We start from the raw sequence: 57,671 nt of genomic DNA, 5'->3' as shown, positions 1-57,671 counted from the left end.
CGCAAGCACCTGCGCCACGGCAGCCTCCAGATCGGCATCGTCGAGGATGATCTGCGCGCCCTTGCCGCCAAGTTCGAGCGTGACGCGCTTCATCGTCTCGGCAGCGGACTGTAGGATGGCGCGGCCGGTGACGGTGGAGCCGGTGAAGCTGATCTTGGCGATGTCGGGATGGGCGGTCAGCGCGGCACCGGCAACCGCGCCGGAGCCATTGACGATGTTCAGCACGCCAGCGGGCAGTCCGGCCTTGTGCAGCGCTTCCGTCAGCACCTGCGTCTGCAGCGCGCTCATCTCGGACGGCTTGATGACAATCGACGTGCCGGCGGCGATGGCGGTGGCGAGCTTACCGCAGATGAAGCCGTAGTTGCTATTCCATGGCGTGATCGCGGCAGCGACTCCGATCGGCCGCATCTCGACCTCGGCGCTTCCGATGCGGCGCTGCCAGGCAAAGCTTTCCAGCGTCGCCGCCATGTCGAGGAACACCGATCCGGCGCGACGAGCACTAAAATCGACGAACGAGGACGGCGCACCATATTCCTCCCGCATCGTTTCCGCCATGCGGTCTCCGTTCACGCTGACGGCGACGGACAGGCGCCGCAGCATCTCGGCGCGCTCTGCAGGCGGTGTGCCCGATATACGTGTGAAGGCGCGCTTGGCCGCCGCGACCGCGGCGTTCACGTCATTGACGTTCGACAGACGGACGGTGCCGATCTGCTCCTCGGTTGCCGGGTTGAACAGAGGCGCTTCCTCGCCGTCTGAGACTGGCTGGAAGGCTCCGTCGACATAGTTTTGCGTGATCTGTCGCATGCGTAGTTCCTCGGGGGATGATGGCTTGCATCTGGGCCGATGATCCCGATCTGAGAAGATGGACAATTTGGAACAGACTGATGAGAAAGATCGCGCAATGAGGGCCAGCTTGGCCGAACTTGAGGCGGTCGCCGCCGTGGCTAGGCATGGCGGCTTCCGTGCGGCCGCGCGGGAGCTGGGCGCGTCGTCCTCTGCGCTGAGCCATGCCGTCGCGGCCCTCGAGGAACGGCTGGCGGCTCGGTTATTCAACCGGACGACGCGTAGCGTATCGCTCACCGCCGCCGGCGAACTGTTCGTGACGGAGATCGTACCGGCGCTCCGATCGATCGAGCGCGCGATGGACGAGGTCGGCGCCCACGCGAACGAGCCATCGGGCAGGTTGCTTATCAATACATCGCCGGGTGCCGCGCACATGATGCTGCATCCGATCATCCTCGAATATGCCCGGCGATATCCGAGGGTGACAGTCGAGGTGGTTACCGAGAGCGCGCTGGTGGACATCACGGGGGCGGGCTTCGATGCCGGCGCACGACTGGCCGATGCGATCCCACCGGACATGATCGCCGTGCCCATCTTCCCGCGGCTGCGGATGATCGTAGTCGGGGCGCCGTCCTACCTGACGGGCCGCCCGTTACCCTCCGTGCCCGCCGACCTGCTCGAACATATCTGCGTCGGCATGCGGCTCGCGAGCGGCCGGCTCTATCGCTGGGAATTCGAACGGCGCGGGGAGACGATGCGCATCGATGTGCGCAGCAACCTAATCCTCGATTCGACCGACCTCATCCTTTCGGCCGCACTCGAGGGCGCCGGCCTGGCCCATATCGAGGAGGGACGCGCGAGGCCGCACATCGCAGCGGGGCGGTTGGTTCAGCTGCTGGACGAGTGGACGCCGCCCTTTCCCGGCCTGTCGCTCTACTTCGCCGGGCGGCGGCATATTCCGCGGAAGCTGCAAGCGCTCGTCGATCTGATCCGGGAGCGTGCATCACCCGGCGGCCGTAGCTCGGGCGCCACGAATCACTTCCACGAAAGCCTGTAGCGCCTTCGCCGGATGTCGGCTGCGCGGATAATAGAGGCTCAGAGGAGCCGGCGATGCCTTCCAGTCCTCAAGCACGGGAATGAGATCGCCCGCCACAATGGCGTCCCGTGCGAACGCATTGGCGATGCAAGCGAGGCCGAGCCCGGCCCGTGCCGCCTTCAGTATCAGGGACTGGTCATCCAGAATGATGTTGCCGGGCACATCTAGGTCGAATTTCTCGGCTCCGCCGCCAATTTCCCAGCGATAGATGCCGCCTGAAACCCAGCGCGCGCGGATGCAGCAATGATTCATGAGTTCGGCCGGCGTGGTTGGGGCCGGATGCCGTGCTAGATAGTCGGGCGAGCCGACCACGGTGAAATCCAATGAATATCCCAAACGTATGGCAACCATGTCGGCTGGCACCGAGTCGTGAACACGGATCCCGGCATCGAAGCCCTTGAGAACGATATCGACGAGGCGTGTTTCCGTGACGAGATCGACGGTCATCGCCGGATATCGGCGAAGGAATTCGGCGATCAACGGAAGAAGGATCTCGTGGGCAGCACTGATGGAACTGTTGATGCGAAGCGTGCCGCTCGGCTCTTGGGCCTTGCCCTGCGCTTCCTCAATCGCCTGGCGGATCTCCGTCACCGAAGCCGAGACCCGGCTGATGAACGTTTCGCCCGTCGCCGTCAAAGCCACGCTTCTGGTCGTTCGGTTGAAAAGCTGCACGCCGATCCGGGCCTCGAGAGCGCGGATGGTGCTGCTCAGCGACGTGGGGGAAGTACCCAATTCGAGAGCCGCTGCGCGAAAGTTTCGGTGCTTTGCGACAGCGACCGCAGCCTCATACTCCGTCAGTCCGGTTCGGCTCATTATCCCGATTTCTCACATTACACATGCTATTTTGTGCGGCTTATTGAGTCAATCTACCGCTCCTATGTTTTCCGGGAAAGGGAGCAACTCAGATGGACCTGAATCTCGGAAGCAAGCGCGCACTCGTGACCGGTTCGTCGTCCGGGCTTGGGGAAGCGATCGTCAAGCTTCTTGCATCGCAAGGCGCGGCCGTGGTTGTGCACGGGCGCGACGAAGAGCGACGCGTCACGTCAATCTGTGAAACGATCCGCGCAGGTGGCGGCGAGGCCACCCCGGCGATCGGCGATTTGTCAAGCGATGCGGGGGCGGATGCCGTCTGCGAACAGGCGCTGGCATTGGGGCCGATCGATATCCTCGTCAACAATGCAGGCTACTACGGCAGCCGCTCATGGATGGAGACGCCGGAGAGTGAATGGCTCGCAGCCTACAACATCAATGTCGTTTCCGGCGTCCGCATGATCAAACGTCTCGTTCCGGCAATGCGGGAGCGCGGATGGGGGCGCGTGATCCAGATAGGCGGCGGTCTCGCGCAGCAACCCATGGCGCTTCAACCCGAATACAATGCCACGCTCGCCGCCCGCCACAACCTGGCCGTATCACTGGCGCGGGACCTCAAGAATAGCGGCGTCACCTCGAACATCGTTTCCCCGGGGTGCATCCGCGTCGAGTCCGTCGAGAAGGTGCTGATCGCTGCGTCGGAGCGTTATGGCTGGGGGACCAGTTGGGACGACATTGAGCGTGGCGCATGCCGCGACATGCTGCCAAACGACATAGGACGGCTCGGTCACCCGGAGGAAATCGCTGGCGCGGTTGCATATCTGGCGAGCCCGTTCGCCGACTATGTCAGCGGTGCGATGATCCGGGTCGATGGCGGCCTGAACCGCTCCATTCCCTGAAGATCGAACGAGGAAGCAGATATGGACATGCGGTTGCGAGGCAAGCGCGCCCTAATCACCGGGAGCACGTCGGGCATTGGTGCTGCATGTGCCGAGGTCCTGGCGTCGGAAGGCGTTGCCGTCGCCATTAACGGACGTAATCGCGATCGTGCGGAGAAGGTCCTCGACAATGTCCGCGACAACGGAGGGACAGCGTTAATCGCCCTGGGCGACGTGACCTCTGAGGACGAGGCACGCTCGGTCATCGAGACGGTCGCAGCGGCTTTCGGGGAGATCGACATTCTCGTCAACAACGTCGGCAATCCGACCGGAGAGTCGCACGATTCCTGGTTCGATGCCCCGGTCGACGAGTGGATGAAGGACTATCATCAGAACACAATAGCCGCCGTGCGCCTGATCCAGGCATTCGTTCCCGGGATGCGGAAGCAAGGGTGGGGGCGGGTCATTCAGATTTCGTCGCGCAACGCGATCTCGCCGCACACGCTCTTCCCGACCTATGGGGCCGCAAAAGCCGCATTGAACAACCTCACTTTAAGCCTCTCAAAGGAACTGGCGGGGTCGGGCGTCACCTCCAACGGCATCATGCCTGGCCTGATCTATACGCCGCAGCTCGATAGCTGGTTCCTTGAGACCGCGCGGCGGCATCTCGGATCAGACGATGTTGTGGCGGGCAAACATTACGTGCTCAAGAATATCATCAGGCAGACGGTGAACCGCCTCGGCCAACCGGCCGACATCGCGGCGGCCGTCTGCTTCCTGGCCAGCCCGCTCAGCGACTTCATGACGGGAACGACTTTTCGGATCGACGGCGGGTCGACGCAGACGGTATGACCGACGAACAACGTCCGATAGAACCGTTTTCCAGCCGCCTTTTCGAGTCGGCGATGCTGGGCGGCTTGGCGCTTCCGAACCGGATCATCATGGCGCCGATGTCGCGCCATCGGGCGAATCTCGATGGCACGCCGACCGGGAGAATGGCCGACTATTATCGGCAACGAGCGTCGGCAGGACTCATCGTTACGGAGGGAACATTCCCTTCGTGGATGGGACGCGGTTATCTCTTCACCCCGGGCTTGTGCGCTCAAGGCCATGTCGTGGGATGGCGACGCGTGACCGAGGCAGTCCACGATGCCGGAGGCCGAATCTTCTGCCAGCTCATGCATTGTGGACGCCTAAGCGATCCGCTCCTGCTGCCCGATAATGCGGATCCGGTGGCACCGTCCGCGGTGAAGCCGGACCCAAGCGGTATTTACGCCATCTGTCCCCGCGTCGCCCTTCCCTATCCGCGGCCGCGCGTGCTGTCCACGCAGGAGGTCTATGCGGTCATCGCGGAATATGCATCGTCCGCAGCGCTGGCACTCGAGGCGGAATTCGACGGAATCGAGATTCACGGCGGCAATGGATATCTTCCGATGCAGTTTTTCGCTACGAATGTGAACCAGCGGAACGATGCGTTCGGCGGAAGTGTCGCCAACCGCTGTCGCTTCATGCTGGAGCTTGTCGATGCTGTATCGGCAATCTGCGGTCCCGACCGGGTCGGTGTGCGCATCCATCCCGGCCAGTCCTTCGCGGACGTGTCTGACGATGACCCGCAGGCGACATATTCATATCTGACACCGCGTCTCTCAGAACGAGGGATTGCCTACCTCCATTTGTCGCAGCGAGATGTTGGGTGGGACGTGATCCGAACGTTGCGCGCCCAATTTGACGGGCCGATCATTGGTGGTGGGGCGCTTACTCGGCAAGCGGCGAGTCTTGCTATCGAAAGTGGGCGGTTCGATCTTGCCGCTTTCGGTCGAGCGTTCCTAGCAAATCCGGATCTCGTCGAGAGGTTTCGGAATGGCTGGTCGATCAATCGACCTGATCCGGGGACTTATTATTCGCAAGGATTGCAGGGGTATATTGATTATCCGCCATTTTTTCAGATCGGTATGGCGGATCAAGTCAATCCTGATGAAGCGCTAATATGAGCGTGGATTCACGACGTGAACGGCCAATCATGGAACTACGCCTTCGCTCGGCAAGGAGCTGCACGATCTGACTTGATGGCGAGCCAGAAGAAAAAGATTCTGACGGGCGAACGTTACCGCGCCCCGATGATTCTGAGTTGGTGGCCACATATGCGCGGTCGCAGTCGATATTGGCCAAGTTCAGCGCCGCGTGGACGATGTCTCCGACCTGACCTCCTATCTCTGGCGCGCCTTGGCGAGGGCGCGATCGTGAAACCCACGCGCCGCTGCGATTATGGCTTCAACCTTACGATCGGTGCGCGAACCTTCGCGAATTACGATTGCGTCATTCCGAAGCAGCGCAACTTCGTTAAGGTGACTGCGGACGACTATCTCTACGTCGATCCCCAAGAGTTCAGGCGGCCTTTGCAGCCGGCATCTCAGAGAGGCGGACTTTCTGGCTCTGTCCAGGTATTCGCGGCCAAGGCGGCGTTTGTGGCCGAGGAGCTGGCGCACATCGGAGAGCTCCTCGTCGGCATTCAGATCTCATTTTGCCCCCACTAAACTAGCCATTCCTTACGAACGTAACTTAGACGCTTAGACGTGCAATTCGATTGTAATACGGGTGAGCTACGCAAGTTGCGACGATCGATCCGCTGACCTGACGTGCACCAACATGAGAACCGAGAATGCCAATGACCCGTCGCGACTGTCTGTCCGCGAGCAGCCTCGCTCTTGGCGGTCTCATAATGTCCACAACGCGCGGCGGTGCTGTGGACGGTATAGACCACCCTCCCGTGAGATTATCGCTCAACGAGAATCCTTTTGGTCCTTCACAGTCCGCGCTCGTGGCAATTCGAAATCAGTTTGGAGAGTTCTGCCGCTATGTCGATGAAACCGCCGACATGCTCACTCCGGCGATCGTCACGCGCGAGAATATTTCGGCAGATCATATCGTGCTTGGTGAGATCCTTGAGTCTCTTGGAATTTACCTGGCGAAGAATGGTCCAAGCGGAGGAGAGTTCATCTATTCGGAACCCGGCTACACCGCACTGGTCGATGCCGTGGCCCGTTGCGGGGGTATAGTCACTGGCGTGCCCCTAAACCAAAATCTAGAGAATGATCTCAACGCCATTGCTAATAGAGTAGATCGTCGAACGCAAGCAGTTTACTTGATCAATCCGCACAGTCCGACCGGCACGGTAAGTGATACCGCAGCGTTCAGGAATTTTGTTCGGGAGATATCGAAGCGTACTACCGTCATCGTTGACGAAGCGTATTTGGAGTTTGAGCCGGACTTTGCCGAACGAACGGTGGTCGACCTGACGCGCGCTGGAGAGAATGTGGTGGTGTTCAGGACCTTTGGCAAAATCTACAGTTTAGCCGGTCTTTCCGTCGGCTATGCGGTAGCACCACGGGACCTCGCAGGCGCGTTGAAGCGTGCCAAGATTGGCACCCCGGACGTGCTTACTCGGCCCGCTCTGGCAGCTGCGGCCGCCAGTTTGGAGGATGAACACTACATCGAAGCGGTTCGTAAGCGCGTAGTCATCGAACGCGGCAAGTGGAACGAACTATTTCAATCGATGAATCTTCGGCATTCCGACTCGCGAGGAAATTTTGTCTTCTTCGAGAGCGGCAAGCCGCTCCAAGAGCTATCGGCAGCGCTTCGCGCAAGAGGCATCGATATCGGGCCAGCCTTTCCACCCTTGGATCGTTGGGCGCGCATTTCCATCGGCCTTCCCAATGAAAATGCGATGGCGAGACGCGCCATCGCAGAGTTGTTACAATAGATCACAACCACACGAACCGGCGTCGGCGCACCAGTTTCGTACCAGCCGCGTAAAGCTCCCTCTGACGATCTCTCATGCCGAACGTCGCTTGAGGCGACGTTTCACTCTACTACGAAGATCAAGGCAGCAGTGCGCCGCTCTCATGCTGTTTGTCCACGGCTGGTGCTATGATCATGCGAGTTTCGCGTTCCAACAGGCATATGTTTCCCGCATCAGACGGACAATCTCCGGGGGCCTGGCGGTGGCGACACGCCGATTGAAAAATTACGACATCGAAGAGTTCGTTGACGACTTGATCCACCTATGTCGAGAGTTGGCCCCAACTAAGCATCACAGCGTGGGCGCGACGATTGCCTTGGAGTTCGCGGCTCGATGTCCTGAATATGTGGCTGCTGCTGTATTGATAGACAGCGTTGTGTTTCCGACCGTCAACGATGCAGACTTTTCCGATTTCGGGCGTCAGAGTCAGCAAGAAGTGATCGGCGTGCATGGCCGGGCTAGGCGGCTATGACGATGTGGAGAACTGCGGCGGCATTCGCGCCACCTAGCGGCCACGAGCCGCGTTTAGGCCGGCATAGATACCACGCTCGAAGCTCGCGAAAGCTTTCAGGCAGCTCTCGTCCGCGAATGGTAGTACCTGCATCAGGATCACACCGCAGATGCGGCGTGACGGATCAATCCAATAGTAAGTGTTCGCCAGTCCCCCCCAGGCGAGACTTCCGGGGCTGCGGCCTTCGGGTGTTTTGGCAGTGTTAATGAGGAAGCCCAGGCCCCATTTCTTCACCATATCCGGATAGAGATCGACGTCGTTAGACAGGGTCGAGTCGGCCGAAACCATCTTGGTCACATTGAGCCCTCCAATGTGGTTCTGTTCCATCGTCGCGACCGTCTCCGGATACAACACCTCGTTGCCGTTGCCTTTTCCCTTGTTGAGAATCATTTGGCAGAATTTGATATAGTCGTTCACCGTACTGTACAGCCCACCGCCACCCATATGGAATTCCGGTTCCTGCTCCGTCTCGAACGGTATGACGGCCAGCGTTCCGTCCTCGCCGCGCGCATGCATACCGACAAGGCGTTTGCGTTGCGACTCGCTGATCTTAAAGCTAGTGTCGTTCATGCCGAGCGGGCTGAACAACTGATCGCGCAGGTAAGCGTCCAGCCGCCTGCCCGATGCTGCTTCGACGGCCTTGCCGACGAAGTCGATATTGGTGCCATATTCCCAACGGGTGCCCGGATCGGTCGCGATTGGCATCTTCAGTGCATCGTTCTTGCAAGTGGTAATGGCCGGCAGGCTGACTTTCTTGCGATATTGGCGCATGTCGTCGTTCCATATGTCGTAGCAGAAGCCGGCGGTATGGGTCATAAGCTGACGCAGCGTGATCGCGCGCCTGGCGCGGCGCAGCTTCGGCTCGCCATTCGCGTCGAAGCCTTCGAGCACCTGGGGCGCGACGAATTCAGGCAACACTTTTCCGATTGGCGTATCGAGTTCGAGCTTTCCTTGCTCGACCAACTGCATTGCCCCGGCGGTCGTGATCGCCTTGGTCATCGAAGCAATCCAAAACACGCTATCGATTGTCATCGCGTCGGATTTGGACAGGTCGCGTTTGCCGAACGCGCCCTGATAGATCACCTCGTGCTCATTCGCGGCCATCGCGACCAGGCCGGGAATCTTCTTGGCTTCGGTCTTGTGAAGCAAGTGCTGATCGATCAGAATGTTGGTCTGCATGGAGCGTCTTCGTTTCTTTAAGTTTTCGAATCAAATGCGACCAGCCCAGACTTCCGGAAAAATGTAATCGTCACTGGGCACGCACTAGCCCAAGCGCGAGCATCGTCTCAAAGGCTGCGGCAAAATCGGAGAAGCTGCACGTCGAGGCAAAAGCATCTTTGTGCATTCGCGGCTAAGTCGTGACCGACTAAGTGACGACGAGGGCTTCGACAAATGCGGTCATCCTCTAAAACGTGTGCCAGCACTCTCGGCGTCGTGCTCGGTTGGCGCGATCCCTGAGGATGCACCCAATCGCCGGATCGTGCTCGACGACTACGATGCTTGCAGTATACATGCGCGGCCTATTTCCTGGAGGGTTGATTGATTTCGATCTTTCTTTCGTTAGGCCAACGGACCATCTACAAGCGGCTTGCTTAGTTGCTACTTCCATAACATGCGAAAACGTCGCCAACGCGCAGGACGAAGGTACCCATCTTTATCGTGCTCAGCAGAACTTAGTCTTGAATAATATTGCGCTCGCGTTCAGCGCTTCTGTCAGCGAGCTGGCTCCGCATGAATGGAAATGTGAGTCGCAAAGCATCAAGCCTCAGTACAGTCTCACAGCACGAGCGAAGGATAGCCTCGATCGCGTCGCCCTTGTCGCTCTCCAGATGAAGAACAGAGTGGGCCTAGACCCCTCAGCCTCACGGCCAGCCAGCAATTAGTTGGAGTTACAATCGCGCAGAAAAATCTGCTTACGGCCCACTCTCTCCGCAGCATCAGCTTTCTTCTGAGAGCTAGGGATCTAGACAAAGTAACACGTGCAAGTGGGTAGACCTGGTGAGCGTCTTGCTAACCGTGCATGTTAGAGGTCTGCGGTCGGTTTCTGTCACATGTCAGTGATGTTCTGCACATATGATCGCCGTCGGCGTTAATCGCCCCAATGAAGCCAACGAACAAACGCATACGAGAAGTGGCGTGTCGAGCTTCTGGATCTGCTTGCATAAATAGGCAATGCGCTTACCTCTTTGGTCTCAAAGAGCAGACCTGCCTTTGCCTGTTCTGATCAACGTCAAAGCGCAAACTCGGTATCAGCTGCAAACAGACATATCTCCGCAAGATGGTTCTGCGCATGATGAACGAGATTGGTGAACTTAACCTGGCTCAAGACGATGGTCGGTCTCCAACCACGCTAACCGCGCGTCAGATCACAGGTGGGAACGGAGTCTCACTATTTGCTGCACGATTCGAGAAAGGAGTCCATTTTTCCGGTGCGATGCGGCAGAACTTGCTTCTGTTTCCAATGTCGCAGATCCATTTCGAATGTCGCCTAGCGGATCGCAGACTGACACATGAGCCAACGATAGGCACCCACGCTGTTTGTCCCGCCGGAATCGATTGCAAGGCCGATGGTGAGGGCGACATTGATATCGTACTCATAGCAGTCGATCAGGCGCAACTCACGCTTGCGAACACTGACGATTTCTTCTACGGAAAGCTCAGGGAGCGCTTCGCGCAAACGGACGTCGACCTCCTGAAGTTGGCGCGGAAATTTCAGCAGGAGAGTAGCGCGGGCTGCCCAAATGGACCACTTTGGTGGAGTGAACTGTCCATCAGCTTTGTAATGGGTCTGCTACAGCGGCATGCCTCGGATCCAGGGAACAGCCCTCCGGGTATGCTTGACAGAACGACCCTTCGGCGCATCAAAGAGTACATCGCTGACCACCTAGATGAACCGATGGACATTGTTACCCTTGCGAAGGTTGCGTGCCGTAGCCCGTTTCACTTTACACGCATGTTCGCCCGCTCAGTCGGCATGACCCCACACAAGTACGTCGTGCGGCTCCGTTTGCAGCGCGCACTGCAGCTTATACGCACGCGTCGCATGGGTTTGGCGCACGTTGCCGCGGCCACCGGATTTGCCGATCACGCGCACATGTCACGCTGGTTTAAGCACGTTTATGGCATTTCCCCATCCCAAGTGATCGCTGAAGACACATGATAGCCGATCGAGACGATCTCCTCTTATGCACCCTTTGCCACAGCATGAGCGTGCGCGTCTTGGGATGGCCCTTGGTGTGATGCACCTCATTGGCGTTTCACGCACCTGATGAGAACGTCATGGCGCCGGATTTTTTCAAGATTCGGCGCCAATCGCTTCTCGATAATCGACGAGCCCGCCGGACTATTCCTCCGCCCATGCCTCAATCATGTGTCGATATACAATTTCGTTCGGCGCGTGCGGTCATGTCACCTCAGCGCGAAGTTTCGTACCGCAACAGCCGCTTTGCCGTTTAATCTATCTCAGTTGTTCCCCCAAAGGGCTCTACCTGAGCCGGGTATAGATAGACAAGGACCAAGCTCCGATAGCGACACACAGCGAGACTAGGATATGCGTTTGTCACATTAATTTATACTGGCACGAGGTCCCAATCTGGCGCCGCCACAAAGCGCTCGAGCGCGCATTGACATTCAAAAGCAGCTGTTCAACGCATCAGCAAGAGCGAAACACGACGTATGCGGTTGCATTCACCGATAGGCCTTCTCCGGAAGAAATATTACGACTGAAACTGGCTAAACTTGTCAACAGTTCAACAGCAGGTGGCAGTGGTGTGAGTGAGGCGCCCAGTTTCAGTCTATCTCCACTTCTGTTTCGAAGACATACCCGACTCCTCTCGCAGTACGTATCAGCGTCTGCGGATTATCCCGAAGCTTACGGCGCAATCGGAAAACCTGCACATCAATGCTTCGATCGAAAACATCCTCGTGCCTTCGTGTAACACTTAGCAGGTGCGCACGACTAAGTGTCTGCCAAGGGGCTTCCACAAACGCGCTTAGGAGCGCAAATTCGCGCTTGCTTAAACGGATATGCTCACCTTCGGGGGACAAAACGTGACGCTTGCGCTGGTCCAGTATCCAGCCTTCAAATGTATAGCGGCATCCTCGGCGTCTCGATGAGTTAGCGCGACCCATGAGGCGCCGACGAAGCTTCGCACGTATACGCGCGCGCAGCTCGGGTAGGCTCAGTGGGCCCATCATAAAATCGTCTGCGCCTAGCTCCAAGCCAACCACACGCTCGGTTTCTTCACCATCACGATCGCTCACAAAGATAATAGGCACAGCGCTTTTCTGACGAACTTCGCGTAATAGTTCGAGGCCATCGATTTCTTCCAGATCCGGATCCAAGACGATTAGGTCTGGCTCGGCGATCCTAAGTCGACGCAAAAGCTCGCGCGCGCCTAGCACGCAGCTGGTCTCAAGATCCCGATTCAAGTAGCTCGTGAGCATGCGCCTGGTCGCCAGATCGTATCCGACAATGAAGATACTGGCAGAACGTATGTTGGAGGCATCTGCCGGAAGATCGATTGGCTTCAATCCTTCGTTTGTCCGGTGGTTAGACCATATCCAACTGCCACGCATAGAGTGCCTCATTCATGTGGGGGCCGGTGCCACGCCGCGGCGTCATACCGTGAAGGAGACCACTGCGAACTGTCGTTAGTGATCATGGTACAAGGCCAAGCGCGGCGCCTTCACCCTTAGAGCCGAGTGGCGCTAGATCGCCTTACTTATGCGAGTGTTACTGCACAGCATGGGATGCGATCTTGAAGGATATTGCGGTGATGTTCGACCCTGCACCAAGGTGCACGGAACCCGCTGGCCCGCGAGCTTCGCTGCGCCGGCGCTCGCGGGTGGTTCCAACGCATGCCTCCGAATGATGGTTGCGGCGCAAGCGCCAGTCCGTCCGCCTGGGACGCGGCTTTCCGCGCGCTGACCGTCTGCATATCGATGCGGAGAACATGGATCTCACGGGCGTATGGAAGGCACCCGCTACACACGCACGCGCGACAAGTTCGAACCGAACGCCGAGTGGCTCAGGCGCAGTCATTGCGAAACACAAAAGGGATACAGGATGAAAAACGCTCTCGTTTGCGGCGTGGTCGCGCTTACCCTCTGGCTGACCAACTCAGTCGCCGTGTCGCGACGCCGTTCCATGCGGCGTGGGGTCGGGCTCGAAGGCGACTATGGGCAGAGCATCGTCGCGTCGAATTACTAGGGCGATGCGCTCCTCAACCCGGCGCGCGAGGCACACATGCAATTGGTCGTCCAGCTCCCCACAATTTCGCTATTGCACGGCCCTAATTCCGGCCGTCGGCAGCAAAGCGCAGGTACTGGCGCCTCATCGCATTGACCTTGGCGAGATAGGCTGCGACGAGGTGATCGCCGCAGCGCTCGCTGGCCATCGTTTGAAAACCGCGGCGTACGAAAGCCCCCGCCGGACCTGCCCCGCAGAGATGGATGAATGCGACCAGATCCTGCTTCTGCTGCGGGTTTGCCGTCACACCCGGCGCGCGGGCGAGAACCGCCGCGACATTGCGGTCCAAATACACGGCCGCCAGTTCGATGGGGTGGCTCGGAATCGCGCGAATATATAAGCTAATTAGTTGGTGCCCCTGGCCGACAATCGCCTATTCCCGTAACCATATGAATTTGAGGTCATTTTGTCCGTCAATTGCTGCCGATACCAGCAGAAATACCAGCAAGATGACGCGCGGTATTAGCTCGCAAAATAAAGCAGCAGGCGCCTCGGCAGCAGGCGCGGCCCAAGCCTTCTGGCCTCGACAATCGTCCCAACCGGAATCGAACCCGGCTCAGGCTCGAATCTTTGGAGGAGGCAGGCCAGCGCTTCCTCAGCAGCTTTCAGTCTTCGTCGAAGTGGAATGATTAAAAAATCGTGAGTTTGACTCCCACTCTCTCCGGGACGCCACAGTACTCCTCTGTATTCGATTGTTCGATTCGACAGCAAAATCAACGAGCAGTCGCCGAGAAAACTGCATTTTTTGATCGTGGGTTCGGAGGAGGGGTCTTCCGCCGCGGCGCTGTTCTCCTCAGTACACAACTATTCGAATCAACAGCGAAAAAAGCGGGTACCGCGATAAACGTCGTGCGGCCAGTTCCGCGATGTCACCCCTAGCCACCGCGCAAGCCGTAGCTTTTAGTCGTGGGTTCGGAGAATGGATTCGCGAGGCAGAAAACTGGGCCGGCAAGCTCAAGCCGCTCGATGTTCAACGCGAAATTCAGCTCGGGGAAAAACCTGACGGCGCCGTCGTTGTGAGCTCTACATCAAAAGCTGGAGCTACCGTTGCTGTAAGGACGGCAAGCAGCGGTTGTGCTTTCTCCAGTCACCGACCTCGCCATGGCCGAGGGAGAAAGTCGCGGTTTGGTCCGCGGACGCTCAAAAGTCGGAGAATCAATCACGACTCCATTGCCCAGCTCACTTGTACGACCCCAACCATGTGGTCCCCGGATAGGACGACCACTCGGTGGTGGTGTCGGGTTGGGCGCCGATATTCAGCGTGGCTGCTCCGCCGCCTTGACGGCTTCCGCGCTGGCGCTCGAGCTAGGGGCCTGCGCCGGGAGACGGATGCGCAGGTCGGAAAGTTCCTGGACCAAGGCCCGGCCCGGCCCGGTGGTGAGCGTTAAGACGTGGCCGCCCCGGGCCTTGTCGGAGGTCAGAAAATGGAAATGCCAGCCGGCCACGTTGACGGAGCTTGCCGCCACCGGAAACCGGAAGCCGATCAGGGTGCCGTCGACTTCGGTGAGGGAATTGACGACCTGCTCTTCCTTAATCACCTCGGTCAGCGGACGATAGGGTTTCGTTTGTTTCGGCTCGCTGCGCACCTGAATGAATTGGAATTGACCGTCGATGCGAACTGCAAGGATCCGCGACAGGCTGTAAGGCAGCGCATCAAGCGTAGCTTGCAGTTGCTCCAGCGACTGTCCGGCCGGAACTGCTATCGATCCGCGCGGTTGAAAAGCAGCCACGACGGCAAACGGGGTCCGCTCCGACCGTGCCACCAAATGGGCGCGACCGTCAGTCGTCCCGCGATAAACCAGATCATCAAGCACCATCATCTCGCCATCCACTCCGTTGAAGGTGCCCAATCCAAAGTCGCCATGGCGCAGCATTTCGTCCACGGTGGTGTCGCCATCATAGCCGCCTGCGAGTAGGCTGGAGATCGTGGCGACCTGATATGCTTCCCCAGCGCCCGCGGGCAAAGCACCAGCGCCGAGCGTGACGAGCGCCAGCGTGGGCCAAACAACCAAACGGAATGGTGGAAAGCCCAGTCTTATTGACGTGACCATCTCGATCATCATGTCTGCTCCTATCGCCGGGTCCACCGCGACACCTTCGAGTAACTCCCGCCCGTAGGCTGCGGCTGGATGTCGCGACCGAAGTTTAGATCGACAGAGGTCGGAGGTGGTGAGCCCAAGACGCACTCTCACCGGGTATGAGCGCGCACTGTTCCGTGCTGGCGGAACCAGGTCCTCCGAGCGGGGCCGGCCGCCTACCTCTTTGGCAGCACACGGCCGGCTGGAGGCCGCCTCAATCTTCTGTGATATTGTTGAGAGACGACTGATATGTCAGTAACATGTTAGTTATTGCAAGCCTCCCAAGGGAGCTAAGCCATGGAACGCGCAAAATTCGAGACGCGGACGATCCGACCGGACTTAGACCATGCAGCAGTTATGCCGGTAGACGTGCAGGCGATGGTGAAACAAAGCCGCGATTTCGTCGGCAGTCCGCAGTTGAACCTCGAGGAGTGGGCGGTCTTGGTCCGCGCGACGACCGGAGGCGAGTATCAAGTCAGCGACCGTGATGCTTTTGCCGGTTGGATATGCCCACGAAGCGTTTACGGGATCGCGGCAGCCGCATTCAAGGTCCGGTGGGGGCTTGCGGCGGCGGTGGATCATGCCGGCAGCATTAACGGGTTCGCGCGGAGGCGCCGCGATGTCCTCATCGCCGACACGGATTGGTACAGTGCAGTGTTTCAAGTCGCTGGCCAGTGCGCGCTGACCCAGAACGAGCACACTGTGCAAATCGGAGCGGGAGATGTTGGACTCATGGATGGGGCGCGGCTCTCGATGCGCTTATTTGAGAGCGGCTCGCAATGGCTTTCTATTTATCTGCCGCGGCAGTCGCTCATTTCCCATCTCGGATTCGAGCCGCAGACTTGCTTATCTGCGCGCGGGGAAAGCGTAGCAGCGCGCGTCCTCCGTCAGCTCGTTCTCGACAGTGCCGGAGGCGAAGAATCCACAGCGGCGCCGCCCTGCCCGCACATGCGGCTCGCCCTCTACGACCTCCTCGGCGCCCTATTTGTGCCATCTGATCCGGGGCCCGTCTCTCGTCATGCGGATAGACTGTTCGCCCGCATCCGCCGCGTCATCAACGATCGCTGTGCCGATCCGGACTTCGGTCCTGCACAGGTGGCAGCCGAAACGGGGATTTCGCTGCGCTACGTCCAGAAGCTCTTGACGGCACGCGGCTGCACATGCAGCGAATTAGTCTATTCCATTCGTTTGGACCACGCCGCGCGCCTGCTGGCACGCCGGACGTCGCACACTACAGGTCAGCCTCTCAGCGAAATCGCGTATGCCTGCGGCTTTCGCGACTATACCCATTTCGCAAGAAGATTCCGGGATCGGTTTGGCCATGCGCCGGGCGGCCACTTGGAGGGAAACTCAGCCATTGGGACCGGGATAGTGCGCGCCCGCGCGGCTGAGTATTCGCCATCCGCTGACAACGTCTAGCGCCCGGCTGCATCGCCGTGCGGGAGTTGCCTGCCGGCCTACGCACCGCTATCCACACCACTCCTCGAAGAGGATTCCCCGCCTAAAGCCTTTTATCGACGTCTCGCTCAATCGCGTCGTGGCTCACGACGATCCACCGCGAGCGCGGCTTAAACCCAAATCCGACAAGCAAAACGAGATCAAGCTCAGTCAACGCGTAAGCGGCGAACAGTGCGCGCCCGTACTGGTGAAAGTGCGTCATGAGCTCATGACGGCCAAGCTCCGGTCGTCCATAGTTACCGATGAAGGCAAGATCAGGAGACGGAGCGATGAGCCAGGATACCAAGGCTCGGACGTTGTTGAAAGTAGAACTCCATGAATAACCAAGACGATCTTAGGCAGAATTATACAATGAATCGACGCGCGTTCGTGAGCATGGTGGCTGCGGGGGCGGCGAGCACGCTTGTCCAGGGTACCGCCGCCGCTGCGCAGCCCGCGCTGAAGGCGCGCAATGTTGTGCTGGTGCATGGGCTATTCGCCGACGGGTCATCCTGGTCTGAAGTGATCGCACGATTGCAGGCAGCGGGACTCAATGCCACGGCCGTGCAAAATCCCCTGACAACGCTGCCCGACGCGGTGGCCGCGGCCCAGCGCGTGCTTGCGCGGCAGGATGGTCCGACGGTGCTGGTTGGGCATTCCTTCTCCGGAATGATCGTGACAGAGGCAGGTCAGCATCCGAACGTGTCGTCTCTTGTCTATGTGGCGGCGCGGGCGCCGGATGCGGGCGAGGATTACGCCGCGTTGGCCAAGACATTTCCAACGCCACCGGCGTCGGCCGGGATTGTCTTTGACGGCGACGAAGGACGTCTCAGCGAGGCTGCGTTCTTGCGCGATTTCGCGGGCGACCTGCCGGAAGCGAAGGCGAGGGTCCTCTATGCGGTGCAGGAGCCGTTCCACAAGGCTCTGCTGACTGGCAAGACGACGCATGCCGCGTGGCGGTCGAAGCCGAGCTTCTACGCCGTTTCCACCGAAGACCGGACGATTAATCCTGATCTCGAACGGTTCATGGCCAAGCGCATGGGCGCCAAGACGATCGAGCTGAAGGCAAGCCATCTTTCGCTGATCTCCCATCCCGACGAGATTGCCCAGCTCATCCTGGAAGCCGCGGGACAGCCCGATAGCCGGAGGACGTCAACGCGCATGGGCCATTCACCGAGGCATCGCGCTGACAGTCCAGGCGAAAACTAGCAATGGTCGCGTGCGTGCTCTTTTTTACTGCATAAACGCCTCTACGTGTATCTTCCCCGTCCGCTAAGTTTACGGTCCCGAGCCCCCAAATTTGTCTCGAATTGATCCAACCATACTTCGATGCTGCGGTGGCGAGACGTACGTACTCAACGGGATCAACGATCGGTTCATTCGCTCGCGGCGTTGCAACGCCATCAATTTGCGCCGCAATGCGATGGCCGTCCTCGGTTTCTAGTGTCGCTCTGACGTCGAGGTCAACGCGTCCGTCGGCACGCATCAAAATGTAATAGACGCCGCGTACTTTGCCTGCGAGACGGCCTTTGCCACCTCTCTCGAACGCCACATCAAATCGTGTCCTCTATCGCACGTCGTGATCGGGGCAGCCTCAGAAGGTCGGCTCGTGGCCCACCGACGCGAGAGAGCAAGCGTCATGCGACAATCTTGGTAGGCAAGACTATGATCATACGATGGCACTTACTCTCTTGCCCCGTGGGATTTTACCGGGAAGCGTGAGAGGCGTATGGACTGCGCTCCAGAGGCCCTACGGCACCATGTTACAAACGCCAAGCCCGCCCGAAGCAGTCGCCTCGCATTGCGGCAGGCTCGTGAAGCCGCAATCATTTTCCCCGTCGCCGGTGAGACAGTAATGACGGGAGTTGTCGGTGTGGATCGACGACGGTGTCCGATGGTGCGCGTAAGTTGCAGCGGCCAGACCGTGAGTAGCAAGTAGCAGGAGACTCGCAGCTAGGGGGATGGCCTTTTTGATGATCATTGTCATTTCTACGCTCCGTTTAGGTTGGGTCAAAGGAGCGGACGTGAACGGTGCCGCGGCTATCCGGACGGACGTTGGCGACGCTCGCGGTGAAGGCCGGAAATGGGTCAAGTTCGCCGCCCGAATGAACAATTCGATTCACTTCGCCGGTTCCCGCCCATAACGACGTGTCCACTCCTTCCGCTCGTAGTCCTCGAAGGCGGCAATCATCGCGCGATACGTGCGCTCCGCCACGGCCGGGTCGAGACCCTGAGCTTCGGCGTCAGCTCGCACTTTCGAGATGATTGCTTCGACCCGGGCCGGCACGCTGACGGCGCCCGGGTCCTTCTTGAAGCGGCCGGCCTCGGCGACATATTTCCCGCACTCAGCCATTAGAGCGATGATCGCATGGTCGAGACGGTCGATGTTGTCCCGGACCTCCATTAGCGTCGCACAGCATTTGCCGCCGTCGACCGAGGGGTGGCTCCAATAAGCGGGCTCATTCGAGGCGTCGTCCGCGTAGGCGGCGCGGCAAGTGAGGAATATAAGGGCAGGGAGGATTTTGCGCATGGACGGGACTCGCTTCGCTCGAGCTAATGCTGTTTCTGCGAGCGATGCCGAGAAACTTACGTCACCGGCCGGACAACGTCGTAAGCCTGGCGCGCACTTCCATCGGCATCAGAGCGCACTATGTTTTCGTGCATTCGCCGCGTTCTCTGGACTGGAATTGCGGTCGGCTTTGCAAGGGAAAGAAACCAGCCGCATCGGGGGCATCCAGATCGCTCTCAGGCGTCTCGCGCGGTAGTTGTCTTTTGAGTCAGGCTCTTAGCGCAGGCGTCGTGAATCTACGACGCACTTTCACCGGTACTGGCACCTCTCGATCGCCACAGCTATCAGGTTCTCCTGAATGCGCGCCTGGGGCATGACCGAACCGATGACGAAACTTTCGCGCAAAATGAGTATAGTCGCGAAAGCCGCACGCGTAGGCGATCTCGCTCAGAGGCTGGTTTGATCCCAGTAACGCCCGGCGGTGCACGAGGCGCGCGGCGTAATCCAGACGAACCGAATATATGAACTCAGTGCAGGTCAAGCCGCGCTCCGTGAAGAGCTTCTGAAGATAGCGCAGCGAGATACCAGTTTCGGCGGCGATCTCGTTGGGACCGAAATTCGGATCGGCAAAGCCGTCAAGAATGATGCGGCGGATACGCGCAAACAGTTTGTCCGAATATCGCGATCCGGGCCACGGCTCGGAAGGCGCAAATACGGCACTGAGCAGATCGTAGAGGGCGAGCTGCATGTGGGGGTCGGACTGCGCGGCTGTGGATTCCTCATCTTTGGTGCCTTCGAGAACGAACTGACGAAGGACGCGCGCCGCGGGCGTTTCGCCGCGCCCGCACAAGCAAGCCTTGGGCTCGAATCCCAGATGGGAAATGACCGACTGGCGCGGCAGATAAACTGAGAGCCATTGCGAACCGGTCTCAGATAGACGCGTAAACGGCCTAGCGCCGTCTCCCAGGCCAATATCTCCCACCCCAAATTGTATCGTATGGTCGTTCTGTGTCAGCCACGACCGGCCGGCCACCGGAAACAGGGCGCAGTACCAATCCACATCGAGGCGGGCATCGCGGTGTGTCTGCTCGAACCGGTAAAGGTCGGCCCCGTGATCGACGGTTGCCAGCCCGCTTTGGATCTTCGTCGCGGCTGCAGCGATCCCATAAACGCTGAGTCGGCGCATCCAACCAACAAGAGCATCGGGTTCGACAACTCGGTGGTCTCCTCCACAAGTAGACCGGAGCAAAGCGGTCCACTCCTCGCGGTTCAATCGCGACGTGCGGGCGAAATCGCAACTCTGTTGTACCATCGCCGGTCCTCCAAGAAGTCGACACAACCAATAGCGCTTGCATTTCCTCGGGTAGCCCCATGATCGGCGTGTAGCTCGTCTGCACCAGGCAAAGAGTGTCGTTCACCGTGGCAACTTACCAGCGTGGGTCATCGGCCTATCCGATACGAACGGACGGTATATCGGGAGTGAGCCGATCGGGCCGGTTTCGAGCTCCGGCTGCCAACCAACGCTCTCCTGCTCGTTGCAATCGATCCGCGTGACGACAGCAACGCGGTCTTCTGTGTCACTAATTGGAGAGGGGTTACTGTCCGCTGACGCGAAGCCGCATTGCTCCTCGGCGCAGTTAAGCGTGACGCCAGCGTGGCGTGGGACAAGTTTGGCTTCAGTATTTCGGCTCATCGCCCTGTCTTCTGATGTTGCCTTCATCAACGCTTGATATGGCTATCGGAGAGCCGCCGTCATCAGCCCATAACGCACTTTCTCCAGTACCAGCGCGCACTGTTCGCCGTCCGCGTATTGACCGGCGCGTGATCTCGGTTTGCTTAGCGAATTTGGATCGGTTGCGGGGGAAGTGCGCGCCGATACCGCTGAAAGTGCGCCGCCGGCTCGCGACATCCAACCTCTAACGGCCTAACTTTTCGGGCTAGTAGGGATTTGGAGTTCAGGCATGACCGCAAGGCAAGAATTTGACTACGTCATCGTTGGGGCCGGGTCGGCTGGATGCGTGCTCGCAGCACGTCTTAGCCAGGATCCCGCTGTCAGCGTAGCCGTGGTGGAGGCGGGGGGACGGGACGACGCGCCGGAGATCGCGATGCCTGTCGCCTTCCCGCAACTGTTCAATCCGTTACCCACACCTTTGATCCCGGAGGCATGCAATGACTAATAGTGTTGCGCAAACGAAGAGAGCGTAGTTGATCGTAAATGAGCACATCGAGGCTGAAGCTATTCGGCACGACGTCACAGCCACCGTCAAGACTTTCGAACATCCTCGCTATGAAGTGCCGGCGCTCGGTGTTGTCGCCGATGGTGCAGAAGCGGTAAACAGATTATTGGGGGCCCTCCTTGCTGCTTTTCCGGACTTCCAAATAGAGAGAACCGCGGTCCATCACGCGGACGATGCAGTCATCGTAGAGTGTCGCTTGCAAGGAACGCAACGTGGCGAGTGGGGCGGGATCGAGCCGAGCGGAAAGAAGATGGAAGTTCCTGCGGCATTGATCTTCTTGTTCGACGGCGACGGGCTCATCTGCGAAAGGGCCTATTTCGATCAGGCCACAGTCGTACGGCAGCTTGCTCCAACAAAATGACTGAGCTGTCAAACCCAGTCGAGCCCTCGGACCGATCGGGGAAGCCGAAGTAGAAGCCGGTTCTCACCACGGTCGGCTCCGCCTGCGCCCAAATGCAGCAGCAAAATCAGATCAGGCTCCGCTCAACGCTCAGGCGGCAACAGTGCGTGCCAGTATGGGTGAAAGTGCGTCATAGGCTCATGACGGTAAATCTCCGATCGCCCACACTCACCGACGACGGAGACAAGCTCGGGTGGCGCGCAGGTTCGACGGGCGCCGTGTCGAGGCTTGCGGCAGCGTTGCCGATTGGCAGCTTGCACCGTGCGCAAACCATCACACGTTAGTGTCTCGACGATATGATGATATGACTATCGTAATTTAACGGCGAGCGCCTAGTTGAGCGGAGACTCGATTACCAACCGCTCTCGTAGCAATCGTGGGTGCAAAATGAATGATGGCTCTTGGCCTGCAAAGTTAGCAATATTCTCCATGCTGCTGGTAGCTGCAATCGGCTGCGCACGCGCTCACGACCATGAGCACCCTGAGTTGAACGGATGGTTCGAGAGCTTGCACAGCGGCAAGGGACCGTGCTGCGATGGCAGTGATGCCAAACGCCTCGACGATGTCGATTGGGATAGCAAGGATGGTCACTATCGCGTGCGCATCGATGGTGAGTGGGTCGACGTGCCGGACGAAGCGGTGGTTGATGGACCAAACCGCGCTGGGCCTACGATGGTTTGGCCGTACTACTTGGATGGTCATCCGAAAGCGCGCTGCTTTCTGCCGGGAGGCATGGGCTAAGGTCTGTAGCCGATGAAATTGGTGGCCGAGTTTGGACTGGTCTGTCGGTCTGCAAGAGCCCTTCGCAGCTGGTGGCGTCGCACAGATACAGGCTGGAGGAATCGGGCGCGCATTGTGACATCGCAAAGAGAGAGTGAAATGAGGAAAATCGTGAAGTCAGCCAAACTTGTCGCAATTCTGGTCGCCGCGTTGGGTACTACGGCTCACGACGGCGTGCGGCTCAGCCCGAGAGCGGCATCCTCGAGCGCCAAGCCGTGGTAACCGAGCTGGGCACGAATGCTTCGGCTACGACCTACTGGGTGGCCGAGACCGATGGCTGGAAGGTCGTGACCACCATCGATATCGTCTTCGAGCGGGGCGGCGACGCCGAGCAGCATGCCGTAGCGCGCTTCTCCGCGACGCTTCGGCCGGGGCAGGTGGAACTAATCTCGGTTCCTCATGCAATCGGCCAACAACAACGAGTTCTGCGAATCCGTCGCGTCGGTGACCGAATCGAGATTGCGCGGGTCTCGGGCTCATCGGTCTGACTCGATTGTTTCAATATCCGGGGCGCGCTTCGTCAGCGACACAGCGGTGTTCTTGGCAGAATAGCCCCGCCTTTGTTCGTGAAGAACAAAATCTCCGGGTTTTCGGTACCGAAGGACTGCGTATCGCCGATGCGTCGGTGATGCCGTCGATGGTCCGTAGCAACACCAAAGCGGCCGTGATCGCGATCGCGGAGAAGGCGGCCGACATCCTGGCAGGGAACAAATCCCCAGCAGAACGAGCGCTGGGCTTATAGGGTAGCGAACGTCAAACCCGCTCCACTAGCAACGCGCTCGCGGTGAATAGTGCGCGCCAGTACCGTTGAAGGTGCGTCATAGGCTCACGACGGCAAATCTCCGATCGTCCACATTCACCAATGCTGAAGACAAAATCAGGAGTCACGATGAGCCAAGCAATCAAAGGTTTCGCGCTGATCACCGGCGCTTCGTCGGGCATCGGCGCCATTTACGCCGATCGCCTGGCCAGGCGCGGCTATGACCTCATTCTAGTGGCGCGCAGGTTCGACCGTCTGCGAAGGCTGGCCGACAAGATCGCGGGAGAGACCGGCCGCAAGATCGAGGTGATCGCCGCCGACCTCGTCAAGCGCAAGGATCTCGCAAAGGTCGAGGCAGTGCTGCGGACCGACAGGCGGATCACCACCGTCGTCAACGACGCCGGCGTCGCTTCGACTACTCCCCTTCTGCAGGCCGACGTCGACAAGATGAGCGAGATGATTGCGCTGAACGTCGACGCTCTGACCCGCCTCACCTACGCGGCCGCCCCCGGCTTCGTCGAGCGTGGTGGTGGCACGATCATCAATATCGCTTCGGCCGTCGCGCTGGCCCCGTGGATATTCAACGGCGTCTACGGTGCTTCCAAGGCATTTGTCCTCGCCTTTAGCCGGTCGCTAAAACATGAGCTGGCGGAGAAGGGCGTGCGCGTCCACGTCGTGCTGCCGGGCGTCACGGCAACGGACCTCTGGGGGACGACTGACACGCCATTGAAGCAAATGCCCGGCGGGATCGTGATGCCAGCCGCGGCCATGGTCGACGCGGCCCTTGTCGGCCTCGATCAAGGTGAGTTCGCCACGCTGCCTTCGCTGCCCAACGTGGCGGACTGGGACGCTTACGAGGCAGGGCTACAGGCGCTGGTGCCAAACTTGTCCCGCGCCGAACCGGCGGCGCGCCTTACCGAGCCGACGGCCAAGGAGACTTCGCGTCAGCCGGCGGTGCTCCCCCTCCGACAACGAATGCAACAACACCGATAGGAGCAGATCAATGAGCACTGCAGCGAGAGAGGGAGGCGCCCGTATGCACCGCATTCCGGAGCTGCAGGCCTTGTGAATGATCAACGTGCTCCCGTCGCCGATCCCCGGCAAACGGTTCTGATGGCGAGAAGAAAGAATATTGCCTTGCTCGCTCACGACAACCGGAAAGAAGAATTCCTTAAATGGGCACAAGAGCGATCATGACCAACAAAACCTCGCAACAAAATGCGGCACAGCTGCCGTCGAATAAGCGTCCAGCCGAGGCGACCCTCGCGCGGGGGCTCGTCAACACGCCAATCACAACGGTGGATAGACTTGGTCAACGCAGCGGCGCTGCCGTGTTCCTTGAAGTATTGAGAAGTGAAGGAACACGCTACATCTTCGGCAATCCCGGAACCACTGAGCTATTCCTTATCGACGCTCTCGTGGAAGCGCCGGATATCCGCTACGTGCTGGCGCTCCAGGAGGCCAGCGCGGTTGCCATGGCGGACGGCTACGCGCAGGCTTCGGGTCGTCCGGGCGTCCTCAACCTCCACACCGCTGGTGGACTTGGCCATGGGCTGGGCAACCTGTTGAACGCGAGCGTCTGCGGAACACCGCTGGTGGTGACGGCAGGTCAACAGGATTCCAGACATACATTTACCGACCCGCTGCTCTTCGGAGACCTCACCAGCATCGCCAGCCCCGCGGTGAAATGGGCAAGAGAAGTCGGTCACGCCGACCAGATTCCAACTCTGGTTCGGCGCGCCTTTCACGACAGCAATGCCGCGCCAACCGGACCGGTCTTCCTGTCCCTGCCGATGGACGTCATGGAGCAGATGACTGCAGTCGACATAGGTAAAGTCTCAGTCATCGACCGCGCCTCAGCTGCCGGCTCCCGCGACCGGCTGGCCGACTACCTGGCTGCGATCGCTCCAGGAAAGCTTGCCATTATTGCAGGTGATGAAGTTTCAGCCAGCAACGCTGCCGACGAAACCGTCCGTCTCGCTGACGCGCTTGCTACGCCCGTCTATGGATCATCTTGGCCGGCGCACATGCCCTTTCCCACCTCGCACCCCCTGTGGAGGGGAAACTTGCCCATCAAGGCGAACGAGATTGCTCGCGAGCCGAAACGCTATGACGCGATCTTTGCGCTCGGTGGCAAATCGCTCATTACCATCCTTTATACCGAGGGCTCGGCCGTGCCGAGCGGCGTCGACCTCTTTCAGTTGTCGGCCGACGCCCGATGGCTTGGGCGCACTTACCCCACCAAGCTGTCCATGGTCGGTGATATCGGAGTCTCGCTGACCGTGCTTCTTTCTCTTCTCGCCCCAAAGATTGCCGGCCGCGCCGACACCTACGCCGCGCTCCGCGAGCGTGCCGCGCAAGATCGGGAGGACCGGCGCGCGCAGCTCATGGCGACCGCCGATAGCGAGTTCGCCGGTCCTGTGATCACCCCCCTCGTGGCCGGCCGTGAGATGGCCCGCGCCATTGGTCCCGATATTGCTATCGTCGATGAAGCGGCCGCGACGATGGGCCATCTGCGCGCCTTTCTCAACACGTCGAGCAGCCATCGGTATTTCTTTTCGCGTGGTGGCGCGCTCGGATGGGGCATGCCGGCGGCGGTTGGCTTCTCGCTTGGCATCAATCGCGAGCCCGTGGTCTCCATTGTCGGCGACGGCGCAGCCCTCTATTCACCGCAGGCGCTGTGGACCGCAGCATACGAGAAGCTTCCCGTGACGTTCGTGGTGATCAACAACCGCGAATACAACATGTTGAAGAGGTTTGTGAAATCGCAACCGCATTCTTCCTCCGTGCGGGCCAATCGCTTCATCGCGATGGACATCGTTGATCCGGCTATCGACTTTCATGCGCTGGCAGCGTCCATGGGCGTCTGCGCGCGCCGTGTGGATCGCGCGTCCGACATTGCGCCAGCGATCGAGGCAGGTATCGCATCTGGCGCTCCTAACCTGATCGAGATTCCCGTTGGCGCAACGTGAACGGATGCATTCGCATCAAACAACGGGCGCTAAGCTTCAGTCAGAGAGAACAATCGTGGAGCACGAAATGACAAAGCACACTGAACATTTACCAAGCCACGGCGGACCATTGCTTCTTCGCGAGTTAAACCACAGAATAAGGAACGAGCTCACTTGCGCCGTTTCCGCGGTTTCAGCCAAAGCGGTGCAGTCGGATAGCGTGGCCGTTAAGGCCGCGCTACTTGACGTCGTAGACCTCCTGCATCGCTGCGCTGACGTTCATCGGTCGCTGCGCATGCCGGAACAAGGGCGCCTCACCGATGCCGCGAAGTACCTCCAGGAGCTTTGCTTCTCCGTCGCGAAATACCGGTTGGAGGGCTTGGCGATACGTGTCTTGTTTTCGGCGGATGATCTGCGGCTTGAAGGAGAACGCTGCTGGAGGCTCGGACTGATTGTATCCGAGCTACTAACCAACGTGGCACGACATGCACAATTCGGCGTCAGAGATCCGCAATTGCGAGTAGAGTTGCGGCTCGCCGGCGGCATCGCAAAGTGCAAGGTCTCCGACAATGGCTCGGCACCTGAACCGATCCGGCGCGGTCGTGGGCTAGTGATCATCGGCGAACTGGTCAGCAGTTTGGGCGGCCTCGTTCATACGTCGTGCGCATCCGAAGGATGTTCCTTCCTTCTCACCTTCCCATTGACCGAGGGCGAGCAACGCGCCGCCGGCGCGGCTCAGCTTGTTCTGTTGAAGCGGAAGAAAATGCGCCGTCTCTTGCAGTCGCAGGCGTCTGGAACTGAGGAATTGGGACCAGAATAGCCACATGTAAAGAGCGTGGGCAATCGTCACAGCGTTGCGAGCGGCTTTGCCTATCGACTGGTTTGGAGAGCGGAAATGAGAACAGACGACTTCGGAAGAAGCCTGGTCACTGGCCTCGCGGATGCGCTCAACGCCCACGACCTGGTACGCGCGAGGAGGTACCTGGCGGATGATCTACATTTTGTTGGCATGTTCGGCCCGCCAATCGACGGGGCTGATGCGTATCTCGAAGCCATGGCGCGCCTTGGCGCTCAACAGGTCATAGTGAAGTGCCTCGTAGAACGCGACGAGGTTGCCTGCCAATACTACCTCTCTGCCCGCAAGATATCAGATACGCCAATATTCTGCTGCGGATGGTTCACGATCAGCGACCGCCGAATAAAATCGCTGCGCGTCGTCTTCAATCCGACCGACACCTTTCCGCAAGGCCTGAGACCGCGTTCTCGGCCGAACTTCGCGCAGCCCTGCGCATATGCGAAGGACATTGCTCCGCCTAGTAATCGTACAGTGCGCGTTGGTACGAGTGAAGGTGCGTCCCTGGTTCACGACATCCAAGCTACAGTGCTCTAACCTCCTGCGAGACATCTGATCGAAGGAGAAGACGCATGGAAGACGCACTGAAACGGCATGGCGGCCGCCGCGCCCACAAGGAGAATGGCGTCACTTGGTACGACGCGGCCGTCGGGGAACGAATCGCGGTGCGTGTATCAAGTCTCGATACCAACGGTGCATACGCGGTGGTCGAATCGATCGCGGATCCGGGATGCGGTGTCCCCCTGCACTTGCATCAAAACGAGGAAGAGCACTTTGTGGTCATTGCCGGAATTTACAGGTTCGCCTGCGAGAACAAGTTATTCGACGCGACGGCCGGCACCAGCGTCACTATACCTAAAGGAGCGCGGCATGCTTGGCGCAACCTATCTGGTAGCACGGGCCGGTTGCTGGCGGTCTTTACGCCGGGCGGTTTCGAAAGATTGATCCAAGAGGTGATCGATATTCCCGCCGGCAAGGTTGAAGAGGTGGCGGCGCGGTATGGCTGCCTCATCGTGGGACCGCCGATCGAGGCATAGGCGCCGTGGGCCCGTGAGACGTGGCGCCGCTGATGAAGAAGAGATCAGGAGACAGAGAGATGAGCCGAGACGCCAATTACGTCACCAAAGACATGGCACCAGTCACTGCCGGGAGTGCGGCGGATTATAAGGCAGCTTTCGCGCAACGAAGCGCGAGCGCCTTCGCCGCCGCCTTTGCCGAGGACGTGGTTCTCGAAGCAGCCGGCATGTACTGGCCGGTGAGCGGCCGCGAGAACGTTAAGCGTGTCATGGAGGCGGCGAGCAAAATTTACGAGAGCCTGCAGTTCACGGACCAAGCGGTCGATGGACGCCGCCAATACCTTGAGTGGGAGGCGCGCGCCTTCGGGGGCATCGGCATGAGCGGCGTTACAGTCATTACGCGCAATGAAGCTGGCGCGATCGCCCACCTGGCGATCCATCACAGGCCACTGGGCGGAGCCTTGAGGTTTTCCGCGGAGATGGGTCAGCTCCTGCAAGGCGATGCTTCGCATTTCTTGGCGGCAGAGGATCTGCCGCGTACGGCCCGGAGTTGATAGCGAACATACTTCATACAGGCAACCTCGACGCTGCCGCGCCAGCTGCCTGTTACTCAAATGCTCCAGACGATCGGCGTGCTTACCCGCGGGAGATTGGGGTCTCACGCTTGACCGTCTGCGCTATGCCGCCATCGCGGTACGACGCTGCGCGAGTTGGTTTGCGAAGGAAAAAGGAGAACGTTCGTGATGACCTCTGCCGATTATCTCGCCAAGGTGCCATATTGTCCGATGCCTGTGCCGTCGACCGATGTCGAGCTGACAAGGAGGGAAGACGGCACGATGGTGCTGAGATCCTGGATCAAACTCGGGGAAACGAGCGGGACGATTTGCTCCTTCCTCCCGCACTGGGCGGCGGTATCGCCGAACCGCAATTTTCTCGCGCAACGAAACGACGATCATGCGTGGCAACCGATCACTTATCTGGAATTTTGGTCTCGAGTACGATCGGTGGGGCAGGCGTTGCTAGATCGCGGCGGGGTGCCTGGCGATACGCTGGCCATCTTGTCTGGTAATTCCATCGAGAACGCGGTCATGCAGTTCGGCGCAATGTCGGTCGGTCTGCAAGTGGCGCCGATTTCGCCGAGGTACAGTCTTCTGCCGGGTGGTCTTAGCCGTATCGAGGAGATCGCCAAGTTTCTCAAGCCGCAGTTCGTCTTCGCGCAGAAGGCCGATCCCTATTTGCGGGTCCGCAGCATTTCCGGTTTTAGGCAGGCCGAATGGGTGACGTTCGAGCCGGTCGCTGACGTCACTCCGTTGTCGGAGCTTTTCGATACAACGCCGGATAGTGCCTTCGATGCGGCATTCGCAGCGCTCGGACCGGATACAGTGGGAAGAATCCTGTTCACGTCGGGATCCACCGGATCTCCGAAAGGTGTGATCAACACCCATCGGATGATGTTGAGTGCGCTGCAGATGATTGGTCAAGTGATGCCAGTCTCGGGTCCGACTGTCCGGTTGGATTGGTTGCCATGGCATCACACCCTGGGTTGCAACGTCAATCTCAACGGAATCCTGAAGGAGGGCGGATCACTCTACATCGACGACGGGAGCCCGACCCCCGATGCGTTTCATCGGACAATTGCCAACTTACAGGACATCTACCCCACCTCTTATCACAGTGTGCCGGCCGGTTACGCGCTGCTGTGCGTGGCCCTCGGCAAGGATCCCATTCTGAAACGGATGTTCTTTCATCGTCTCGAGCGAATGGTGTTCGCCGGCGCGGCGATCTCGGCGCCCGTGATGATGAAACTTCAAGAGCTTGCGGTCGAAGCCAGAGGCGAGCGCATTCCGATCATGTCCGGCTACGGCAGCACGGAAACTGCACCGACCATATGCATCTCCTATCGTCCGTGCGAAGGTCCCGGTGAGGTCGGTCTGCCGGCGCCAGGTGTCGAACTTAAACTGGTTTCGGCGATGGACGCCTTAGAGGTCCGCGTGCGCGGCCCGAACGTCATGCCCGGCTATCTCGGAATGCCGGAACTGTCTGCAGCAGCATTCGACGAGGAGGGATTCTATCGGACGGGCGATACCGTCACTTTCATCGATCCCGCCGATCCGTCCCGCGGCTTGAGATTTTCAGGCCGGCTCTCCGAGAACTTCAAGATTGCCAACGGCACATGGGTGCTCGCGGGCAAGCTTCGCGCAGTCATCCTGAACCGGATGGGCGGCGTGCTGCAGGATCTGATCGTTGCGGGTGAGGGCCACGATAGGCTCGTCGCGCTAGTTTGGCTCAATCCGGACCGTGCGAGAGTGCACGCCGCCAGTTCGATAGCTGACGCAAGCATCGAAAGCCTCGCCGCGGACTCCGGCGTTGCAGGATACATCTGTCACGTCTTGAACGAACATAACCTTGCTGCGGGAACGAGCGAGCGGATATCGGCTGTCGCCATCCAGACCGAGCCACCGTCATTGGCGGCGGGTGAAATCACCGACAAGGCATACATCAATCAACGCGCGGTTCTTCAGAACCGCGCGACGGTTGTGGCTGCGCTTTACGGCGAAGGATATTCGCCGCACATCATTCGCCTTCATCCCGGTCCACGACCGTCGATGGCAGCGAGTTCCGGGGCTGCGTAACTACGGAACGGAGGAATTGGAGTGGACCCTAAAGTTGAGTTTCTTTTCGACTTCGGCAGCCCGAACGCCTATCTCGCCGGAAAGGTCGTCCCGCAGATTGAGCAGCGCACTGGCGCGAAGTTTGACTACGTTCCGGTGCTGCTCGGTGGCATCTTCAAGCTTACTGGCAACAGTTCGCCGGCGGATTCACTCATGGGCATCAAAAACAAGCCCGAGTTCATGGCGCTTGAAACGGAGCGTTTCATCCGCCGCTACAACATTACGACGTTCAAGCCTAATCCCTTTTTCCCGGTTGTCACGCTGATGCTCATGCGTGGCGCGGTTGCGGCCCAATTCGAGGGCGTGTTTGAGCCGTATCTCAGGGCTGCGTTCCATCATATGTGGAAAGAACCAAAGAAGATGGACGATCCGAAAATAGTCCATGAAGCGTTGATCTCTTCGGGGCTAGACGCCGACCGGCTGATGGCGCGGGCGGGCGATCAGGATGTAAAGAACCGCTTGAGGGAATTGACCCAGAACGCGGTCGATCGTGGTGCGTTCGGCTGCCCGACATTCTTCGTGGGCATGGAAATGTTCTTTGGCAAGGACCAGCTTCGCGATGTCGAGGAGGAGATCAAGGCTCAGCAGGCCGCTGGGGATCTAAGACCGGGAACGTGAAGGAGAAGCGTCTTGGAGAAGAGAAACGCTACCGCCGCCGTGATTGGCGCAGGTGATTTCATCGGTTCTGAAATTGCAAAGAAGTTCGCCGCGGAAGGCTTCACGATTTTCACTGGCCGGCGGAGCGGCAACAAGTTAGCGCCGCTTGCCGAACTCATAGAGAAAGCTGGCGGGACAATTGTCCCACGTTCTCTCGATGCCAGGAAGGAAGAGGAAATCACAGCCTTCCTGCAAGACGCGGATGCGCACGCTCCTTTGGAAGTATGCATTTTCAACATCGGCGCCAATGTCAACTACCCTTTGCTCGATACCACCGAGCGCGTATTCCGCAAGGTTTGGGAAATGGCATGCTATTCCGGCTTTCTGGCTGGGCGCGAGGCGGCTCGTCTGATGCTACCCCGTGGCCGCGGGAATATATTTTTCACAGGTGCTACAGCCAGCTTGCGCGGCGGCAGCGGCTATGTCGCCTTTGCCAGCGCGAAATTCGGTTTGCGGGCGGTGGCTCAGGCGGCCGCTCGGGAACTCGGTCCCCAAAACATCCATGTCGCCCATCTCGTCATTGATTCCGGCGTCAATACCCAATGGGTCCGCGAACGCATCCGCGAGCGTGAAGGCCAGGAAGCGCTCGATAATCTTGATCCCAATCGATTGATGAGGCCGGCGGCGGTCGCCGAGGCCTATTGGCAGTTGTACCGGCAGCCGCGCGACGCCTGGACTTTTGAGCTGGAAATACGCCCGTTCGGCGAGAAGTGGTGATCCGAAAGCAGCACGCGCGCCGTTTGCCGTGGGCAGCGAAGATGGCCCGAGGCTGTAGCTTAATTGGTGGGTTTTGGCCCAAGAAGGCCAAAAATGCATTATCTTTCAATGGGGATTGACTGACACTCTCTCCGCCATCGATTTTGGACAGCGCAGAAGGCCTTCAAAATCAGGCGTTTTCCCGAAACGCCGGAAAATGACGGTGGAGCACCACGGTGGAGCACTTGGTGGGCACCGCGGCGGCTCAAGGTTGGCATCATTCATTGGCCTTGAAGACGGAATCCTTGGTCCTGCTTCACGGTTGTGCGGTAGTGCCGACAGCCGCCACTGGATCGTCGATGCGGCGACCTGCCCGACCTCGCCCACATGGCGCTCCGAGGCGGTCACCGGCCGCGGCGTACCCCGGCGGGCGCTTCAACATCGATCTGATCAAGTTCAAAACGGATACCCTCGCGGAAGAACAACGCAGAAAGCGTCAACACTCTAGGAGGAAATGCGATGTCTTCCATCGCAAGCGAGTTTTCGGCCGCGCCGTCACGGCGCATGACCAAAGAGGAGAAGCGCGTGATAGCTGCCGCTTCACTCGGTACTATATTCAAGTGGTACGATTTCTTTCTTTACGGCTCGCTATCCGCCGCAATTGTTCTGAATACTCGCCGAGCCAGACAGACCCGGAGCTCACGGGCGCGCATCGCAGAATCAGTCAAGTAGAAGCTAGATGACTCAGACCTGCCTGCCGCGCTTGATCGGCATCCTTGATCCGATCGGCCCAATGCCGAAGCGATCCTTGACGTAGCCGACACGGTCGGGCGGCGCGGCAGTCGACGTCGGTTCTGATGTGCTTGGGATTAGCGCACGAGCCATCGTTCTTGCGGGCCATCTGCTCAATTCCCCTCGTTCGGAATCGGCGAAATTCGCCGCGAACGTTTGGTTCGCCCGATACCAGCAAAAATGCCAGCAAACCGGACGGCCGCGGTGAATTTTTACGTGTGTTTTCAATGCGTCGCGAAGATTTTCTCGCGAAAACCGGAATCGACCAATGGCTTAAGTTATTGTTATTATTTGTATTTTTTCCGTGGTGCCCCTGGCCGGCAGTCGCCTATTCCCGTAACCATCTGAATTTAAGGTCATTTTATCCGTCAATTGCTGCCGATACCAGCAGAAATACCAGCAAGCTGACGCGCGGTATTAGCTGATAAAAATAAACAGCAGGCTCGCGGCAGTAGGTTCGCCCCATGCCGTTCCGGTCCCCACAACGCCCAGACCGGAATCGAACCCGGCTCTGACTCGAAATCCCGGCGGGATCGACCCCGGCATGATATCGCTAGGCCAAGGAAGGGTCTCGTCATGCGTACGCCATTTCTGGCGCCCCACGATGCCGAGCGAGACACTTGCCTCGTGTTGGGCGACTTCGTGGGGCGACTCGGTTGCGCTTGGCGCGAGACCGACGCCGCAAGCGCTGATCGCGCGTCGCTATCCGCTATCTGCTGGACCGCCAATGACGATGCAATGTCCGACAACACACTGAACAAGGCGCTGCGGATCATGGGCCATGATAGTGGCCCCGGCAGCGACCACTGCGCGCACGGCTTTCGCTCGACCGCGTCGACCCTGTTCAACGAGGAGGGCGCGTTCAATGGCGATGTAGTGGAAGCCGACAACACGGGGAAAAAACGCCGGCGGCGCGACGAGGCGGTGCCGCGCCAGCTTGGCAAGGGCGACAAAAGCGAGATCCGCGGCATATAACCGTGCGGCCTAATCGGCCGAACGCGCGCGTTTAATGCAGCATTCGTCTGATCGCCTCGACGGCCTGCGCCACGGTGCGCCCGCCGTCTCGCTGCGCAGATCGGCGGCCTAGCTTGCTCTAGTTTCGACCCTCGGCAACGAAGCGTGATATTCGTCCACGCTGTCGAGGTCGATCATCGTCTTGCCTCCCATCTTGTAGGCCCTGATCCTGTCATGGGCGATAAGCTCATAAGCCTTAGTCTTTCCGAATTTGCCATAGCGGCAACCGTCCTTGAACTCGACGAGCCGGCGCCGCTTGTTGTTATCATTGTCAACCATGGTTCCTGCATGTGCTTCCATGATCTCCGACACAATCAGATCAAGCTCCGCTGAGCTAGATGGGCATTTCCATGGCGCGACCTTGGTGTCGACGCGGGCTTACCAAGAAGGCGCTGCATTTGTGGTAGCTGACCAGGTTCCTGCTGATCTGTTCGACGCCATCTGCGCGTAGCCCAAACGCCGGGGTTCGTTGATCTATATCGCCGATGGTGCCGAACAAAAGGCTCTCTGATGCCGCCGCTAACTCCTGCGCGCTGTAGAGTGCAAATCGGACGGACCGGAAGCGCTGCAAGCTCGTAGCCTGCCGTTCCCGTGCCCACTTGGCCCCGTTAGCAACTTCCGGTGTACAAGCGCCACTCAAACTACGAATCTGAGGGTCGGACGTTCGAATCGTTCCGGGCGCGCCATCTATCTCATTCATATGTCATCGATTTCCAGAGCGGCCTAAAATTCCCCAGACTAAAATTTGCTTTTAGTCTGGGGCAGTCCTGGCGCGGGCGTGATGATCGAGCAGCCCGGCCTAGCTAGCCAAATCGGATGCGGGAGGGTGGTGCGAGGTTGGCGCGGCATTCAAGAACTGCAGCTAGAACGTTGCCACCAAGTCATTCGGCGCATCTTCCTCGAACAGAAGATTTTGCGTTTCGAGCGACGCGCGGATCAATGGCGCCATGCGCGCGCGCATCGACCTCTCGAATGCTTCGATGGTTTCCGTGAGGGTCGGGAAGCGGCCGCCGAGAAGATGGTCTGTCAACTCAACGGCATCGAGCATCGCCATGTTCGCGCCTTGGCCCAGAAACGGCGGCATGACATGGGCTGCGTCGCCGAGAATGGTGAGGCCTGGACGGGTTGTCCAAGTTTGGTCGGGCGGAAACGCATAGAGCGGCCATAGCAAGAAGTGGTCCTCGGATTGTCGAACCATCTCGAGGAGTGCTGGTGCCCAATCCGGGAACCACGCCAACAAGCGCTCACGGGTTTGAGCGGCTCCTTCCACGCCGATTTTGTTGTCGCGGATCCAGTGTTCGGGGATCCGGCGTGAAATGTAGACGCGAATGCTGCCGTCTCCGTTCCGCTGTGCGAGCAGACCTTTGTTGTCTCCGAGGGCAAGGACGTTTCCGGGCCCTACGTAGCGCGCGATCTCGGGATGTCGGTCGTCGACATTTGACAGGCGCGTCTCGATAAAGGTAACGCCGGAGTAGAACGATTTGATCGGTGTGATGAGCGGTCGCACTTTCGAGCGCAATCCATCTGCGCCAATCACTAGGTCGAATAGCTCGGCCTGACGGCGTTCGAAGACAAGACGATGCCGGTTAGCCTCTGGCAGGATGGCGCAGGGCGGGCTGCCCCAAATGACCGTGTCTTCGTCAAGCGACGAGAGCAGGAGATCGCGGAGAGCACCGCGATCAATCTCGGGCCTCGATTCCTCTTCATCGTCGACTGCCGATGCCGCGCGTCGCACGCCGTGCTTGTCGATAACGCAGGTTGCTTGTCCTTCCGGACGGGCAACGGTGCTGAAGTGTCCGGTGAGTCCGCATCGATCAAGTGCGAGCTGCCCGCTTTTCTCGTGAAGGTCCAGACTGCCGCCTTGCAAACGCGCATGAGCCTCGACGTCACGCTCGAAGACATGCACTCGCACGTCATTCATCTGCAAAAGCCGGGCAAGCGTAAGCCCTGCCGGGCCGCCACCCACAATTGCGATTCTCTTGCCTCGCAACAGGTGAGGCGTGGGTAGGTGCGCGTTATCTTCAGGCATGGGCCCATCCCCCATCGACCGTGATCTCGGCTCCCGTGATGTATGAGGAGGCGTCCGAGGCCAGGAATAGCGCGGCTTCGGCAACTTCCCGTGGCTCCCCCCAGCGTGCCATCGGGATCATGGCGGCAATCGCCTCGTTAACTTGCGGGTCAGCGGTGGCTGCTTCGGTGAGTGGAGTGGCCGTCGCGCCAGGCGTGATGACGTTTACGCGAATGCGCCGGGCGAGGACGTGAGAGTCCATGGCGAGGGTGCGGCCAAACGCGCGGACGGCCCCTTTGCTTGCGGCGTAGAGCGGGTCGCCTGGGCGTCCCTTACAGGCTGCGACGGACCCGGTCAGGATGATGGACGCATTGTCGTTGAGCAACGGCAGGCTATGCCGCACGGCAAAGACCACGCCCTTGAGATTTATCCCGATCAAGGCGTCAAAATCTGCCTCTGTAAGTTCATTTAATGGCGGCGTTTGCGAAACTCCTGCGTTGGCGAAGAGGATATCTACGCCTCCGAACTGACTGCCAATTTCGCGCATGGTCGCCTCGACAGTTTCTGGGCGTGCGACGTCGGCGACGAAAGCCCGAGCGCGATCGCCAAGGCATTGCACCGCCTTGTCAAGCCGGGCTCGGCCGCGACCCAGGAGCGCTACGTCTGCTCCTTCTTCAATAAAGAGTTTTGCGGCAGCCAGACCGATACCGCTGCCACCGCCGGTGATGACGGCTTTTGTCCCCGTAAGTCTCATCCATCGCTTCAAGTCAACGGTTGTGGACTTAGCAGGGGCGCTGGCGTAAATCAACGGTCGTTGATATATGGCCGCATGAATGCGAAAATATCGTCTGTTCCGCCGCGCAAGCGACGCAAGGAAACGTCCAAACGCGACGCCGAAGCCTCGCGCGCCCGCATACTGGAAGCTGCGAAAATTCGTTTCTCTCAAAACAGCTATGAAGGGGCGGGTATTCGCGAGATCGCCGGCGACGCCGGCGTAGACCCCGCACTGGTGATGCGTTACTTCGGTTCGAAAGAGGGGCTCTTTCGGGAGATTGCCTCCAGCGCCTTCGATGCCGACGATATTCTATCCGGCGGCATTAGCGCGTTGCCCCAGCAGGCGGTGGAAATGCTGATGGGAACGTTAGACAGTGCGGAATGGCGGCGCGGCTACGATCCCTTGCGCTTGCTGCTAGCTTCGATCGGTAGTCCGGCAGCCGGGCCCATACTCTCCGATTATCTCGACCGGGACTTTGTCGGCCCGATCGCGGCAGCCATGGACCTTAAAGAGCGGGATGAACGGGCCGTGATCCTAGCGGCGCAGATTCTAGGTTTTGCCCTCGTGAGGATTGCTCTAGCCGGTCGCAAGGGACGCCGGCCCCGTTGGGCTGTGTTACAGCGCTTGCTGACGAAGGCGCTTGACGTCACATTATCGGGCGGTTCTCGAGAAGGTGCGCTATGACATGATGACCCGGAACGCAGCCCGGTAACGAGAAATTCACTGTTAGATGCCCGGTGCGAAAACTAGTCCCGTCAGCAGCAGATGCGACGGTTTAGTGGTGGACGAATGCAGACGTGCTCGCCCGTTACTGCAAATCATTTCCATGCTAGCCGAAGCCATGGTTGATTGTTGCGATCTCTCCGCGCCGAAAGCTTATTACCGGGGCTGCCGGCACCCTCGATGTTGTATTTCCTTCAGCGGATTCTTATCGCGGGTGGCTATTGGTGCGGTCAATGTTTCACGCTGTTGCGCCGACCGTAGGCGGCAAGTGACGCGGATCACCTCGCGCATGACTCGCTCGCAACGGCAAAGCTTTCTTCGAGTAGCTTCGGATTGCCTTCCTGGAAGACAGGTGTCATCTTGATCCGCGCAATCTTCCATCCGTCCTCGGTTCGGACATATTCGTGTTCGTATCGCGCATAAATATGCCAGAAGTTCCCGGAGTCGATCCGCTGATGGCGAGCGTGACCGTAGGAAAAGGATGTCGCTCGATCGCCGTCTAATTGTACATCCAGATTGAACGACATGTGCTGTGTTTCGACCAGTGCATATGCCAGTCGTGCCCAATCAATTAATGCAGAGGCTGCGATCGTCTGCGAAGGCTTCACACCGCCAAAGTCGATTGTAAGCTCATCGGTGAAGTAAGTGACGCGTGCGTCCCAGTTCTTCTCGTCCGTGTACCGAAACCCCCGGTACAGCGTTTGGCTGATTTCGATGATACTCGCGATGTCCTCGGGACAAATTGAGCTTTCTTTGGCCATGAAGGCACCTCGCATTGAAAATCTGGCTCTGCCCCCGAGATATGGCTCATAGTGCTCTGTATGACTAGAACAGACGTAAAAGTGACATACGCACCAAAAGGTAAGCGTAAGCTCGCGGCCTGGGCCGCCGGGGCCGCCCAACGTGGACCATCTCAAGACCGCGCCAATCTCGCAGCTGAGAGTGCGGAGGTCGCCCTTAGGACGCTAGAGGGGCCGATGGAAATTGCTGATTATCTTCCATCTCATCACCGGGGGGCCGGTACTCCGCTTTTCCGAATTGCAACGGGCGATCGACGGCATCTCGCAGAAGATGCTAACCCAGCAGTTGCGTGAACTCGAGAACGACGGGGTGCTCAAGCGCACAGTCCATCCGGTCGTTCCGCCAAAGGTCGAATACAGTATGACGGAGGTCGGCAAGGCCTTGTGCCCGGCGCTTCACGCACTCCTTCAGTGGTCGGAGTTTCGGCGAGCATCACTCGACCGACGCAAGAGCCCGTGAAAGCAACTCTCGTGGGCTCGGGAGAGTCGGGCGTTGAGTTAAGCGCGGGACACGAGCTCCCAACCTCTATAGATGGCAGCTTCGTTTAATTGACGTTCCTCAATTCACTGGCGGCTGCTTTATTTCAGCCCTATCGATTGAATAATCCTTAGTACGCCGGGCCAGCCAGGATGAAGACGTGACGAGGTGCCATAGGCATTCTGGGTGCGGGCATTATGCCGTGGACTCCCTCTAGCCTCTTGCCATGTTCACGGCCGCGAAGGCCAACAGACCTCCCGCGATTCCTTCGACGACACGCTGATGCGACGCTCTGACGGTGTCGAGACGGCCGATAGTCGCTACAACAATGCCCAAAGTACCGTAGATCAGCGCGCAGAGACTGATGAATATCCCGGAAAGCAGGGCCGCCTGTTGGGCAATCCCTTCGCTCGCGTTCATGAAGTTCGGTAGGATCGCCAAGTAGACGAGAAGGCCCTTCGGATTAAAGAAGCTCGTCATGAATCCCTTCATGAGCGACGCTGGCGGGCCGCGAGGATCCAGAGAGACCCTTGCTCCACCGATGGCCGACCGGATCATCCGAAAAGCTAGATAGGCAAGGTAAGCGACGCCGCACCAGCGTAACGTCTCGAACAGGACCGGTGACGCGGCGACCAGCGTAGCAACGCCGAGCGCGGCTAACACCGCGTGCGTTAAGTAGCCGATGATGACGCCGGAGTTGGCGCGAAGGGCCGCCTTGCGCCCGCCGGCCAGCGCCTGTGCCGTGATGTAGATGAGGTCGGGGCCCGGCGTGCAGACGAGCGGCAGCACGGTCGCCGCGAACACGATCGACTTGGTCGTATCCATTGGACCGCCTCAGCCTGCGACCGCGGCGCGGCGCATCACCTTCTGCGCCTTCGCCTGGTCGACGGTGAACGCCAGCGTCCCGTAGTGCGAGCCCCAAGAGCCCGATCCGTTCGGGACGCGGGTGCCGAGGAAGATGTCGACGACGTCCTGCGTGCTGTGGCGTAGAAGCTCCGCGCCCTGCAAGAGACGCGCAACGGCCTCAGTCATCGGGCGGGCAACGAACTCGTCCTCGACGGCTTCTCGAACCAACGCCTCTGTGTGAAGGACCAGCGCGTCGAAGCGGCCGTCCTGGCCGAGCAGTGGACGGGTCTCGTCGAAGAGCGCCTGGATCGTGCGCGAGTCCTTCGTCATGGCCCGACGGACGTCCATGCACATCATGTTCGCGGTGCCTTCCCAAACGCTGTTCAACGGTGCTTCGCGATAGAGGCGAGCCATCGGACCTTCCTCGATGAAGCCGTTGCCGCCGTGACACTGCAACGCTTCGTAGGCGATGGACGGGGCGCGCGAGCAGTTGAAGAACTTGGCCGCTGGAGTGGCCACGCGGGCCAGCAGGCGTTCGTGCTCGACTTCCGAGAGTTGGTCGGTTGCCTTGGCGATGCGCAGCGCCATCAGCGTTGCGGCCTCGACCTCGACGGCCATATCAGCGAGCACGTTGGTCATCATCGGCCGGTCCGCGATGGACGTGCCGAAGGCCTTACGCGTGGTCGTGTGCTGCTGAGCCAGGGTGAGCGACTGGCGCATCAGGCCGGCGGAGCCGATCGCGAAGTCCAGCCGGGTCAAGTGCGCATGCGACAGGATCTCGCGGATGCCGTGGCCTTCCTCGCCGACGCGGATCGCCATCGTGCCCGCATATTCGACTTCGCTCGAGGCGTTCGACTTGTTGCCGGCCTTGTCCTTCAGGCGCTGCACGAAGAAGTTGTTGAAGCTGCCGTCGGGAAGCGTGCGCGGCAGGAAGAAGCAGGTCACGCCGCCGTTCACCTTGCCGAGCGTGAAGAATCCGTCGGATTGCGGGACCGAGCAGAACCACTTGTGTCCGGTGAGTTCGTACCAGTGTGCGGTCTTCCCGTGATAGTCCTCGGAGTGGGAGAAGCGCGCGGTCGTCTGCGTCTCGCGGAGGTCCGAGCCGCCTTGCTTCTCCGTCATCGCGTAGCCGATGACAACGGACGGTTTGTCTGCGACTTCGCGGCGGCTGAATTCGTACTCGGTCCCTTTGACCTTCTCCGCCCAGATCGCGAGGGCGGGCTCGGCCTCGAAGCCGGCGTAAGAGGCGTAGGCCATGCCGGTCGGGCACGCGGTCCCCGACTCGACCTGATTCCAGACGTAGGACAGCACGGCGCGGGCGTAGTGGCCGTTCTTCTGGTTGGTGCGCCAAGCGAGGTTGGGGACCTCGTGCTTCCACGCCAGCGACATCAGTTCGTGCCAGCTCGGGTGAAAGTCGACCCAGTCGATGCGGTTGCCGAAGCGGTCGTGGGTCTTGAGTTCGGGCAGATGGCGGTTGGCGAGGCGGGCGAGCTCCTGCACCTCGTCGTCACCGGCGATGGCGCCGAGCGCCTCGCAGCGGTCCGCGGCCCAGGGCGCCTCGCGCGCGATTGCGGCGCGCAGCACGGCGTCGCCGGTGAAGGCGTTGAAGCCGGCGGCGGGCTTGGCTTGGTTCAGGACTTTGTGGGTGCCGTAGCGGCTAGCGGGAGCTTCGAGCGCGCCGGACGAAATAGCTTGGGTCATGGACGTCTCCGGATCGGTTTCTGGGTTCCTGGATGTCGCGATCTGCCGGCGAACGCTACCGAACTCGCGTTGGCCTGAACCGAACTCCGGCTCATGCCAGCTCAGCAAAACCTTCGAAAATAGAACATAAATTCAGTTCCGAGGTTGCCGAAAATGCCGAAATGTAGCTCATTTTTCGCCATTCTTGACATAAATCGAATTTCAAGTCAACATGAAAATGAATTCGTGTTCATATTTGAGGATGGGCCAAGCCATGGCAACCAGAAAAGTCCGTGCCCTCGACAAGAAGACACAGATCCTGCGGGCGGCTCGCTCCGTCGTGATGGACGGCGGCTTCCAGGAGCTTCAGATGAATGCGGTGGCGGCTGCCGCGGGTACAGCGGTCGGGACGCTCTACCGATATTTCCCGTCGCGCGCCGAACTTTGCGCTGCCATCGTCAGCACGGTCTCGCAGCGCGAGGTCGACGTGCTGTCTGGCATCGCGATCGCCGAGGGCGAAGCGTCGCAGAAGGTAAGGGACGCGGTGCGTGCCTTCGTGTTGCGCGCCATGCGCGGCCGTCGTCTGGCGTACGGACTTATCTTCGAGCCCATTGATCCCGAAGTCGAAAGCACGCGCCTGAAGTACCGTCACGCCATCGCGCGCGTCTTCGAAACCATCATCAAGGAAGGAATCGCCGCCGGCGAATTCCGCGAGCTCGACGTCGAGGTCGCCGGCGCCTGCCTCGTCGGCGCGTTCATGGAAGGCCTCATCAGCGTGCTCGCGCCCGGCGCCGCCGGCGTCCCGACGCGTCCCGACGAGTTCGCGGATTCCATCGCCGATCTCTGCCTCGCCGCCGTGGCGAAGCCGGGTCGAATGCCGGCCGAGCAGCGGCCCGCCGTCGGCACCGCCGAACCCATCGCATTGAAGAAGCCGTAGGCGGCGCAGCGCGCACCACCGCGATCCACGAACCTCGTCGAAAGGGGGCGGGTCGCAACAAGGAGGAAATCATGTCTCGCCGAACCTGGGATGCCGCTGGTCTGCGCCGGCGCCCGGCTAACTTCGCGCCGCTCACGCCGATCAGCTTTCTCGATCGCGCCGCGCACGTGTTTCCCGACCGCATGGCGCTCGTCTACGGCGATCACAAGGAAACTTGGCGGGAGCACGCGCTATTCTGCCGACGGTTCGCATCGGCGCTGCGCCACGGTGGCGTCGGTCGCGGCGATGTCGTAGCGCTCCTCATGGCGAACACCCCGCCGATGCTCGCCGCGCACTTCGCGGTGCCGATGGCCGGCGCGGTACTGAACACGATCAACACACGGCTCGACGTCGCGACGGTCGCCTATATCCTCGAGCACTGCGAAGCGCGGATCCTGATCGTCGACGCCGAATTTCTCGATACGGCCCGCGGAGCCATCAAAGGTCTCGCCGCGCCGCCGCGCGTGATCGTCCACACCGACAGAACGGCAGGTTTCTCGCGTCCGGACGGCGTCGAGGATTTCGGCGACTTCGTCGATACCGGCGACGATGCGGAACTCGCAGACCGTCCAGACGACGAGTGGACGCCGATCGCGGTAAACTATACCTCCGGTACGACGGGACGGCCCAAGGGGGTCGTATATTCGCACCGGGGCGCGTACTTGTCCGCGGTTTCGACGATCGTTAGCTGGGACGTCCCGAAGGGGGCCGTGTATCTGTGGACGCTGCCGCTCTTCCACTGCAACGGCTGGTGCATGCCATGGCTGCTGGCGCTGCAGGGTGGCAAGAGCGTTTGTCTCAGGCGGGTGAATCCGGAAGCCGTCCTCGATCTAATCGTCGGGGAGAAGGTCACGCACTATTGCGGCGCGCCGATCGTGCACGGCTTCATCCGCGATGCGGCCCGCAAGCGGGGCGTCGTGTTCGATCGGCCCGTCGCCGCGCTGATCGGCGGGGCGCCGCCGCCGGCTTCTCTGCTTGTCGGCATGTCCGCCGTCGGCGTCACCCTTACGCACATCTACGGTCTCACCGAGACCTATGGTCCGGCATCGATCTGCGAATCTCAGTCCCACTGGAGCGAACTCGATCTCGCCGGCCAGGCTGACCGTCAGGGCCGGCAAGGTGTCGCCTACGCCTTGCAGGAAGGTCGCACGGTGATGGATCCGCAGTCCATGCAGCGCGTGCCGACCGACGGCGGGACCGTCGGCGAGATCATGTTCCGCGGCAACCAGACCATGATGGGATACCTGAAGGATGCCGAGGCGACCGACCGCGCGTTCGAGGGCGGCTGGTTTCACACTGGCGATCTCGCCGTTCTGGAAGCGGATAGCTACGCGCGCATCAAGGACCGCTCCAAGGACATCATCATTTCCGGTGGCGAAAACATCTCGTCGGTCGAGGTGGAGGACATCCTGTACTCGCACCCGGCGGTCTCGGCGGCGGCCGTAGTCGCGATGCCGGACGAGAAATGGGGCGAGGTGCCGGTCGCGTTCGTCGAACTCCGCGAAGAGACGCCCGCGAGCGAAGCGGACCTGATTGCGCACTGCCGCGGCCGTCTCGCTGGTTTCAAGTGCCCGAGGCGCGTCATCGCCTACGTGTTGCCGAAGACGTCCACCGGCAAGATCCAGAAGAACGTGCTGCGGGACGCCGTGCGGAGTAACGCGATCGACGCACTTCATGCCGGCTGATCGTTTTCACTTGATCAGCGCGACCGCCCGTCGGAAGTGCGGGTTGTCCGCCGTCTGCAGCCATTCGAACACGACCATCTCCGTCGTGACGATCTCCGCCCCGTGGCGTTCCATGCGGCGGACCGCGGTTTCCTTGTCCTCCGGATGGCGCGAGCCGAGCGCGTCGCGCGCGACGTACGTCTTTCTGGAAACCTGCAGCAGGCCGAGCACCGTCTGCTGCACGCAGACGTGGGACTCGCAGCCCGCGACGACGACGTGCGCGTCGGTGGGGACGCGGTCGAGGAAGCCGTCTTCCCGGCAGGCGTCGAAGAACTCCTTATGGACCAGGCCATCCTTCTCGACCGCTATGTCGGCCACGGTAGGCCCCAAGCCCTTCGCGTTCTGCTCGGTGAACAAGCGCGGGATTCCGAACAGCTTGGCCGCTTCGATGAGGCGGTTCGCGTTCCGGACGGCAGTCTCGCCGTCGTGGATCGCCGGCACCAGGCGCGACTGGAAATCGACGACGAGGAGCAGCGAGCGCTTCGGATCGATTGTCAGCATGGCGTCATTCCTCGGTCAGGTGGGCGATTTGATCCTTGACGTATCGTTCCATAAGATCCGGCGCGGAAGCGCCAAACATGCGGATGCGGCCGGTGTGCAGCAGCAGGAGAAGCCCGGTGGTGTGGGCGAAGCAATCGACCACGAGCAGGTTGGCCTTCTGCCGCGAAGCGCCGAGTTCGATCGCAGCGCTGGCGATCGGCCGCAGCGCGGATTCGAGAGCTGCGTTCAGCGTCTCGTCCCGTTCGTGTCCGAGACCCGCCGGCTTCATGCCGCCGCGGAACAGGTAGAAGCCGAGGTCAAGGTCGCGCGGATTCTCCGCGTAGTACCGGAAGAACGACATGGCAGCCGCCTTAAGCCGCTGCGCCGGCGACTTCGCCTGCGCGACCGCCAAGTCGACCGCGGCGCCCAGCGAGGCGAGGGAGGACTTCAGCACCTCCGCGTAGATCGCCTCTTTGGATTCGAAGTGGAAGTAGAGCGCGGCCGGCGTGTACCCGGCGCGGACCGCGATCGCCCGAAGGCTCGCGCCCTCAAGCCCTTCCTCCGCAAAAACCTGTTTCGCGGCATCCAGAATGAGTTCCCGCTTGTGTCCGCTGACCGCCTCGCGCCGGCCTTGCCGCTTTTCGACCATCCGTCCCTCGAATCCAACTTGACAACGATTCTAACAGTGTTAGAAATCTAACACCGTTCAAATATTCGAACAAGAGGGAGTGACGCCATGCTGATGTCGGGTGCCGCCTACCGGGAATCCCTGCGGGGCTACAAGCCGCGGGTCTTCGTGAACGGAAACGCCGTGGAGAGCGTCGCGGACGAGCCGCTGCTCGCGCCGGGCGTCGCCGGCGTCGGCGTCACCTACGATTTCGCGCTTAAGCAGGAGCACGTGCCGATTATGACGGCGCGACAGGGCACCTCCGGCAAGACCGTGAACCGGATGCTTCATATCAACGAGACTTCGCAGGACCTGCTGTTCAAGCTCGAGGCCGTGCGCCTGGTCTGCAAGACCGTCGGCTGCGCGCAGCGCTACCTGACGCACGACGCGCTTAACGGCATCTTCCAGTCGACGAAGCTGACGGACGATCGCCATGGCACCGACTACAGCCAGCGCTTCCTGGCCTATCTGCACGACATCCAGGATAGGGATCTCACGCTTGGTGTAGCGATGACCGACGCCAAGGGCGATCGCTCGAAACGTCCCGGCGCACAGGTCAATCCGGACGTCTACGTCCACATCAAGGAGCGTCGTCCGGACGGTATCGTCATCCGCGGCACCAAGGCCATCGTCACCGGCGCGCCCTACATGCACGAATTCCTCGTCATGCCGTGCCGGACCTACAATCCGGAGGACAAGGACTTCGCCGTGTGCTGCGCGGTGCCGTGCGATGCGCCTGGCGTGACCATCATCGCCCGCCCGGCGGGTCGCCCCGGCGAGGCGTCGGCCAAGTTCTCCGCCAAGTACGGCCAGTCGGTGGGCGTCGTGATGTTCGACGACGTCTTCGTTCCGCACGACCGGGTCTTCCTGGCCGGTGAGACCGAAGAAGGCGGCTTCCTCACCACGTCCTACGCCACGCATCACAGGCATTCCTGCATCGGCGCCCGCGCCGGATTCGGCGATCTCCTAATCGGCGCCGGCGCGCTGATGATCGAGGCCAACGGGCTAGACATCGAGCGTCACGCGCACATCCGCGAAGCGATGGTCGAACTCATCACGATCACCGAGAGCTTCTACGCCTGCGGCGTGGCTTCGTCGGTCTACTGCACCAAGGCTCCCGCCGGATCAGTAATGCCGGACGCGGTGTTCTCCAACATCGGCAAGCTGCTGCTGGCTACCAAGATCTACGACATGCACCGCGTGGCGCACTACGTCTCGGGAGGCCTCATCGTTGCCCTGCCGGGTCCGGAGGAGGACCACAATCCGGAGACCAAGGCGTCGCTCGCCGCGGTCATGGGCGGTCGGCCGGACATTCCCGCCGACAAGCGCGCCGAGGTTGCTCGCTTCATTGAGGACCTTACGGTTTCGCACGAAGCCGGCTGGTACTCGGTGATCTCGCTGCACGGCGGCGGTTCACCGGAGGCGATGAAGCGCGAGATCTGGCGCAACTATCCGGTGATGGAGAAGATCGAACTGGTCGAAGGCCTGCTCGACCGCGGCATCCTCGACGAGGGGCGCCGCGTCTCGAAGCAGCCTGGCCGGTGCTGCGCGATCGGTTGCCAGGTGCCCGAGCCTCCTCAGCGCGGCGAAGTGCCGACGCTCGAAGGCGCGGCCGAATAGCCCGCATCCCTTGAGGACATTCACCGACGTTCGATGGACGGCGGGCGGTCGACCGATCGCTCGCAGCTTCAGGATATGACATGAGCAGCAGTTCCTACCGCGAAGTCTATGACCGCTGGAAGGCGGATCCGGTCGGTTTCTGGAAGGTGGCCGCCGCTGACATCGACTGGTTCTCACCGCCGACCGAGATCTATCGCGGCGATATCAAACCGTGCGGGCGCTGGTTCGCGGACGGCGTCTGCAACACCTGCCACAACGCCGTCGACCGCCACGTCGCCGGCGGTCGCGGCGAGCAGGCCGCCATCATCTACGACAGCGCGACCACCAGCGCGAAGCGCTCCATTTCCTACTTCGAACTGCTACGCGAGGTGCAGGCCTGCGCGTTGATGCTTGAGGATCTCGGCGTCAAGCGCGGCGATCGCGTCTTGCTCTACATGCCGATGGTGCCGGAGGCGCTGTTCGGCATGCTCGCCTGCGCGCGGATCGGCGCCGTGCACTCCGTGGTGTTCGGCGGTTTCGCTGCGCCCGAACTCGCGACACGGATCGACGACGCCGAGCCCCGCGTGGTGCTCTCCGCCTCCTGCGGGATCGAAGGCAGCCGGGTGGTCGAATACAAGCCGTTGCTCGACAAGGCCATCGAACTGGCGAAGAGCAAGCCGGAAGCCTGCGTGATCCTGCAGCGCAGCCAGGCCAGGGCGAAGCTGATCCTCGACCGCGACCATGACTGGCAGACCACGGTCATGCGGAAGGCGGCGGAACTCCGCAGCGGTCGCAAATCCGAGTGTGTGCGCCTCGCGGCGACCGATCCGCTCTACATCCTCTACACCTCGGGCACGACCGGCAAGCCGAAGGGCATCGTCCGCGACAACGGCGGCCACCTGGTCGCGATGCGTTGGACGATGAGCGCGATCTACGGCATATCGCCCGGCGAGACGTTCTGGGCGGCGTCAGACGTCGGCTGGGTGGTCGGCCACAGCTACATCACCTATGGTCCGCTGATCACCGGCTGCACCACCGTGCTCTACGAAGGCAAGCCGGTCGGTACGCCCGACCCCGGCGCGTTCTGGCGCGTGGTTTCCGAGCACGGCGTGAAGGTGCTGTTCACCGCACCCACGGCGATCCGCGCCATCCGCAAGGAGGATCCGGAAGGCAAGCTCCGGGCCTTCTACGATCTGAACGGATTCCGCGCGCTCTTCCTCGCGGGCGAACGCGCCGATCCGGAGACGGTTCGCTGGAGCGAGGAGGTACTCGGCGTCCCGGTGATCGATCATTGGTGGCAGACCGAGACCGGCTGGTCCATCGCCGCCAACCCGCTCGGGCTCGGCGTCCTGCCGGTGAAGCACGGCTCCCCGACCGTCCCGATGCCCGGTTATGACTTGAAGATTCTAGACACCGAAGGCGGAGACGTCGCCGCCGGCGAGATGGGCGAAATTGCGCTGAAGCTGCCGCTTCCGCCGGGCGCCGCGGTCACGCTATGGAACGCCAACGACCGCTTCCAGGAAAGCTACCTGTCGCGCTACGCGGGTTACTTCAACACGGCCGACGCCGGATACCTTGACGAGGACGGCTACGTCTGGGTGCTCGGGCGCACCGACGACGTCATCAACGTGGCCGGCCACCGTCTATCGACGGGCGCAATGGAGGAGGTGATAGCCTCGCACGCCGCCGTCGCCGAATGCGCGGTCGTCGGCTGTAAGGATGAGCTCAAGGGCGAACTGCCTTGCGGTCTGATCGTGCTGAAGAGCGGCGTCAACGTCTGCCCGAAGGTCGTCGGCGAGGAGATCGTCGCCATCGTCCGCCAAAACATCGGGCCGGTCGCGGCGCTGAAGCGCGTGGTCGCCGTCGACCGGTTGCCGAAGACCCGTTCGGGCAAGATCTTGCGCGCTACGATCAAGAAGATCCTGGACGGCGAGGAGTTCGTCGCGCCGTCGACGATCGAGGATCCGGCCGTGCTGGCCGAGATCGAACGCGTCCTGAGGAGCTAAAGTGCGTCTTCTCGAACTCCTTTTCCGAGATCAGTCCTGGTCCTCTCAAGGCTGAAACAGGGGTTCAATTCCCCTAGGGAGCGCCAGAAAAATCAATAACTTAGATTCGATACGGAGAATTCGTCGAATATCCGTCGAATAAGCAATAGCGAACGTTGGCGAACTTCCACCACGCTACTTGTCAGATCCAACCGCAGTTTATTCTTGTCAATCGTAACAAGTTGGCCCGATCAGCTCGCTCATCCGAAGCCGTAAGTTGGTCTTCACAACTGGTGCCGGGTAGTCACGCCGCTGTAGTGAGAGCGTTGCATTCGCGCTCTCACGAGCGCCTACCGCGTTTGGCCTGACGGTTCCATCCGGCGCGGTTGCTCGCCCGGAAAGCAGCGAGCTTACGCTCGCCATCCAGCTGACTGTTCCTTCCCAGGAAGTGACCTACGACCCACTGATCGATGTAGTTGCGCAAGCTCAAGGAGGCCTGGTCCTTGATGAGCGCCAGGATCAACGGCCAATCGTCTTGCCGGAAGCGCAACAGTTGTGCGAGGAGAATCCCCGTCGCCTTCATTTCCCGAAGCTCGGGCGGTCGCGGCTGTAGCCAGATCGAGTCAAGCAGCGCGACGGTCACGGACAGATGCGACTTCAGATCGGCATTCTGAGTGCCGATGTACCCGCTCGTGACCCGGTAGTCGGCAAGGTTGTCGGAGGTGTCACGTTGCAGCACGGTCGACAGGATCGCGGCGTCGATAGCGACGTGGCTGTGGCGGCGCCACGCGAACTTTACCGTAACGTCGGCAAGCCGTTCGATGTCGATAAGCCCTTGATCATAGGCAAAAGTGGCCGCGGACTGCAGCCACACACCTGCGATCTCGGTTTCGAGCGCGACGCCCGCCATCTCGCGAAAATAGACATCTTCGGAGAGCAGGACATAGCCTTGAGCCGCGACATAGGCCGGATCGAATACGTCGACACCGAATGCCTCGGTGAGCGTAGAAGCGAGATCCGACGGCGCGTCCGGAGCCACGACCGGGATGATTTCGCAGTGTCGTTCAATCTTTGCGACTTGAGCGATAATGTAGCTCCGGCGCGCTTCAATGTCCTCTCGGGTGTGCTCCTGGCGGATGTATTGACCGTCGTGCCAAGCAATGGTCATCGATCGTCCGAATTCGGGGAACTCGTCGCGATCGCGCAGGCCCAGAAGCTCGTCAATCGACGATCGCGGAATGACGAGTTTTCCAAAAACCGCGGTGAGGATATCGAATATGTCCATCGTCGCGGCAGTCCATGCCGCATACGTGTCAAGAACAGCGCCTCCGGCGCGCCGTTGCGAGATGACAGCGCGCGCGGCATCACGCTCCTGGGCGGTGCCGGTGCAGGCCAAGATGTCGTGGTCAAGCGAGCGGATGAAATCTGCAAAACCGATGGCATCGCGACCGAGCCGCGAGGCCACCATCGTCATGGGCAAATGCTGCAGAAGGTACAGATCGGCGAGCTTCCGGTTGCTCTCCGCAACTTTCCTGATCTGTTCGAGGGCTGGCTTAACGTCGCCCTCCTTCATTTTGAGGGTATAAAGCCCCTTGGCGTCCGGAAAGCGCGTCTGAAAGTTCGCCATGACGTCATGCAGGGCATGGACGTATTTGTGTTTGATCTCGGCGACGCGCCACGTCGTGCCGTCACCGAACGCTGCTGCGATGACGAACGTCTCGCCAACCTTCAGTTCCATCGCCGCCGCGGCTAGGGGGTGGCTGGCGCTTAGAAGCCCTTCCGCGGGCCGGTCTGGCCCGTCGACAATCAGGAATTGGGTCGATTCACCCTGTGTGCCTTCAAGCTTGACCCACGCGTCGGGACCTACGACGCGCGGTCGAGGGGTTTGTCGTCCCTTGGGATCGAGCATCATGAGCCCGAAATAGCGAAGAGCCGCGTCGGGGTCGTTGCGCGCCGATTGCAAGACCTCGTACGCGTATGCGATCGCTGTCTTCTGTAGCCCTTCCGCGAACATGGCCTGTGCGAAATACATCTTCTGACCGGGCGTTCCCCTGAGCGTCGCGTGATCGAGCTGCTCGATGAGCGGCCTGATCTCGGCCCGTCGGTCCAAGCGGCGCAACGTGGAGAAGAGAGTCAGGTAATTTGTGAGGTCTGCGCCAAGCGCGATCGCCCTGCGCAAGCAGGCCTCGGCCTCCTTGAGCGCACCGCGATTGTAGTGGAGCAGGCTTTCTGCATGCACATAGAGTTCGAGGCGCCTGATCTCAGGCGCAAGGCGCTGAAAGAAGCGCAGAGCGCGCGCCCGTATCGGGCCGTCATTGACGAAGGCGCGCGCCAGGGTGCGAAGGGCACCATGATCATGATCTTCCGCGACGTATCCGTCGAGCAGGTCGCCAACGATGCCTGCGTCGCCGCGACGGACCGCATGCATGGCGACCATCAACCGGGCAGAGAAGTGACTGTCTGTTGCGAGCGCGTTCAAAGCCGATTCAAAGGCAGCATCCGCGATGGATGCAAATCCTTCCATCGACGCAAAATCAGCAACCACGATGCTGGCGCGCGCATCATCAGCGACCTCGTTGGCGATCGCCTTGATGGTCACTTCGCGATCGCTTGGCTGCTCGATTTTGAGGATGGCCAGGCGGCCGGCCGTTGCGACGAGCGTGCGCTCGACGTCCGGAATGTGCTCGGGTGGAGATCGGCTGATCTCGGCGACCTTTTCCCAGTCACCACGAGCGGCGTGGTAGCGAAAGGCGAGAACGGTCTGGTCGGGCCCGGGTGGCAGGCGGGGTAGGAGATCGCGGACGAGTTCATCGTCGTCCCCCTCGATAGCGGCCAATGCGGCGCGCTTGACGAGCTCCATATCGTCGGGGCACGCCGCAAGCCCTTGTCGCGCGAGTTCCAAAGCGGCTGGAATGTTATCCAGCAACTGATAGGCGACGATGAGATTGCTGCAGAGCGCGGCATCCTCGGGCCGCACGATGCCCTCCGAAGTCCGAGCCGCGTCCCAGAAGCCGCGCAGAACGGTGATGGCCTTGAGGATACGGTCCCGATCACCGGAGGAGAGACGGTGCGTGCGTTGGACGGTCTCTTGGCGCAGAATTTCGTCGAGCTCGGCGTCGGCGGCGAACTGGCGCGCGTGACGATCCTCTGGATAGGCAGCAACAGCCTGCCGAGCCGCCTCCCACCATGCCGGCATCAGCTCGCGGTGCCGAAGGGTATCAACGCGGCCAACCAAAACCGCGCACGAATTTCTCAAGCCCGGCGGTACGAGGTCGAGCGGTTCGCCGATCGTTGAATCAAAACGAGCAGCTTGCACGAGGTACCCGGCTACGCCCTCATTGCTGGGATCGACCTCCATAGCGGCCTTGCCAAAGGCTAACATCTCCTGCCAACGCCCCTGCAGCAGTAGCGAGAACGCCTTGTTGGCAACGGCCTTTGGCTCGGCCGGCTCATGCTCGTAGGCTTCCTCCAGTAGAGTTGCCGCTCTTTGATCATCGCCAAGGGCCAGGCAGCACGAGCCGATATTGGCCTTGATACGAAACTGGATCCGCCCAGACGCGGTCGGCTTCACGCGATCCAGCAAGCGCTCGAGCAGCGACAGTGCGGTGCGAGGCTTACCGCTATTGGCCAGTTCCCGATACTCGTCGATTTCGGCATCAAGCTGGGCTTCGACGGCGCTCGTGCCGCTGGTCGCATCGCCTGGGGCAAGATTGATCGTCTCGAGGCGCGCGAACCGAGCTACCATCTCCGAGAAGCCAGCCTCGACCATCCCCTGCACCTGTTGCTGTGTGACGACAACATGCTCTACGCGTTCCAGGATTTGTTCGCTGAACGCCCCGTAGTTCGGGTCGAACTGCTTGCGAGCGTCGGCATGCTCGCTGATCCTCTCCTCTAAAGTGTTCCATCCCCAGACATAGATTAGAATCCGGCGGCCATTGTTCTTCTGCTCGAGCGCGAGTTCGCGCGCCAGCTCCTGAAGTGCCACGTCATCCGGCGCGGTCGTCGTGATAAAATACTCGCGAAGATCAGGGCGAAACGTGAGGGCCTTGCGAACCTCGTCGCGGACCTCGTCTGCTGTCAGAAAATGCCCATCGCTCTTCAGCTTGCACTGAACTCCAATCGCGTAGGCCGGGTCCTGATCGCGCACGCCGAAGAGATCGACGCCGTTCTGGCGTTGTCCCCGTCGTCCATTGCGCTGAATATTCGGGTCCCTCAGCAGCGCGCGCCAGAGGACGATCGAGGCGCGCTCAAACGCCTGTTCGTCGGCTGGCTTCGGAATCTGGGTTGCAGCAAGCAAGGACATGACTGATTCGCAGCATAACGCCGTGGAGTTGGCGTGCGGCGAATTTTGCCGAGCTACACACCACGAATTGGGTCATTGTTGATCTATTCATCAGCCGCAGGCGGGAAACGGGGCCCCTCGATCATAAGCTAAGCTGGAGGCTTCGCGAAACGCGTGGCGTCTAGAACCGACGAGATTGCCGAATCATGTTCCAGGGGTGACCCTGAGGCCACCTGATCACACGGAGGTCGAACCGCTGTGCGGCTCTGCTCATGAGAACGAATCATCAGCTCTTGGAGCACCGAACGGACGATCTGGCGACAGCCGCCGCGATCGTCGACGCCCAGAACGTAGCCAAGGGCATCCTCAAGAGGGGGCGGGGGGATGGAGGTCGGGTCGAGTTGACGGCCGACCGGAAACGGAAGACAAAAACAAATTCCCGCACGGCAAGTTTCGGAACTCGGTGGTGCTTTGCCTTCGCCAATGCTCGATGTCAGCTTTCTGGTGATGCGGTGCCAATGCGGCTGGGCCATTGGCAACCTCTGCGTCGGCGTTGATCCGTCTTGCGGCTCTGGTGGTGCGGCGCTTGCGACTTGGCGCGAGAAGTTCTGTACGCACATTTTTTGTTCGTAAATTCAACTAAACAAACTTGATGTGAGATGCCCGAAAACTTCCCTCCGCACATGAGCGCCATGATCTCCATGATGGCGGCCGCGCAGACCGACGAGAACGCGCGGATCGCCGGTCTGGTGCGTCGAAATGCCGGGCTGGCGCGCACGCTACAGAAATTTAGCTTTCCGAATGTTGCGCGGCTGTTGGCAGGACTGACTACGTTGCCGGAAAACCAACCTGCCGATCTGCGATTGACTGCCATGATTCACATGGCGGCCTTGTTTTGCATAGGCGACAAGGAACCCTCACTGACGCAGCTTCGCCGGTGGCTGAACGACATCATTCTGAAGGATCCCGTCACACAATACGAAGATCCGGTCGAAGACGTGTTCATTTCGAATGTCGTGACGTGGTTCGGTAACGTTCGCCTTTTTGACGGCGGATGGCCCGACAACGACTACGCACTTCAAGCGTTCCTGACGTGCATTGTTCTGCTTCGCGAAGAACCTTGGATGGCTACGGTCGCTCGCTCGGTCGCGGCACTACTCAAGATGAGCGAAGCCGTGGCGGAGCGCGCTTCGTTGTCGCGCTTTACGCTTGCTGACACAGCGCCGCGCCAACCGCTCCGCATAGCGCAGACCTCCGTTTATCCCACGGCCGATTATGTGACCTTCACACCCTCAGAACTTACGACGATGGGTATTGCGCGGTTGGATTTGGCTCCGTTCGAATTCGTGCCGGAGTTACGTGAAGCGTTAGCTGGCGAAACAATCGGGCATACCAAGCTGGAACGTCATCCTGTCGTCTTTAGCGAAGGGCGTATTCTCCTCGTACTTCCGACCGCCGTGGGCGCTGCGGTACGGCGCTTCGTCATGGAAAGCGCGGCTGCCGCGGGAAGACTGCCACATTTCCAGGAGCTACTGGCCAAGTGTCAATTCGACGAAGTCCGCCATCTTGGATTGGGTCGCTGGGGAATCCGCGATCTTGACCCAGAAGAGGTCCCAACTGCGCATGAAATCATCGGCCAATTCGACGAAGGCGCTTACGCGCACTTGGTCTTCCTTCCAGATTCGCTTGAGGCTACGCTGAAGGATGGTCTGCAAAGTCTTGACGACATACCCGACGCATTCATCGCGCGACTAGAGCAGATCGCAAGGGACATCGCCGCACGCCCCGGATACCAGCGGGGCATGACGATCATTGTGCACGGTGGAAACGGTCGCGGATTTGCACTCGGCTTTTATGAGGAGGCACCGCCTCAATGGCAGCGGCTCGTGCTTGGAGCCGCAGATTTCATGCGCCTTGCCTGGGATTCAGAAATGAACGCGTTGCGCGCGTGGAAACTCTTAGATCAAGAGGATGAACTGCACAGGCGAAACATCGAATTCATGAACCCCAATGGCTTCATGAACCTCTACGGGTATGCCGAGCTGGAAGATTATGAGCTTGTACCAAACGCGATGGCGCAGGGCATACTCATGCTCCAGACCAATTACCTCACGCCCGTGCGCCATCGCCTTCGAACATCGATCGACTGGCATGCAGCCGTGGTGAAGCCGTCACGAGCATATCTTTCGGTGCAGCGGCAGACGACGGGCAGCTATTTCAAGCAGGCTCGGCTCTTGCCGGTTTACGTCAGCGTCGGTCATGCGGCTTCCGGCTCGTTACTCGGATGCGTCGAAACAGCAACGCGTCCCTGGTGGGTTCGCTGCAATGTGCGTCCAGAGAATAGCCAAGCAAGAGATGTCGTGTACCAGGTTTGGAATTTGGTTCAGAGCTGGCTCGTTCGAGTCGCGCCGTTGCTTGAAGAGAAGCTGGAGGCGTTGCCACCTGGCCCAGCGACGGTGCGGCTGCTATTCCCAGATATCGAAACATTCACTGCTCGCCGAGGAGACAGCGCGGATCCGAATGTTGGCCCAACAGTGGTGATCGAGGACGGCCAAATTCAGATTGGCTGCCCGGCAGCCTACCTGCGGTCTTTTTCTAATCCAAAAAACATCGGCGATCGAATGATGGTCGAGGCCCTTTTGCGCGCAGGCCATTTTTTGGCAGGCGCGCCGCCCGAGGATGAGTCTATTGAAGGATTGACCGCCCAAATCATCCAGAACGACGACGCCCGGTTCTTTCATGCGATTCCCGCAAATACAGCTCGGGAGCGCCTCTATGCCACCCACACTCACGCAAATCCGCGCTTCGTCCAACCAGAAGACCGAGCGGCCGGTTGGCTTGATTTGGCACGAGAAGCGGGCTGGGCGCATCCAGCCGGCCCGGTACCCGACAACCAAGCCCGGAGCCTCCTAAACAATGCAGTCAATATCATGTGGAATAGGGTCAAAGCCCGCCTGCATACGCTGGAGCATCAAAGCGTCATTGAGCGCGCCATCGAAAACGACTACGCGATCTATCGAGATCGAGCGACCTGGCAGCTAACCGCAGCCGCTCTTCTATCGCTTTATGAAGATCAAGCGGATGTCGTTGCCGGCGCGAACGAGCGCGAGGGCCAGCGGGGATTAGCTGCACTCGCTAGCCGGGTTATTGCGGAAATGGCGGTCTGTGTATCGCCAATCGGAAAGGGACGTCAATGCAGCGCGGCCGACCTGGACTATTTGGTTGCGAATGTTGCGATATTGCTCGAATGCGCTAGCCAGAGCGACGCGATTCATTATGGTCTCTCGTCACAACCGCTGATCATCGAGCCGAACGGTACTTTCACGTTCGACACAACGTTCCTCCAGACTTTGCATGCGCCATATATGCATAGTCATGGCGAGCGTGGCTTTAGGGCGGCTGCCGCGAGTTATGGAGATGCCTTCGGCAACCGCGACAGCGAGATCAAGACTCTGGATCCTCAGTACGAAAAGGCATTCCTCGATGAATTCAGTCTCTCGCTGCACCAGTTGATGGACTTTACCTACCGTTTGACGGATGCGTCGATCCGTCTTGGACGGGAAACATTCGTGCTTCCAAAAAGCGACATCGAGCGACACCTCAAGCAGATTGGTGTCGCGGCGCCCGATCGGGCGTACGACGCGCTAACATTGAAGCCACGCCCGCGATGGGACGAGCCAAAGCCAAAAAACGCTAAACCAAGAGACTGGTATCCTTGGCGTTTCAACCGACGCTTATCGTTGATGCGCCGTGCCCTGGTACAGTTTGAGAATGCCACCGATCCACGGATCATCGTGGCCCCAGCGCTGCTCGATCGTTCCGTTGAATTTCTGATTGGAACGTATTCCGGAGGGCTTCCAGTCGAACTTTTTGACAGCGCGAGCATGAGGGCGTGGATTGGCACTGCCGTCAACAAGGAGGGGCACGAGTTCAATCATGCGGTTGCAGCGCGATACAGGGAGTTGGGATTTACGGCGCGGCCGGACGTAAATATGACCGAACTCGGTGGCACCAAAGCCATGGGAGACGTCGATGCACTTGCTTGGAACCAACTCACGGGAGTTGTCTTCGCGACAGAATGTAAGCGTCTTTTGTTCGCGCGCACTGTTGCCGAGATCGGTGAGCGCCTCCGGGAATACACAGTCATAGCGGCGCCGGGCGAAGACCGCACGCCGATTCAAAAGCACCTCGACCGCATCTTCTTTCTTCGAACCGCTGGGCCTGCTTTGTCGAAAGTGACCGGAATTCCGGCCGATAAAATCGTGCTGCGATCAGCGCTCGTGACCGACTATCTCGCCCCCATGCAATTCCTCAAGGACGCGGGTAAGCTTCTGGACGTAATTACCGACGTGTCGCTCTTGGATGAAGTCGTCTAGGGTCTGTTGGGATTCATCGGGAGTTTATCACGGCCGCGACCAGATGGATCATGGAGGCGAAGCTTTGATCGGTCTTTTCGGCGCGCATGGCGATGCGTTTGAACTCCTTGAGCTTGCCGAAGAAGTTCTCGATGAGATGCCGCCATTTGTACATCTCCTCGTCGATGGTGAGAGGCTTGGCGCGGCGCGGATGCTGGGAGATGACGACCTTGGCGCCGCGCGCATCGAGTTCGGCGATGATGGCGTTGCTGTCGAACGCCTTGTCGGCGATCAGCGCGTCGAAGGCCAATCC

53 protein-coding genes and 2 pseudogenes (1 of these 55 running past the window's edge) are annotated in these 57,671 nt (G+C 60.0%); 34 read left to right on the top strand and 21 right to left on the bottom strand.

The window, feature by feature from the left end:
* On the bottom strand, window positions 1–804 hold the 5' portion of the coding sequence (locus J6497_RS29090; protein ID WP_225707694.1) for an aldehyde dehydrogenase family protein. 612 nt of this gene lie to the left of the window's left edge; only the first 804 of its 1,416 coding nucleotides appear in the window; its start codon is at window positions 802–804; the stop codon falls past the left edge of the window.
* 97 nt (window positions 805–901) lie between these two features.
* Here J6497_RS29090 and J6497_RS29085 point away from each other — a divergent pair, with 97 nt between their 5' ends.
* Window positions 902–1,840, top strand: coding sequence for a LysR family transcriptional regulator (locus J6497_RS29085; RefSeq protein ID WP_225707693.1), 939 nt, complete (start codon window positions 902–904; stop codon window positions 1,838–1,840).
* Here J6497_RS29085 and J6497_RS29080 read toward each other — a convergent pair.
* Window positions 1,787–2,692 carry a LysR family transcriptional regulator gene (locus J6497_RS29080; protein ID WP_225707692.1) on the bottom strand — a complete coding sequence of 302 codons (906 nt, stop codon included), beginning with the start codon at window positions 2,690–2,692 and terminating at the stop codon, window positions 1,787–1,789. The genes J6497_RS29085 and J6497_RS29080 overlap by 54 nt on opposite strands.
* Before the next feature lie 92 nt (window positions 2,693–2,784).
* Here J6497_RS29080 and J6497_RS29075 point away from each other — a divergent pair, with 92 nt between their 5' ends.
* The 6 genes from J6497_RS29075 to J6497_RS29050 all read left to right on the top strand — a co-directional run bounded on the left by J6497_RS29075 (window position 2,785) and on the right by J6497_RS29050 (window position 7,838).
* Complete coding sequence (locus J6497_RS29075; protein WP_225707691.1) at window positions 2,785–3,588, top strand: SDR family NAD(P)-dependent oxidoreductase; 804 nt, start codon at window positions 2,785–2,787, stop codon at window positions 3,586–3,588.
* A 21-nt stretch (window positions 3,589–3,609) separates the two neighbouring features.
* Window positions 3,610–4,419 (top strand): SDR family NAD(P)-dependent oxidoreductase, encoded by an 810-nt coding sequence (locus J6497_RS29070; protein ID WP_225707690.1) that lies wholly within the window; start codon window positions 3,610–3,612, stop codon window positions 4,417–4,419.
* Window positions 4,416–5,558, top strand: a complete 1,143-nt coding sequence (locus J6497_RS29065) for an alkene reductase (protein WP_225707689.1) — start codon at window positions 4,416–4,418, stop codon at window positions 5,556–5,558. The genes J6497_RS29070 and J6497_RS29065 overlap by 4 nt, the downstream gene beginning before the upstream one ends.
* Before the next feature lie 75 nt (window positions 5,559–5,633).
* Window positions 5,634–6,101, top strand: a complete 468-nt coding sequence (locus J6497_RS29060; RefSeq protein WP_225707688.1) for an LbetaH domain-containing protein — start codon at window positions 5,634–5,636, stop codon at window positions 6,099–6,101.
* Between the two features lie 131 nt (window positions 6,102–6,232).
* Window positions 6,233–7,327 (top strand): pyridoxal phosphate-dependent aminotransferase, encoded by a 1,095-nt coding sequence (locus J6497_RS29055; protein ID WP_225707687.1) that lies wholly within the window; start codon window positions 6,233–6,235, stop codon window positions 7,325–7,327.
* A gap of 142 nt (window positions 7,328–7,469) precedes the next feature.
* The gene (locus J6497_RS29050) at window positions 7,470–7,838 is read left to right on the top strand and encodes an alpha/beta fold hydrolase (RefSeq protein ID WP_225707686.1); all 369 of its coding nucleotides are present in this window, start codon (window positions 7,470–7,472) and stop codon (window positions 7,836–7,838) included.
* Between the two features lie 33 nt (window positions 7,839–7,871).
* Here J6497_RS29050 and J6497_RS29045 read toward each other — a convergent pair whose 3' ends face one another.
* A complete protein-coding gene (locus J6497_RS29045) occupies window positions 7,872–9,056 on the bottom strand; it encodes a serine hydrolase domain-containing protein (RefSeq protein WP_225707685.1) in 1,185 nt (394 codons plus the stop codon).
* 1,111 nt (window positions 9,057–10,167) lie between these two features.
* Here J6497_RS29045 and J6497_RS29040 point away from each other — a divergent pair.
* A complete protein-coding gene (locus J6497_RS29040; RefSeq protein WP_225707684.1) occupies window positions 10,168–11,037 on the top strand; it encodes a helix-turn-helix domain-containing protein in 870 nt (289 codons plus the stop codon).
* A gap of 629 nt (window positions 11,038–11,666) precedes the next feature.
* Here J6497_RS29040 and J6497_RS29035 read toward each other — a convergent pair.
* On the bottom strand, window positions 11,667–12,410 hold the full coding sequence (locus J6497_RS29035) for a winged helix-turn-helix domain-containing protein (RefSeq protein ID WP_225707683.1): 744 nt from the start codon (window positions 12,408–12,410) through the stop codon (window positions 11,667–11,669).
* A 535-nt stretch (window positions 12,411–12,945) separates the two neighbouring features.
* On the opposite strand from J6497_RS29035, the gene J6497_RS29030 reads away from it, so the two are divergent.
* Complete coding sequence (locus tag J6497_RS29030; RefSeq protein ID WP_225707682.1) at window positions 12,946–13,089, top strand: hypothetical protein; 144 nt, start codon at window positions 12,946–12,948, stop codon at window positions 13,087–13,089.
* An 82-nt stretch (window positions 13,090–13,171) separates the two neighbouring features.
* Here the strand turns inward: J6497_RS29030 and J6497_RS29025 are convergent, their stop codons facing one another.
* Both J6497_RS29025 and budA read right to left on the bottom strand, forming a co-directional pair.
* Complete coding sequence (locus J6497_RS29025) at window positions 13,172–13,423, bottom strand: hypothetical protein (RefSeq protein ID WP_312010380.1); 252 nt, start codon at window positions 13,421–13,423, stop codon at window positions 13,172–13,174.
* A gap of 961 nt (window positions 13,424–14,384) precedes the next feature.
* Window positions 14,385–15,191, bottom strand: a complete 807-nt coding sequence (gene budA / locus J6497_RS29020) for an acetolactate decarboxylase (protein WP_225707681.1) — start codon at window positions 15,189–15,191, stop codon at window positions 14,385–14,387.
* A gap of 312 nt (window positions 15,192–15,503) precedes the next feature.
* On the opposite strand from budA, the gene J6497_RS29015 reads away from it, so the two are divergent.
* A complete protein-coding gene (locus J6497_RS29015) occupies window positions 15,504–16,625 on the top strand; it encodes a helix-turn-helix domain-containing protein (RefSeq protein ID WP_225707680.1) in 1,122 nt (373 codons plus the stop codon).
* 390 nt (window positions 16,626–17,015) lie between these two features.
* Window positions 17,016–17,777, top strand: a pseudogene (locus J6497_RS29010) (alpha/beta fold hydrolase); the annotation flags it as partial.
* Here J6497_RS29010 and J6497_RS42105 read toward each other — a convergent pair.
* The 4 genes from J6497_RS42105 to J6497_RS28990 form a co-directional block, all read right to left on the bottom strand.
* The gene (locus J6497_RS42105) at window positions 17,755–18,129 is read right to left on the bottom strand and encodes a DUF3237 domain-containing protein (protein ID WP_249793789.1); all 375 of its coding nucleotides are present in this window, start codon (window positions 18,127–18,129) and stop codon (window positions 17,755–17,757) included. The pseudogene J6497_RS29010 and the gene J6497_RS42105 overlap by 23 nt on opposite strands.
* A gap of 264 nt (window positions 18,130–18,393) precedes the next feature.
* Window positions 18,394–18,630, bottom strand: a complete 237-nt coding sequence (locus J6497_RS29000) for a DUF3551 domain-containing protein (RefSeq protein ID WP_225707677.1) — start codon at window positions 18,628–18,630, stop codon at window positions 18,394–18,396.
* 132 nt (window positions 18,631–18,762) lie between these two features.
* Window positions 18,763–19,173 (bottom strand): chorismate mutase, encoded by a 411-nt coding sequence (locus tag J6497_RS28995; RefSeq protein WP_225707676.1) that lies wholly within the window; start codon window positions 19,171–19,173, stop codon window positions 18,763–18,765.
* A 247-nt stretch (window positions 19,174–19,420) separates the two neighbouring features.
* Window positions 19,421–20,464 (bottom strand): helix-turn-helix domain-containing protein, encoded by a 1,044-nt coding sequence (locus J6497_RS28990; RefSeq protein WP_225707675.1) that lies wholly within the window; start codon window positions 20,462–20,464, stop codon window positions 19,421–19,423.
* 649 nt (window positions 20,465–21,113) lie between these two features.
* Between J6497_RS28990 and J6497_RS28985 the strand changes: the two are divergent.
* The 14 genes and pseudogenes from J6497_RS28985 to J6497_RS28920 form a co-directional block, all read left to right on the top strand.
* Window positions 21,114–21,284, top strand: a pseudogene (locus tag J6497_RS28985) (lycopene cyclase family protein); the annotation flags it as partial.
* A 73-nt stretch (window positions 21,285–21,357) separates the two neighbouring features.
* Window positions 21,358–21,750, top strand: a complete 393-nt coding sequence (locus tag J6497_RS28980) for an ester cyclase (protein ID WP_225707674.1) — start codon at window positions 21,358–21,360, stop codon at window positions 21,748–21,750.
* Window positions 21,751–22,218: 468 nt separating this feature from the next.
* On the top strand, window positions 22,219–22,530 hold the full coding sequence (locus J6497_RS28975) for a hypothetical protein (RefSeq protein ID WP_225707673.1): 312 nt from the start codon (window positions 22,219–22,221) through the stop codon (window positions 22,528–22,530).
* 254 nt (window positions 22,531–22,784) lie between these two features.
* Complete coding sequence (locus J6497_RS28970) at window positions 22,785–23,057, top strand: hypothetical protein (protein ID WP_225707672.1); 273 nt, start codon at window positions 22,785–22,787, stop codon at window positions 23,055–23,057.
* Between the two features lie 5 nt (window positions 23,058–23,062).
* Window positions 23,063–23,311, top strand: a complete 249-nt coding sequence (locus J6497_RS28965; protein WP_376708286.1) for a GMC oxidoreductase — start codon at window positions 23,063–23,065, stop codon at window positions 23,309–23,311.
* A gap of 147 nt (window positions 23,312–23,458) precedes the next feature.
* Window positions 23,459–24,322 carry an SDR family NAD(P)-dependent oxidoreductase gene (locus tag J6497_RS28960; protein WP_225707671.1) on the top strand — a complete coding sequence of 288 codons (864 nt, stop codon included), beginning with the start codon at window positions 23,459–23,461 and terminating at the stop codon, window positions 24,320–24,322.
* Between the two features lie 200 nt (window positions 24,323–24,522).
* Complete coding sequence (locus J6497_RS28955; RefSeq protein ID WP_225707670.1) at window positions 24,523–26,301, top strand: thiamine pyrophosphate-binding protein; 1,779 nt, start codon at window positions 24,523–24,525, stop codon at window positions 26,299–26,301.
* A gap of 67 nt (window positions 26,302–26,368) precedes the next feature.
* Window positions 26,369–27,100, top strand: a complete 732-nt coding sequence (locus J6497_RS28950; protein ID WP_225707669.1) for an ATP-binding protein — start codon at window positions 26,369–26,371, stop codon at window positions 27,098–27,100.
* A gap of 75 nt (window positions 27,101–27,175) precedes the next feature.
* Window positions 27,176–27,670, top strand: a complete 495-nt coding sequence (locus J6497_RS28945) for a nuclear transport factor 2 family protein (protein ID WP_225707668.1) — start codon at window positions 27,176–27,178, stop codon at window positions 27,668–27,670.
* Window positions 27,671–27,705: 35 nt separating this feature from the next.
* Window positions 27,706–28,170: a cupin domain-containing protein gene (locus J6497_RS28940; protein WP_225707667.1), complete on the top strand. Its 465-nt coding sequence runs from the start codon at window positions 27,706–27,708 to the stop codon at window positions 28,168–28,170.
* 32 nt (window positions 28,171–28,202) lie between these two features.
* On the top strand, window positions 28,203–28,703 hold the full coding sequence (locus tag J6497_RS28935; protein WP_225707666.1) for a nuclear transport factor 2 family protein: 501 nt from the start codon (window positions 28,203–28,205) through the stop codon (window positions 28,701–28,703).
* A 189-nt stretch (window positions 28,704–28,892) separates the two neighbouring features.
* The gene (locus tag J6497_RS28930) at window positions 28,893–30,782 is read left to right on the top strand and encodes an AMP-binding protein (protein ID WP_225707665.1); all 1,890 of its coding nucleotides are present in this window, start codon (window positions 28,893–28,895) and stop codon (window positions 30,780–30,782) included.
* A 21-nt stretch (window positions 30,783–30,803) separates the two neighbouring features.
* Window positions 30,804–31,439, top strand: coding sequence for a 2-hydroxychromene-2-carboxylate isomerase (locus J6497_RS28925; RefSeq protein WP_225707664.1), 636 nt, complete (start codon window positions 30,804–30,806; stop codon window positions 31,437–31,439).
* A gap of 12 nt (window positions 31,440–31,451) precedes the next feature.
* On the top strand, window positions 31,452–32,195 hold the full coding sequence (locus J6497_RS28920; protein ID WP_225707663.1) for an SDR family NAD(P)-dependent oxidoreductase: 744 nt from the start codon (window positions 31,452–31,454) through the stop codon (window positions 32,193–32,195).
* 383 nt (window positions 32,196–32,578) lie between these two features.
* Here the strand turns inward: J6497_RS28920 and J6497_RS28915 are convergent, their stop codons facing one another.
* Window positions 32,579–32,794, bottom strand: coding sequence for a hypothetical protein (locus tag J6497_RS28915; protein ID WP_225707742.1), 216 nt, complete (start codon window positions 32,792–32,794; stop codon window positions 32,579–32,581).
* A 270-nt stretch (window positions 32,795–33,064) separates the two neighbouring features.
* Between J6497_RS28915 and J6497_RS28910 the strand changes: the two genes are divergently transcribed.
* Both J6497_RS28910 and J6497_RS28905 read left to right on the top strand, forming a co-directional pair.
* Window positions 33,065–33,391, top strand: a complete 327-nt coding sequence (locus J6497_RS28910; RefSeq protein ID WP_225707662.1) for a hypothetical protein — start codon at window positions 33,065–33,067, stop codon at window positions 33,389–33,391.
* A gap of 313 nt (window positions 33,392–33,704) precedes the next feature.
* Window positions 33,705–33,941 carry a hypothetical protein gene (locus J6497_RS28905; protein WP_225707661.1) on the top strand — a complete coding sequence of 79 codons (237 nt, stop codon included), beginning with the start codon at window positions 33,705–33,707 and terminating at the stop codon, window positions 33,939–33,941.
* Window positions 33,942–34,049: 108 nt separating this feature from the next.
* Here J6497_RS28905 and J6497_RS28900 read toward each other — a convergent pair whose 3' ends face one another.
* The 3 genes from J6497_RS28900 to J6497_RS28890 form a co-directional block, all read right to left on the bottom strand.
* Window positions 34,050–34,259 (bottom strand): MerR family transcriptional regulator, encoded by a 210-nt coding sequence (locus tag J6497_RS28900; protein WP_225707660.1) that lies wholly within the window; start codon window positions 34,257–34,259, stop codon window positions 34,050–34,052.
* A gap of 583 nt (window positions 34,260–34,842) precedes the next feature.
* Entirely contained in the window at window positions 34,843–36,009 is a 1,167-nt protein-coding gene (locus J6497_RS28895) for an FAD-dependent oxidoreductase (protein WP_225707659.1), read from the bottom strand.
* On the bottom strand, window positions 36,002–36,742 hold the full coding sequence (locus J6497_RS28890) for an SDR family NAD(P)-dependent oxidoreductase (RefSeq protein WP_225707658.1): 741 nt from the start codon (window positions 36,740–36,742) through the stop codon (window positions 36,002–36,004). Before J6497_RS28890 ends, J6497_RS28895 begins: the two co-directional genes overlap by 8 nt.
* A gap of 75 nt (window positions 36,743–36,817) precedes the next feature.
* Between J6497_RS28890 and J6497_RS28885 the strand changes: the two genes are divergently transcribed.
* Complete coding sequence (locus tag J6497_RS28885) at window positions 36,818–37,447, top strand: TetR/AcrR family transcriptional regulator (RefSeq protein ID WP_225707657.1); 630 nt, start codon at window positions 36,818–36,820, stop codon at window positions 37,445–37,447.
* Between the two features lie 317 nt (window positions 37,448–37,764).
* On the opposite strand, the gene J6497_RS28880 is transcribed toward J6497_RS28885, so the two are convergent.
* Complete coding sequence (locus J6497_RS28880; protein WP_225707656.1) at window positions 37,765–38,247, bottom strand: nuclear transport factor 2 family protein; 483 nt, start codon at window positions 38,245–38,247, stop codon at window positions 37,765–37,767.
* A gap of 223 nt (window positions 38,248–38,470) precedes the next feature.
* Here J6497_RS28880 and J6497_RS28875 point away from each other — a divergent pair, with 223 nt between their 5' ends.
* Window positions 38,471–38,746, top strand: a complete 276-nt coding sequence (locus tag J6497_RS28875) for a winged helix-turn-helix transcriptional regulator (RefSeq protein WP_376708285.1) — start codon at window positions 38,471–38,473, stop codon at window positions 38,744–38,746.
* Window positions 38,747–38,977: 231 nt separating this feature from the next.
* Here J6497_RS28875 and J6497_RS28870 read toward each other — a convergent pair whose 3' ends face one another.
* Both J6497_RS28870 and J6497_RS28865 read right to left on the bottom strand, forming a co-directional pair.
* Window positions 38,978–39,589 carry a LysE family translocator gene (locus tag J6497_RS28870; protein WP_225707655.1) on the bottom strand — a complete coding sequence of 204 codons (612 nt, stop codon included), beginning with the start codon at window positions 39,587–39,589 and terminating at the stop codon, window positions 38,978–38,980.
* A 9-nt stretch (window positions 39,590–39,598) separates the two neighbouring features.
* Entirely contained in the window at window positions 39,599–41,311 is a 1,713-nt protein-coding gene (locus J6497_RS28865) for an acyl-CoA dehydrogenase family protein (RefSeq protein WP_225707654.1), read from the bottom strand.
* A 253-nt stretch (window positions 41,312–41,564) separates the two neighbouring features.
* Between J6497_RS28865 and J6497_RS28860 the strand changes: the two genes are divergently transcribed.
* Both J6497_RS28860 and J6497_RS28855 read left to right on the top strand, forming a co-directional pair.
* Complete coding sequence (locus J6497_RS28860; RefSeq protein ID WP_225707653.1) at window positions 41,565–42,227, top strand: TetR family transcriptional regulator; 663 nt, start codon at window positions 41,565–41,567, stop codon at window positions 42,225–42,227.
* Window positions 42,228–42,298: 71 nt separating this feature from the next.
* Window positions 42,299–43,951, top strand: a complete 1,653-nt coding sequence (locus J6497_RS28855) for an AMP-binding protein (protein ID WP_225707652.1) — start codon at window positions 42,299–42,301, stop codon at window positions 43,949–43,951.
* 6 nt (window positions 43,952–43,957) lie between these two features.
* On the opposite strand, the gene J6497_RS28850 is transcribed toward J6497_RS28855, so the two are convergent.
* Window positions 43,958–44,491, bottom strand: a complete 534-nt coding sequence (locus J6497_RS28850; protein WP_225707651.1) for an isochorismatase family protein — start codon at window positions 44,489–44,491, stop codon at window positions 43,958–43,960.
* Between the two features lie 4 nt (window positions 44,492–44,495).
* Window positions 44,496–45,119, bottom strand: coding sequence for a TetR/AcrR family transcriptional regulator (locus J6497_RS28845; protein ID WP_225707650.1), 624 nt, complete (start codon window positions 45,117–45,119; stop codon window positions 44,496–44,498).
* Between the two features lie 87 nt (window positions 45,120–45,206).
* On the opposite strand from J6497_RS28845, the gene J6497_RS28840 reads away from it, so the two are divergent.
* Window positions 45,207–46,757 carry a 4-hydroxyphenylacetate 3-hydroxylase family protein gene (locus J6497_RS28840; protein WP_225707649.1) on the top strand — a complete coding sequence of 517 codons (1,551 nt, stop codon included), beginning with the start codon at window positions 45,207–45,209 and terminating at the stop codon, window positions 46,755–46,757.
* 80 nt (window positions 46,758–46,837) lie between these two features.
* Window positions 46,838–48,742, top strand: a complete 1,905-nt coding sequence (locus J6497_RS28835) for a propionyl-CoA synthetase (RefSeq protein ID WP_225707648.1) — start codon at window positions 46,838–46,840, stop codon at window positions 48,740–48,742.
* Between the two features lie 319 nt (window positions 48,743–49,061).
* Here the strand turns inward: J6497_RS28835 and J6497_RS28830 are convergent, their stop codons facing one another.
* Window positions 49,062–53,024 (bottom strand): PIN domain-containing protein, encoded by a 3,963-nt coding sequence (locus tag J6497_RS28830; RefSeq protein WP_225707647.1) that lies wholly within the window; start codon window positions 53,022–53,024, stop codon window positions 49,062–49,064.
* 638 nt (window positions 53,025–53,662) lie between these two features.
* On the opposite strand from J6497_RS28830, the gene J6497_RS28825 reads away from it, so the two are divergent.
* Window positions 53,663–57,379 carry an anti-phage protein Upx-like protein gene (locus J6497_RS28825; protein ID WP_225707646.1) on the top strand — a complete coding sequence of 1,239 codons (3,717 nt, stop codon included), beginning with the start codon at window positions 53,663–53,665 and terminating at the stop codon, window positions 57,377–57,379.
* A 13-nt stretch (window positions 57,380–57,392) separates the two neighbouring features.
* Here J6497_RS28825 and J6497_RS28820 read toward each other — a convergent pair.
* Window positions 57,393–57,671, bottom strand: a 279-nt coding sequence (locus tag J6497_RS28820; protein WP_225705104.1) for a transposase, incomplete at its 5' end; no start/stop codon positions are given.

Source organism: Bradyrhizobium cenepequi (genome assembly GCF_020329485.1).
Taxonomy (GTDB): Bacteria; Pseudomonadota; Alphaproteobacteria; order Rhizobiales; family Xanthobacteraceae; genus Bradyrhizobium; species Bradyrhizobium cenepequi.
This window is presented reverse-complemented; position numbering and strand designations above follow the sequence as displayed.

Coding starts and splice junctions, on each gene's coding strand:
- J6497_RS28940 (WP_225707667.1), top strand. CDS start 27,706: ATGGAAGACGCACTGAAACGGCATGGCGGCCGCCGCGCCCACAAGGAG.
- J6497_RS28960 (WP_225707671.1), top strand. CDS start 23,459: ATGAGCCAAGCAATCAAAGGTTTCGCGCTGATCACCGGCGCTTCGTCG.
- J6497_RS28935 (WP_225707666.1), top strand. CDS start 28,203: ATGAAGAAGAGATCAGGAGACAGAGAGATGAGCCGAGACGCCAATTAC.
- J6497_RS28995 (WP_225707676.1), bottom strand. CDS start 19,173: ATGCGCAAAATCCTCCCTGCCCTTATATTCCTCACTTGCCGCGCCGCC.
- J6497_RS28895 (WP_225707659.1), bottom strand. CDS start 36,009: ATGCCTGAAGATAACGCGCACCTACCCACGCCTCACCTGTTGCGAGGC.
- J6497_RS29015 (WP_225707680.1), top strand. CDS start 15,504: ATGGAACGCGCAAAATTCGAGACGCGGACGATCCGACCGGACTTAGAC.
- J6497_RS28865 (WP_225707654.1), bottom strand. CDS start 41,311: ATGACCCAAGCTATTTCGTCCGGCGCGCTCGAAGCTCCCGCTAGCCGC.
- J6497_RS28850 (WP_225707651.1), bottom strand. CDS start 44,491: ATGCTGACAATCGATCCGAAGCGCTCGCTGCTCCTCGTCGTCGATTTC.
- J6497_RS28835 (WP_225707648.1), top strand. CDS start 46,838: ATGAGCAGCAGTTCCTACCGCGAAGTCTATGACCGCTGGAAGGCGGAT.
- J6497_RS29030 (WP_225707682.1), top strand. CDS start 12,946: ATGAAAAACGCTCTCGTTTGCGGCGTGGTCGCGCTTACCCTCTGGCTG.
- J6497_RS28930 (WP_225707665.1), top strand. CDS start 28,893: ATGACCTCTGCCGATTATCTCGCCAAGGTGCCATATTGTCCGATGCCT.
- J6497_RS29065 (WP_225707689.1), top strand. CDS start 4,416: ATGACCGACGAACAACGTCCGATAGAACCGTTTTCCAGCCGCCTTTTC.
- J6497_RS28955 (WP_225707670.1), top strand. CDS start 24,523: ATGACCAACAAAACCTCGCAACAAAATGCGGCACAGCTGCCGTCGAAT.
- J6497_RS42105 (WP_249793789.1), bottom strand. CDS start 18,129: ATGCGTGCCGACGGACGCGTTGACCTCGACGTCAGAGCGACACTAGAA.
- J6497_RS29045 (WP_225707685.1), bottom strand. CDS start 9,056: ATGCAGACCAACATTCTGATCGATCAGCACTTGCTTCACAAGACCGAA.
- J6497_RS28990 (WP_225707675.1), bottom strand. CDS start 20,464: ATGGTACAACAGAGTTGCGATTTCGCCCGCACGTCGCGATTGAACCGC.
- J6497_RS28870 (WP_225707655.1), bottom strand. CDS start 39,589: ATGGATACGACCAAGTCGATCGTGTTCGCGGCGACCGTGCTGCCGCTC.
- J6497_RS28900 (WP_225707660.1), bottom strand. CDS start 34,259: ATGGTTGACAATGATAACAACAAGCGGCGCCGGCTCGTCGAGTTCAAG.
- J6497_RS29080 (WP_225707692.1), bottom strand. CDS start 2,692: ATGAGCCGAACCGGACTGACGGAGTATGAGGCTGCGGTCGCTGTCGCA.
- budA (WP_225707681.1), bottom strand. CDS start 15,191: ATGATGATCGAGATGGTCACGTCAATAAGACTGGGCTTTCCACCATTC.
- J6497_RS29040 (WP_225707684.1), top strand. CDS start 10,168: ATGATGAACGAGATTGGTGAACTTAACCTGGCTCAAGACGATGGTCGG.
- J6497_RS29055 (WP_225707687.1), top strand. CDS start 6,233: ATGACCCGTCGCGACTGTCTGTCCGCGAGCAGCCTCGCTCTTGGCGGT.
- J6497_RS28840 (WP_225707649.1), top strand. CDS start 45,207: ATGCTGATGTCGGGTGCCGCCTACCGGGAATCCCTGCGGGGCTACAAG.
- J6497_RS28860 (WP_225707653.1), top strand. CDS start 41,565: ATGGCAACCAGAAAAGTCCGTGCCCTCGACAAGAAGACACAGATCCTG.
- J6497_RS28905 (WP_225707661.1), top strand. CDS start 33,705: ATGTCCGACAACACACTGAACAAGGCGCTGCGGATCATGGGCCATGAT.
- J6497_RS28950 (WP_225707669.1), top strand. CDS start 26,369: ATGACAAAGCACACTGAACATTTACCAAGCCACGGCGGACCATTGCTT.
- J6497_RS29085 (WP_225707693.1), top strand. CDS start 902: ATGAGGGCCAGCTTGGCCGAACTTGAGGCGGTCGCCGCCGTGGCTAGG.
- J6497_RS28830 (WP_225707647.1), bottom strand. CDS start 53,024: ATGTCCTTGCTTGCTGCAACCCAGATTCCGAAGCCAGCCGACGAACAG.
- J6497_RS28890 (WP_225707658.1), bottom strand. CDS start 36,742: ATGAGACTTACGGGGACAAAAGCCGTCATCACCGGCGGTGGCAGCGGT.
- J6497_RS28845 (WP_225707650.1), bottom strand. CDS start 45,119: ATGGTCGAAAAGCGGCAAGGCCGGCGCGAGGCGGTCAGCGGACACAAG.
- J6497_RS29050 (WP_225707686.1), top strand. CDS start 7,470: ATGCTGTTTGTCCACGGCTGGTGCTATGATCATGCGAGTTTCGCGTTC.
- J6497_RS29000 (WP_225707677.1), bottom strand. CDS start 18,630: ATGACAATGATCATCAAAAAGGCCATCCCCCTAGCTGCGAGTCTCCTG.
- J6497_RS29070 (WP_225707690.1), top strand. CDS start 3,610: ATGGACATGCGGTTGCGAGGCAAGCGCGCCCTAATCACCGGGAGCACG.
- J6497_RS28885 (WP_225707657.1), top strand. CDS start 36,818: ATGAATGCGAAAATATCGTCTGTTCCGCCGCGCAAGCGACGCAAGGAA.
- J6497_RS29075 (WP_225707691.1), top strand. CDS start 2,785: ATGGACCTGAATCTCGGAAGCAAGCGCGCACTCGTGACCGGTTCGTCG.
- J6497_RS29060 (WP_225707688.1), top strand. CDS start 5,634: ATGGCGAGCCAGAAGAAAAAGATTCTGACGGGCGAACGTTACCGCGCC.
- J6497_RS28855 (WP_225707652.1), top strand. CDS start 42,299: ATGTCTCGCCGAACCTGGGATGCCGCTGGTCTGCGCCGGCGCCCGGCT.
- J6497_RS28945 (WP_225707668.1), top strand. CDS start 27,176: ATGAGAACAGACGACTTCGGAAGAAGCCTGGTCACTGGCCTCGCGGAT.
- J6497_RS28825 (WP_225707646.1), top strand. CDS start 53,663: ATGCCCGAAAACTTCCCTCCGCACATGAGCGCCATGATCTCCATGATG.
- J6497_RS28880 (WP_225707656.1), bottom strand. CDS start 38,247: ATGGCCAAAGAAAGCTCAATTTGTCCCGAGGACATCGCGAGTATCATC.
- J6497_RS28975 (WP_225707673.1), top strand. CDS start 22,219: ATGCTGCTGGTAGCTGCAATCGGCTGCGCACGCGCTCACGACCATGAG.